Annotated in this window: 56 protein-coding genes (2 of these 56 cut by a window edge); 34 read left to right on the plus strand and 22 right to left on the minus strand. The window is 58.1% G+C overall.

What is annotated here, in order from left to right:
• Positions 1-1,200: the 3' portion of an MATE family efflux transporter gene (locus J2X72_RS01970; protein WP_310067875.1), read on the plus strand. It extends 195 nt beyond the left edge of the window; 1,200 of the gene's 1,395 nt are visible here — the last part of the coding sequence; its start codon lies off the left edge, out of view; its stop codon occupies positions 1,198-1,200.
• Between the two features lie 16 nt (positions 1,201-1,216).
• On the opposite strand, the gene J2X72_RS01975 is transcribed toward J2X72_RS01970, so the two are convergent.
• Positions 1,217-1,468 (minus strand): DUF1674 domain-containing protein, encoded by a 252-nt coding sequence (locus tag J2X72_RS01975; protein ID WP_405044629.1) that lies wholly within the window; start codon positions 1,466-1,468, stop codon positions 1,217-1,219.
• Between the two features lie 95 nt (positions 1,469-1,563).
• Between J2X72_RS01975 and htpX the strand changes: the two genes are divergently transcribed.
• The 6 genes from htpX to purH all read left to right on the plus strand — a co-directional run bounded on the left by htpX (position 1,564) and on the right by purH (position 10,174).
• Positions 1,564-2,535, plus strand: a complete 972-nt coding sequence (gene htpX, locus J2X72_RS01980; RefSeq protein ID WP_310067877.1) for a zinc metalloprotease HtpX — start codon at positions 1,564-1,566, stop codon at positions 2,533-2,535.
• The gene (locus J2X72_RS01985; RefSeq protein WP_310067880.1) at positions 2,532-3,929 is read left to right on the plus strand and encodes an RsmB/NOP family class I SAM-dependent RNA methyltransferase; all 1,398 of its coding nucleotides are present in this window, start codon (positions 2,532-2,534) and stop codon (positions 3,927-3,929) included. The genes htpX and J2X72_RS01985 overlap by 4 nt, the downstream gene beginning before the upstream one ends.
• A 61-nt stretch (positions 3,930-3,990) precedes the next feature.
• On the plus strand, positions 3,991-5,700 hold the full coding sequence (locus J2X72_RS01990) for a heparinase II/III family protein (protein WP_209999021.1): 1,710 nt from the start codon (positions 3,991-3,993) through the stop codon (positions 5,698-5,700).
• A 137-nt stretch (positions 5,701-5,837) separates the two neighbouring features.
• Positions 5,838-6,890: an aldo/keto reductase gene (locus J2X72_RS01995; protein ID WP_310067885.1), complete on the plus strand. Its 1,053-nt coding sequence runs from the start codon at positions 5,838-5,840 to the stop codon at positions 6,888-6,890.
• 42 nt (positions 6,891-6,932) lie between these two features.
• Positions 6,933-8,159 (plus strand): MFS transporter, encoded by a 1,227-nt coding sequence (locus J2X72_RS02000; RefSeq protein ID WP_310067887.1) that lies wholly within the window; start codon positions 6,933-6,935, stop codon positions 8,157-8,159.
• 398 nt (positions 8,160-8,557) lie between these two features.
• Positions 8,558-10,174, plus strand: a complete 1,617-nt coding sequence (purH, locus tag J2X72_RS02005) for a bifunctional phosphoribosylaminoimidazolecarboxamide formyltransferase/IMP cyclohydrolase (RefSeq protein ID WP_310067891.1) — start codon at positions 8,558-8,560, stop codon at positions 10,172-10,174.
• On the opposite strand, the gene J2X72_RS02010 is transcribed toward purH, so the two are convergent.
• The 5 genes from J2X72_RS02010 to J2X72_RS02030 all read right to left on the minus strand — a co-directional run bounded on the left by J2X72_RS02010 (position 10,164) and on the right by J2X72_RS02030 (position 18,573).
• Positions 10,164-11,522 (minus strand): MFS transporter, encoded by a 1,359-nt coding sequence (locus J2X72_RS02010; protein WP_310067894.1) that lies wholly within the window; start codon positions 11,520-11,522, stop codon positions 10,164-10,166. The two genes, purH and J2X72_RS02010, sit on opposite strands and share 11 nt — an antisense overlap.
• Positions 11,523-11,555: 33 nt before the next feature.
• Complete coding sequence (locus J2X72_RS02015) at positions 11,556-16,343, minus strand: NAD-glutamate dehydrogenase (protein ID WP_310067897.1); 4,788 nt, start codon at positions 16,341-16,343, stop codon at positions 11,556-11,558.
• A 109-nt stretch (positions 16,344-16,452) separates the two neighbouring features.
• Positions 16,453-17,091, minus strand: a complete 639-nt coding sequence (locus J2X72_RS02020) for a TPM domain-containing protein (RefSeq protein WP_310067900.1) — start codon at positions 17,089-17,091, stop codon at positions 16,453-16,455.
• Positions 17,092-17,094: 3 nt separating this feature from the next.
• Positions 17,095-17,949 (minus strand): YgcG family protein, encoded by an 855-nt coding sequence (locus J2X72_RS02025; protein WP_310067901.1) that lies wholly within the window; start codon positions 17,947-17,949, stop codon positions 17,095-17,097.
• Positions 17,950-17,958: 9 nt separating this feature from the next.
• The gene (locus tag J2X72_RS02030) at positions 17,959-18,573 is read right to left on the minus strand and encodes a LemA family protein (protein ID WP_209999006.1); all 615 of its coding nucleotides are present in this window, start codon (positions 18,571-18,573) and stop codon (positions 17,959-17,961) included.
• Positions 18,574-18,700: 127 nt separating this feature from the next.
• On the opposite strand from J2X72_RS02030, the gene J2X72_RS02035 reads away from it, so the two are divergent.
• From J2X72_RS02035 to J2X72_RS02050, 4 genes are read left to right on the plus strand one after another with little or no spacing between them, the layout of a single operon-like run.
• Positions 18,701-18,949, plus strand: a complete 249-nt coding sequence (locus tag J2X72_RS02035; protein ID WP_310067906.1) for a hypothetical protein — start codon at positions 18,701-18,703, stop codon at positions 18,947-18,949.
• A gap of 40 nt (positions 18,950-18,989) precedes the next feature.
• Complete coding sequence (pdxY, locus tag J2X72_RS02040) at positions 18,990-19,874, plus strand: pyridoxal kinase PdxY (RefSeq protein WP_310067909.1); 885 nt, start codon at positions 18,990-18,992, stop codon at positions 19,872-19,874.
• 48 nt (positions 19,875-19,922) lie between these two features.
• On the plus strand, positions 19,923-20,594 hold the full coding sequence (locus J2X72_RS02045) for a carbonic anhydrase (protein ID WP_209999003.1): 672 nt from the start codon (positions 19,923-19,925) through the stop codon (positions 20,592-20,594).
• Positions 20,595-20,606: 12 nt separating this feature from the next.
• The gene (locus J2X72_RS02050; protein ID WP_310067912.1) at positions 20,607-21,017 is read left to right on the plus strand and encodes a nuclear transport factor 2 family protein; all 411 of its coding nucleotides are present in this window, start codon (positions 20,607-20,609) and stop codon (positions 21,015-21,017) included.
• 74 nt (positions 21,018-21,091) lie between these two features.
• Here J2X72_RS02050 and J2X72_RS02055 read toward each other — a convergent pair whose 3' ends face one another.
• Complete coding sequence (locus J2X72_RS02055; RefSeq protein ID WP_310067914.1) at positions 21,092-21,913, minus strand: lytic murein transglycosylase; 822 nt, start codon at positions 21,911-21,913, stop codon at positions 21,092-21,094.
• 340 nt (positions 21,914-22,253) lie between these two features.
• Here J2X72_RS02055 and J2X72_RS02060 point away from each other — a divergent pair, with 340 nt between their 5' ends.
• From J2X72_RS02060 to J2X72_RS02085, 6 genes are all read left to right on the plus strand, one after another.
• A complete protein-coding gene (locus J2X72_RS02060; RefSeq protein WP_310067916.1) occupies positions 22,254-22,529 on the plus strand; it encodes a BrnT family toxin in 276 nt (91 codons plus the stop codon).
• A 46-nt stretch (positions 22,530-22,575) separates the two neighbouring features.
• Complete coding sequence (locus J2X72_RS02065) at positions 22,576-22,935, plus strand: BrnA antitoxin family protein (RefSeq protein WP_310067919.1); 360 nt, start codon at positions 22,576-22,578, stop codon at positions 22,933-22,935.
• A 237-nt stretch (positions 22,936-23,172) separates the two neighbouring features.
• Positions 23,173-24,753, plus strand: coding sequence for a signal recognition particle protein (gene ffh / locus J2X72_RS02070; RefSeq protein ID WP_310067921.1), 1,581 nt, complete (start codon positions 23,173-23,175; stop codon positions 24,751-24,753).
• A gap of 2 nt (positions 24,754-24,755) precedes the next feature.
• Entirely contained in the window at positions 24,756-25,061 is a 306-nt protein-coding gene (locus tag J2X72_RS02075) for a chorismate mutase (protein ID WP_114429549.1), read from the plus strand.
• Between the two features lie 23 nt (positions 25,062-25,084).
• A complete protein-coding gene (rpsP, locus tag J2X72_RS02080) occupies positions 25,085-25,546 on the plus strand; it encodes a 30S ribosomal protein S16 (RefSeq protein ID WP_209998997.1) in 462 nt (153 codons plus the stop codon).
• 202 nt (positions 25,547-25,748) lie between these two features.
• The gene (locus tag J2X72_RS02085; RefSeq protein ID WP_310067928.1) at positions 25,749-27,326 is read left to right on the plus strand and encodes an alkaline phosphatase; all 1,578 of its coding nucleotides are present in this window, start codon (positions 25,749-25,751) and stop codon (positions 27,324-27,326) included.
• A 60-nt stretch (positions 27,327-27,386) separates the two neighbouring features.
• Here the strand turns inward: J2X72_RS02085 and J2X72_RS02090 are convergent, their stop codons facing one another.
• Positions 27,387-27,992, minus strand: a complete 606-nt coding sequence (locus tag J2X72_RS02090; protein ID WP_310067931.1) for a TetR/AcrR family transcriptional regulator — start codon at positions 27,990-27,992, stop codon at positions 27,387-27,389.
• Between the two features lie 102 nt (positions 27,993-28,094).
• Between J2X72_RS02090 and J2X72_RS02095 the strand changes: the two genes are divergently transcribed.
• Positions 28,095-28,835, plus strand: a complete 741-nt coding sequence (locus J2X72_RS02095; RefSeq protein WP_310067934.1) for an SDR family oxidoreductase — start codon at positions 28,095-28,097, stop codon at positions 28,833-28,835.
• 23 nt (positions 28,836-28,858) lie between these two features.
• Here the strand turns inward: J2X72_RS02095 and J2X72_RS02100 are convergent, their stop codons facing one another.
• Positions 28,859-29,248 carry a DUF983 domain-containing protein gene (locus J2X72_RS02100; protein WP_209998992.1) on the minus strand — a complete coding sequence of 130 codons (390 nt, stop codon included), beginning with the start codon at positions 29,246-29,248 and terminating at the stop codon, positions 28,859-28,861.
• A 197-nt stretch (positions 29,249-29,445) separates the two neighbouring features.
• Here J2X72_RS02100 and J2X72_RS02105 point away from each other — a divergent pair, with 197 nt between their 5' ends.
• Entirely contained in the window at positions 29,446-30,822 is a 1,377-nt protein-coding gene (locus tag J2X72_RS02105; protein WP_310067936.1) for a PLP-dependent aminotransferase family protein, read from the plus strand.
• Positions 30,823-30,863: 41 nt separating this feature from the next.
• Here the strand turns inward: J2X72_RS02105 and J2X72_RS02110 are convergent, their stop codons facing one another.
• Together J2X72_RS02110 and J2X72_RS02115 are read right to left on the minus strand one after the other, a co-directional pair.
• Positions 30,864-31,433, minus strand: a complete 570-nt coding sequence (locus J2X72_RS02110) for a methylated-DNA--[protein]-cysteine S-methyltransferase (RefSeq protein ID WP_310067938.1) — start codon at positions 31,431-31,433, stop codon at positions 30,864-30,866.
• Between the two features lie 63 nt (positions 31,434-31,496).
• Complete coding sequence (locus tag J2X72_RS02115; RefSeq protein WP_310067941.1) at positions 31,497-32,258, minus strand: DeoR/GlpR family DNA-binding transcription regulator; 762 nt, start codon at positions 32,256-32,258, stop codon at positions 31,497-31,499.
• Between the two features lie 322 nt (positions 32,259-32,580).
• Here J2X72_RS02115 and J2X72_RS02120 point away from each other — a divergent pair, with 322 nt between their 5' ends.
• From J2X72_RS02120 to ppa, 6 genes are all read left to right on the plus strand, one after another.
• On the plus strand, positions 32,581-33,480 hold the full coding sequence (locus J2X72_RS02120; protein WP_310067944.1) for a choline/ethanolamine kinase family protein: 900 nt from the start codon (positions 32,581-32,583) through the stop codon (positions 33,478-33,480).
• Complete coding sequence (locus tag J2X72_RS02125; RefSeq protein WP_310067947.1) at positions 33,477-35,918, plus strand: FAD-dependent oxidoreductase; 2,442 nt, start codon at positions 33,477-33,479, stop codon at positions 35,916-35,918. Before J2X72_RS02120 ends, J2X72_RS02125 begins: the two co-directional genes overlap by 4 nt.
• A 415-nt stretch (positions 35,919-36,333) precedes the next feature.
• Entirely contained in the window at positions 36,334-37,719 is a 1,386-nt protein-coding gene (gene mgtE / locus J2X72_RS02130) for a magnesium transporter (protein WP_310067949.1), read from the plus strand.
• 138 nt (positions 37,720-37,857) lie between these two features.
• On the plus strand, positions 37,858-39,687 hold the full coding sequence (typA, locus tag J2X72_RS02135) for a translational GTPase TypA (protein ID WP_209998984.1): 1,830 nt from the start codon (positions 37,858-37,860) through the stop codon (positions 39,685-39,687).
• Positions 39,688-39,807: 120 nt separating this feature from the next.
• On the plus strand, positions 39,808-40,314 hold the full coding sequence (locus J2X72_RS02140) for a GNAT family N-acetyltransferase (RefSeq protein ID WP_310067952.1): 507 nt from the start codon (positions 39,808-39,810) through the stop codon (positions 40,312-40,314).
• 169 nt (positions 40,315-40,483) lie between these two features.
• The gene (gene ppa / locus J2X72_RS02145) at positions 40,484-41,020 is read left to right on the plus strand and encodes an inorganic diphosphatase (protein ID WP_112525138.1); all 537 of its coding nucleotides are present in this window, start codon (positions 40,484-40,486) and stop codon (positions 41,018-41,020) included.
• A gap of 4 nt (positions 41,021-41,024) precedes the next feature.
• Here ppa and J2X72_RS02150 read toward each other — a convergent pair whose 3' ends face one another.
• Both J2X72_RS02150 and J2X72_RS02155 read right to left on the minus strand, forming a co-directional pair.
• On the minus strand, positions 41,025-41,354 hold the full coding sequence (locus J2X72_RS02150) for a DUF167 family protein (protein WP_310067957.1): 330 nt from the start codon (positions 41,352-41,354) through the stop codon (positions 41,025-41,027).
• The gene (locus J2X72_RS02155; RefSeq protein WP_112525134.1) at positions 41,351-41,641 is read right to left on the minus strand and encodes a YggT family protein; all 291 of its coding nucleotides are present in this window, start codon (positions 41,639-41,641) and stop codon (positions 41,351-41,353) included. The genes J2X72_RS02150 and J2X72_RS02155 overlap by 4 nt, the downstream gene beginning before the upstream one ends.
• 258 nt (positions 41,642-41,899) lie before the next feature.
• Between J2X72_RS02155 and aqpZ the strand changes: the two genes are divergently transcribed.
• A complete protein-coding gene (aqpZ, locus tag J2X72_RS02160; RefSeq protein WP_209998980.1) occupies positions 41,900-42,622 on the plus strand; it encodes an aquaporin Z in 723 nt (240 codons plus the stop codon).
• A 126-nt stretch (positions 42,623-42,748) separates the two neighbouring features.
• Positions 42,749-43,990, plus strand: coding sequence for an MFS transporter (locus J2X72_RS02165; protein WP_310067963.1), 1,242 nt, complete (start codon positions 42,749-42,751; stop codon positions 43,988-43,990).
• A gap of 4 nt (positions 43,991-43,994) precedes the next feature.
• Here the strand turns inward: J2X72_RS02165 and J2X72_RS02170 are convergent, their stop codons facing one another.
• From J2X72_RS02170 to hemC, 6 genes are all read right to left on the minus strand, one after another.
• Positions 43,995-44,729: a glutamine amidotransferase gene (locus J2X72_RS02170; protein WP_310067965.1), complete on the minus strand. Its 735-nt coding sequence runs from the start codon at positions 44,727-44,729 to the stop codon at positions 43,995-43,997.
• A gap of 9 nt (positions 44,730-44,738) precedes the next feature.
• Positions 44,739-45,215 carry a TerB family tellurite resistance protein gene (locus J2X72_RS02175; protein ID WP_310067967.1) on the minus strand — a complete coding sequence of 159 codons (477 nt, stop codon included), beginning with the start codon at positions 45,213-45,215 and terminating at the stop codon, positions 44,739-44,741.
• Between the two features lie 117 nt (positions 45,216-45,332).
• Positions 45,333-47,012 carry a heme biosynthesis protein HemY gene (locus J2X72_RS02180; RefSeq protein ID WP_310067970.1) on the minus strand — a complete coding sequence of 560 codons (1,680 nt, stop codon included), beginning with the start codon at positions 47,010-47,012 and terminating at the stop codon, positions 45,333-45,335.
• Between the two features lie 10 nt (positions 47,013-47,022).
• Positions 47,023-48,330, minus strand: coding sequence for a mitofilin family membrane protein (locus J2X72_RS02185; protein WP_310067973.1), 1,308 nt, complete (start codon positions 48,328-48,330; stop codon positions 47,023-47,025).
• 99 nt (positions 48,331-48,429) lie between these two features.
• Positions 48,430-49,164: a uroporphyrinogen-III synthase gene (locus J2X72_RS02190; RefSeq protein WP_310067976.1), complete on the minus strand. Its 735-nt coding sequence runs from the start codon at positions 49,162-49,164 to the stop codon at positions 48,430-48,432.
• Position 49,165: 1 nt separating this feature from the next.
• Positions 49,166-50,095, minus strand: a complete 930-nt coding sequence (gene hemC / locus J2X72_RS02195) for a hydroxymethylbilane synthase (protein WP_310067978.1) — start codon at positions 50,093-50,095, stop codon at positions 49,166-49,168.
• Positions 50,096-50,189: 94 nt separating this feature from the next.
• Here hemC and tsaD point away from each other — a divergent pair, with 94 nt between their 5' ends.
• From tsaD to J2X72_RS02220, 5 genes are read left to right on the plus strand one after another with little or no spacing between them, the layout of a single operon-like run.
• Positions 50,190-51,269, plus strand: a complete 1,080-nt coding sequence (gene tsaD / locus J2X72_RS02200; RefSeq protein WP_310067980.1) for a tRNA (adenosine(37)-N6)-threonylcarbamoyltransferase complex transferase subunit TsaD — start codon at positions 50,190-50,192, stop codon at positions 51,267-51,269.
• Positions 51,266-52,252 carry an NAD(P)H-dependent glycerol-3-phosphate dehydrogenase gene (locus J2X72_RS02205; RefSeq protein ID WP_310067982.1) on the plus strand — a complete coding sequence of 329 codons (987 nt, stop codon included), beginning with the start codon at positions 51,266-51,268 and terminating at the stop codon, positions 52,250-52,252. The genes tsaD and J2X72_RS02205 overlap by 4 nt, the downstream gene beginning before the upstream one ends.
• A 15-nt stretch (positions 52,253-52,267) precedes the next feature.
• On the plus strand, positions 52,268-52,558 hold the full coding sequence (locus J2X72_RS02210) for a YciI-like protein (protein ID WP_310067985.1): 291 nt from the start codon (positions 52,268-52,270) through the stop codon (positions 52,556-52,558).
• Between the two features lie 8 nt (positions 52,559-52,566).
• On the plus strand, positions 52,567-52,995 hold the full coding sequence (locus J2X72_RS02215) for an EVE domain-containing protein (protein WP_209998968.1): 429 nt from the start codon (positions 52,567-52,569) through the stop codon (positions 52,993-52,995).
• 9 nt (positions 52,996-53,004) lie between these two features.
• Positions 53,005-53,676 (plus strand): methyltransferase, encoded by a 672-nt coding sequence (locus J2X72_RS02220; RefSeq protein WP_310067990.1) that lies wholly within the window; start codon positions 53,005-53,007, stop codon positions 53,674-53,676.
• Here the strand turns inward: J2X72_RS02220 and J2X72_RS02225 are convergent.
• Positions 53,673-54,206, minus strand: a complete 534-nt coding sequence (locus J2X72_RS02225; RefSeq protein ID WP_310067993.1) for a L,D-transpeptidase family protein — start codon at positions 54,204-54,206, stop codon at positions 53,673-53,675. The two genes, J2X72_RS02220 and J2X72_RS02225, sit on opposite strands and share 4 nt — an antisense overlap.
• A 129-nt stretch (positions 54,207-54,335) precedes the next feature.
• On the opposite strand from J2X72_RS02225, the gene J2X72_RS02230 reads away from it, so the two are divergent.
• Both J2X72_RS02230 and J2X72_RS02235 read left to right on the plus strand, forming a co-directional pair.
• Positions 54,336-55,019: a response regulator transcription factor gene (locus J2X72_RS02230; protein WP_112525106.1), complete on the plus strand. Its 684-nt coding sequence runs from the start codon at positions 54,336-54,338 to the stop codon at positions 55,017-55,019.
• A 129-nt stretch (positions 55,020-55,148) separates the two neighbouring features.
• Entirely contained in the window at positions 55,149-55,607 is a 459-nt protein-coding gene (locus J2X72_RS02235; protein ID WP_209998965.1) for a cyclic nucleotide-binding domain-containing protein, read from the plus strand.
• A gap of 130 nt (positions 55,608-55,737) precedes the next feature.
• Here the strand turns inward: J2X72_RS02235 and J2X72_RS02240 are convergent, their stop codons facing one another.
• Positions 55,738-56,544, minus strand: coding sequence for an exodeoxyribonuclease III (locus tag J2X72_RS02240; RefSeq protein ID WP_310068000.1), 807 nt, complete (start codon positions 56,542-56,544; stop codon positions 55,738-55,740).
• Between the two features lie 100 nt (positions 56,545-56,644).
• Positions 56,645-57,167: the 3' portion of an outer membrane lipoprotein carrier protein LolA gene (locus J2X72_RS02245; protein WP_405044645.1), read on the minus strand. Its footprint extends 152 nt past the window's final position; the window shows 523 of its 675 coding nt (coding positions 153-675); its start codon lies beyond the right edge, outside the window — the gene reads right to left on this strand; its stop codon occupies positions 56,645-56,647.

Here is a 57,167-nt window from a genome sequence, read left to right on the forward strand (position 1 = left end):
GTTCCGATGATTTTCGGCCTCGGGCTGATGACAGCAACCTCGCCGATGATGGCGCGTGAACTCGGACGCAACAAATTCACCGTCCGCGAAATACGCCGCACGGTACGCCAGGGTCTGTGGATCGCAGTCACGATTTCGATCCCGATCTGGCTCATATTGTGGAACACGAAAACGATCCTTATCGCCATGGGGCAGGATCAAGCGCTCGCTGCCGAGGCCGGCAATTATGTGCGTGCGCTGCAATGGGCGGTGCTGCCCTTCTATTGCTATATTGTGGTGCGTTCCTTCATCGCTGCTCTGGAACGCCCCGGCTGGGCGTTGGTCATCGCGCTTTTTGCCGTTGCCTTCAATGCGTTGGCGAACTGGTTGTTGATCTTCGGTCATTTCGGCTTTCCGAGGCTCGGCATTGTCGGGTCCGGCATCGCAACGTCGCTATCTTCAGCCTTGATGTTTGCCGGCTTCGTCATTGTCATTTCTTTCGACAAGCAATTCCGGCGCTACCGCCTCTTCGGACGTTTCTGGCGTGCGGACTGGCCGCGCTATCGCGAACTGTTGCGCCTCGGGCTGCCCATTGCTGCGATCCTCAGCTTCGAAGTAACGATCTTCAATGCCGCTGCCTTCCTGATGGGACTGATAGGGGCTGATTCGCTCGCCGCGCATGCCATCGCCATCCAGATCGCCTCGATTGCCTTCATGGTGCCGATGGGTTTTGGCCAGGCGGCAACGGTGCGTGTCGGCCGGGCATACGGTGCGCAGGATCGTGACGGCATCAGGCGCGCCGGCTGGGTTGCGTTCACGGCGGGCACCGGCTTCATGGTCCTCACCGCGCTGCTGATGCTGTTGGCGCCGCACGCTTTGATAAGTGCTTTCATCGACGTCAACGACCCTGCCAACGCCAAGGTGATTTCACTGGCGGTTACATTTCTGGCCTTCGCCGCGCTGTTCCAGATTTTCGATGGCGGTCAGGCCGTCGCCAGCGGCATGTTGCGCGGCTTGCACGATACCACCATACCGATGATCTATGCAGCTATCGCCTATTGGGGCGTCGGCCTGCCACTGTCTGTCGGCCTCGGCTTCTGGCTCGGCTTGGAAGGCGCAGGTATCTGGCTTGGGTTGCTGTGCGGTCTTGCAACAGCCGCTCTTCTGCTGATCAGCCGCTGGCTGCGGCGCGAAAAACTTGGGATCGAGATTATCCGCTAGCTCTAGGGTCCTGACGCTAGAAGTCGATGGTGCGGCCTTTGATTTCCCAATCACCGAAGCGCGCAGGATCCTTGCCGCCGCGCCCGCCGATTTCGCGCGGCTGACCGGGCTTTTCCTTCTCGGCCTTGCGCCGTGCTTCCGCCTCTTTCAATGCCCGCTGCGCGGCTGGCGGCAACTGCTCGAATGTCGGACGCTGCCGGCTGTCATCATTGTCTGCCTGCGGCGTCACTGTCCTATGGTCGTCGTTCATAACGCTGATACTCGTCATTGAAGCTTGCTGTATAAAACACCATCATATAGCGGAAGACGACCGGTAAAAGGAATGAACTTGATAGATTTGTCCAGTACGGGAGGACTGATGCCATGAATGTGATGCGCACCGGAATGCTGCTTGCCTTTATGACCGCCCTTTTCATGGGCGTCGGTTTTCTCATTGGCGGAACCGGCGGCATGATGATCGCCCTCGTCATTGCTGCGGGCATGAATCTGTTCAGCTACTGGAATTCCGACAAGATGGTGCTGAACATGCACCACGCGGTCGAGGTCGATGAGGCAAACGCGCCGGAATATTACGCCATCGTGCGCGATCTGGCCGCGAAGGCAAATCTTCCCATGCCGAAAGTTTATCTGATTCAGAACGACCAGCCCAATGCCTTCGCGACGGGGCGCAATCCGCAAAATGCCGCCGTTGCCGCGAGTACGGGCTTGCTGCAGCGGCTTTCGCCTCAGGAAGTCGCCGCCGTCATGGCCCATGAACTCGCCCATGTCGAACACCGCGATACACTGACCATGACCGTCACTGCCACCCTTGCCGGCGCCATTTCCATGCTCGGCAACTTCGCAATGTTTTTCGGCGGTGGCAGCCGTGAAAACAACAATCCGCTCGGCTTCATCGGCGTGCTCATCGCCATGATCGTCGCGCCATTTGCCGCCATGATCGTGCAGATGGCAATCAGCCGCACCCGTGAATATGCCGCCGACCGGCGCGGTGCGCAGATTTGCGGCAATCCGCTGTGGCTGGCGTCCGCGCTCGACAAGATTGCCCGTGGCGCAAAACAGATCGTCAACGAGGATGCCGAGCGCAACCCGGCCTCCGCTCCGCTTTTCATCATCAATCCGTTGAGCGGCCAAGGCGCCGACAATCTGTTCTCCACCCATCCGAGCACGGAAAACCGCATCGCCGCACTTGAAGCGATGGCGAACGAGTTCAGCCAGGCGCCCGCCGCCTCTCGTCCGGCCCGCGCACCACAGGCCCCCATCGACGACGAACCGTTGGATGACCGGCCGTCCCCATGGGGCCGCGATGGCGGCGGCCGTAAAGGCCCCTGGGCATGAGCGCGGAGCCCGGGACCAGACGACCAGCCAAACGGCCTTTAGGCAAAAAATCGGCAGATTACATCGATGCGGAAGACCGTCCCGGTCTCGCAGCGCGTCAAGTGGCGACGCGCCTGCTTGGCGCCGTCATCGAGAAGCACACCTCGCTCGACGGCCTGACTGACAACAGCCACGGCCACCCCCAATATATGGCGCTCGACGACCGCGATCGCTCGCTGGTCCGCGCCATCCTCGGCGCCGCATTGCGCAATCGTGGCAGCATCGAAGCCGCCATCGGCCAGTTGATCGACCGGCCATTGCCGGAAAATGCCGTTGCGCTGCGCCACCTTCTGGCAGTAGCCGCCGCACAGATCCTCTATCTCGACCTGCCTGACCGTGCCGCGGTCGATCTTGCGGTCACCGCCGCCAATAATGATCCGCGCAATCGCCGATTCGCCTCGATGGTCAATGCTGTCCTTCGCCGGTTGTCACGCGAAAAGGAAACGTTCAAGAGCGAGGTCCATTCGCACGCCAGCAATGTTCCGGCCTGGTTCGAGAACAGCCTTGTTGCCGCTTATGGCAAGGACAAGACCAAAGCCATTCTCGACATCCAAAGCAAGGAACCACCAATCGACCTGACCGTGAAAGGCGATCCGCAGATGTGGGCGGAAAGGCTTGGCGGCATCGCATTGCCAACGGGTTCGGTACGTCTTGCCACTGTCGAAGGGGCGCTCACGTCTCTTCCGGGATTTGCAGAGGGCGAATGGTGGGTCCAGGATACCGCTGCAAGCCTTCCAGCGAAGCTCTTCGGAGACATCGAGGGCAAGCGCGTCGCCGATCTTTGCGCAGCGCCGGGCGGCAAGACTGCACAGCTTGCACTGGCGGGCGCCAATGTCACGGCCCTCGACCTTTCAGCCAACCGCCTCAAGCGTCTGCGCTCAAATCTCGAACGCCTCAAGCTTTCCGCCGAGACGGTCGAGGCCAATCTTTCCACCTACCAGCCAACGGAGCTATTCGATGCGATCCTGCTCGATGCGCCGTGTTCATCAACGGGCACTGTGCGGCGGCACCCGGACGTGCCCTGGACCAAGACGCCCGAAGACGTAGCGAAGCTGGCACAACTCCAGGCCAAACTCCTCGATCATGCCGTTACTATCGTTCGCCCAGGTGGGATTGTGGTCTTTTCCAACTGCTCGCTCGATCCACTCGAAGGAGAGAAAGTTGCCACTGATTTGCTCGCAAAAAACCCGGGCATAGCGCTCATACCGGTAACCGCGGACGAAGTTGGCGGTCTCGCTGAACTCATCACCGCGGAAGGTTTTGTCCGCTCCACACCGGCCGATCTTGCCCATGAGGATCCCGCGCTTTCCGGCATGGATGGCTTCTTCGCAGCACGCTTCAAACGGAAATACTAAAGTTTTAACCGTTTCTGCTCCATAGTCGGCGTTTGTCGAGGCGATTCGAAGCAATAATAATATGGTCGCGCTAAGCGAAACACCGCAACTGTGGGGACTGGCAACAGCGCAACTTTGGCGCCGTTTCCGCAGGCGCGTGCGAATGGGGCCCCTCTATCGCTGGAGGTTCACGGGTTTTACGCCCGAACGCGTTCTCATTGCCCCGCAAGATCTCCGGCCTGCAGATCCACAGCTGGCGGAAGAGTTTTACCATGGTCGTTTCGCCCTTGCCGGCAGGGTCGTCGAGACGGGCGGGCGGTCGCCATTCCTGATTGAACCACCCAACGCCGCGTGGCAGGCAGCCCTTCATAATTTTGGCTGGCTACGCCATCTGCGCGCCGCAGGCACGGATCTTGCTACCGCCAATGCGCGGGCGCTGCTCGGCGACTGGATCACTACTCACGGCCGGTCGATTTCAGGACCCGCCTGGCTGCCCGAAGTCACTGCCCAGCGCATCATAGCCTGGCTACAACATTCCAGCCTCATCCTCGCCGGCACGGATCTTCGCTCGTACCGCCAGTTCATGCGCTCGCTCGCCATGCAGGTGCGCTATTTACGAACCATGGCCGCCGTCATGGATGATGGCGAGGAGAAGCTGCGCGCGCGCATTGCCCTTGCGCTCGCCGTATTGGCCTTGCCCGTAACAGCCAGTACCAGCCGGTCAGCCAGGCGTAACCTCGAGTACGAACTCGTCCGGCAGATCTTGCCGGATGGCGGTCACATTTCGCGCAATCCGCTGACTATTCTTGAACTGCTTGCCGACCTTCTGCCCCTGCGGCAGACCTATGCCAGCGGCCAGGAAGCGCCACCCAAGGCATTGATCGAAGCCATCGAACGCATGCTGCCCGCGCTACGATTCTTTCGCCACCACGACGGCAGTCTTGCGTTGTTTAACGGCGTCGGCGCGACCATGCCGGAACGGGTAATCGCAGTGCTGCGCCATGACGATATTGGCGGCCTGCCGCTCACCCATGCGCCGCATTCCGGCTATGAACGGCTATCCATGGATTCCACAACGATCATCGCCGATACAGGTCTCGCACCGCCTGTGACGGCCTCTCGCGATGCCCATGCCGGCTGCCTTTCCTTCGAGATGTCCTCCGGTCGCAACCGTTATATCGTCAATGCCGGCGTCGATCGCTACGGCCCGCCGGAATTTCGCCCCCTGGCGCGTTCCACCGCCGCCCATTCGACAGCCACGATCAACGACACGTCCTCCTGCCGGTTCAGCTCCACGTCGGGACTGTCGACGATGATCGGTACGCCGATCATCGCTGGTCCCACGAAGGTCAATATTGAACGGATCGAACGCGAAGGCGCAGTCGGATTCGTCGCCAATCACAATGGCTATGTCCGGCCCTTTGGCATCTATCACGAACGCCAGATTGTCCTCTCGCATAATGGCAGCGTGATCGAGGGCATAGACAGTTTCTTCGCTTCCGGCCGTAATCCACTCCGTGACACAGGTGCAGAGGACGTTGTCATCCGTTTTCACCTGCACCCATCCGTCAACATCACAGTCGATGAGCATGGCCTGATCATCCTGCAAGTCGAGAATGATGACATCTGGATGTTTTCGGCGACGGTCCAGCCCTTTGTCGAGGACTCGCTGTTCTTCGCCGGGTTCCGGGGACCGGTCAAGACCCGCCAGATCACGCTTTCGGTCAATGCCGCCCAGCGCCCGGAAGTCGAATGGCAGTTCACCCGCACGACCCTCGGGGTCTACGGATAACATTCCGTCCGATCACCAATCTGTGTTTCGGCTTCGGGGGCGACATCCGGCCTTCTGGCTTGTATAGAGTTGCATCGTTGCGCTCGCTCGGCGGGCTTGCACCTCTGTCATCATTATGGTCACCAGGAGTCTTCACCATGGAGTATCGTCAACTTGGCCGCTCCGGCCTCAAAGTATCCGCGCTCAGCCTCGGCACGATGACCTTTGGCGGCAAAGGCAATTTCGCCAAGACCGGTGACACGGACCTGGAAGGCGCCAAGCGCCAGATTGGCATGGCTCTCGATGCCGGGATCAATCTTATCGACACGGCGGACATTTATTCGACCGGTGCTTCGGAAGAGATCGTCGGAGAGGCTCTCAAGGGCAAGCGTGACAGCGTCCTCGTCGCCACCAAGGCCAGGTTCCGCATGGGCGAAGAAATCAATGATGCCGGCCTGTCGCGCTATCATTTGATCCGCGCCGCAGAGGCCACCCTGAAACGGCTCGGCACTGATCACATCGACCTCTACCAGCTGCATCAGTGGGACGGATTGACACCGCTGGATGAGACGCTGGAGGCGCTCGATACCCTCGTGCGCTCGGGCAAGGTACGTTACGTCGGCGTTTCAAATTTCTCCGGTTGGCAGCTGATGAAGGCCATGGGCGTTGCGGCACTGGAAAAGTTCATCGCGCCTGTCAGTCAGCAGATCCATTATAGCCTTGAGGCCCGTGAGGCGGAATATGAACTGATCCCCGCGACGCTTGACCAAGGCGTTGGCGTACTGGTGTGGAGTCCATTGGCCGGTGGACTACTGTCCGGCAAATACCGCCGCAACAAGGCAATGCCGGAAGGCACGCGTCAGCTTGCTGATTGGGGTGAGCCACCAATCCGGGATCAGGAGCGGCTTTATGACATCATTGAGGTGCTGGCCGGCATTGCCGAAGCGCGCAATATCTCTGCGGCGCAGATTGCGCTTTCCTGGCTGCTCGGGCGCAAGGGCGTAACGTCTGTCATCGTTGGCGCTCGCACCGACGCCCAGCTTGCGGATAATCTCAAGGCTGCCGATGTGATTCTGAGCGCCGAAGAACGTGCAAGTCTGGACAAGGTCAGCCAGTTGCCGCTGATTTATCCGTACTGGCATCAAGCCCGAACCGCGTCCGACCGGCTTTCTGCCGCCGACCTTTCCCTTATCCAACCCCATTTGAAATAAAGAAAGGCCGGGGGTGGGAGGACCGCCGGCAGCGAGAGCCCTATGTCCTATTCCCGAGACACCGTACTACCACAACCGGAAGCTGCCGGGATCGCAGCCGAAATGCCGGGACTTTCCCCGGCATTGACCTTTTTGTTCGCATTCGCCTGCGGGGCGATGGTCGGCAATATTTACTATGCGCAAGCGCTTATCGGTCTCATCAGCACCGATCTCGATATGCATGGCGGTATGGCCGGTTTTATCGTTACAGTGACGCAACTCGGCTATGGGGCGGGGCTGCTGTTCCTGGTTTCGTTGGCCGATCTCGTCGAAAATCGTCGTTTGGTTCTGCTGACGCTCGCTGGCACTGCACTTGGCCTCGCCGGAGCAGCTTTGTCCGGCTCGGCAATGACCTTTCTCTTGTCGTCCTTCGCCATCGGTTTCTTCGCCTGTGGTGCGCAGGTACTCGTGCCTTTCGCTTCCCATCTGGTTCCCGCTGCCTCGCGCGGCCGCACGATCGGCAATGTCATGGCGGGACTGTTGACTGGCATCATGCTGGCGCGACCGCTGGCAAATCTGGTCGCTTCCGAGTTCGGATGGCGGGCGATCTTCTGGATTTCGGCAGCGGCAATGCTCGCTGTCCTCGTGCTCTTGCGGGCCGCGCTCCCACAACGCCGGCCGCATGGCAGCATGCGCTATGGCGCCATCCTCAAATCGATGTGGTATCTGCTTGTCACCACACCGGCTTTGCAGCGCCGCGCCCTTTATCAGGGCATCATCTTCGCCAGTTTCAATCTGTTCTGGACTGGCATTCCGCTGCTTTTGACCGACATTTTTGGCTACAGCCAACGCCAGATCGCACTGTTCGCCCTGGCGGGTGCAGCCGGCGCGCTCGCGGCTCCCGTGGCTGGCCGCCTCGCGGACCGTGGCTATACAAGACAGGGTACTGCTATCGCCATGATAACGCTCGCGATCTGGTTTCTGATTGCCGGTTGGGCCGGAACCGCCATCTCCATCACCGCGCTCGTCCTTGCGGCGATCTTCATCGACAGCGCCGTTCAAACCAACCAGATACTGAGCCAGCGCATCATCTTCTCGCTCAATGACCAGGCGCGTGGTCGCCTCAATGCGATCTATATGACCATCGTTTTCCTGCTTGGTTCGGCCGGATCGGCGCTTGCCGCGGCCACCTATTATTATGGTGGTTGGTGGGTTACTTCGCTGGCGGGGGCCGGGCTTGGTCTCCTCGTCCTGCTGATTTTCACAACGGAACCACGCTCCCAGTCGTGAATCGCCGCAGGGCGCTCAAAAAAGTAGGATTCCCCACCTCCCTGTGCTAGAGCAAATTTTGTCTATTCAGAGCCATTCTGCCGGAGGGAATTTGGTTCAAGGTCGAGGGATTTGGCCCAAATTCACCCGGCCCTTTGGGTTTCCTGCTGGCGGCCAACCACTTTGTCAGGCGGCGTCGTCCGATGGAAAGACATCGGCCTCGCCACCTTCCGTGTGGATTGTCTCGCCATCCGGGAAACAGAACTGGCTCTGAATAAACAAAACTTGCTCTAGGGGCCGTTGAGAATCAGGTCGGGCGAGGCGAAAATGGTGGTTTCCGAGCACCGGAGCGGAGAAAACCGCCATTTGCAGGCCGCCATGGCGTGAGTTTTCCATTCAAAGTTTGAGGACGTACATCCATGGCCGTCGCCGCCAAATCCTTTCCTGCTCCAAACCTTCATCCCGTGAAGAGAGCCCTTCTTTCCGTTTCGGACAAGGCTGGCCTTACCGCGCTGGCTCATGCGCTGCACCGGCACGGTGTTGAAATCCTCTCCACCGGCGGCACCTCGAAGACGATAGCCGCCGAGGGCATTCCTGTCCGCGACGTCGCCGACGTCACCGGCTTTCCGGAAATCATGGACGGCCGCGTCAAGACCTTGCATCCGAAAGTGCATGGCGGACTGCTCGCCGTGCGAGACGATCCGGAACATGAAGCGGCGATGAAGGCGCATGATATCGGCGCCATCGATCTCGTCGTCATCAACCTCTATCCGTTCGAAGAGGTCCGTCATTCCGGTGCCGACTACGCGAATATTGTCGAGAATATCGACATTGGCGGTCCGGCCATGATCCGCGCGGCAGCCAAGAACCACGCTTATGTCGCCGTCGTTACCGAGACTGGCGACTACGACATGGTCATCGCCATGCTCGACAAGCATGAGGGTTCGCTGCCCTATTCATTCCGCCAGGGCCTTGCCGCCAAGGCCTATGCTCGCACGGCAACCTATGACGCAGCTATTTCCGGCTGGTTTGCCGAAGCCCTGATGACGGAAACGCCATCGCGCCGGGCCATCGGCGGCCAACTGCATTCGGTCATGCGCTACGGGGAAAATCCCCACCAGTCGGCTGGGTTCTACCTCACCGGCGAAAAGCGTCCAGGCGTCGCCACCGCTACCCAGCTGCAGGGTAAGCAGCTTTCCTACAACAATATCAACGACACGGATGCCGCCTTCGAACTCGTCGCCGAATTCGACCCGGCGCGCACATCCGCCGTCGCCATCATCAAACACGCCAACCCTTGCGGCGTCGCCGAAGGCTCGACCTTGAAGGAAGCCTATCTGAAGGCGCTCGCCTGCGACCCGGTTTCGGCGTTCGGCGGCATTGTCGCACTCAACAAGACGCTCGACGCCGAAGCTGCGACGGAAATCGTCAAGACCTTCACCGAAGTCATCATCGCGCCCGATGCGACACCGGAAGCGCAGGCGATCGTTGCAGCCAAGAAGAACCTGCGGCTGCTCGTGACCGGCGGCCTGCCTGATCCGCGTGCCGGTGGCATCAGCGCCAAGACGGTTGCCGGGGGCATCCTCGTCCAGTCGCGCGACAGCGGCGTCGTCGACGATCTCGAATTGGAGGTGGTCACAAAACGCGCTCCAACCGAAGCGGAAATGTCCGATCTCAAGCTTGCCTTCCGCATTGCCAAGCACGTGAAATCCAATGCCATCGTCTACGTCAAGGACGGCGCAGCCGTTGGCATCGGCGCCGGGCAGATGAGCCGCGTCGACAGCGCTCGCATTGCGGCGCGCAAGGCCGAGGATGCCGCCGAAGCAGCGGGAAGCGCGACGCCATTGACCAAGGGTTCCGTGGTCGCCTCCGACGCGTTCTTCCCCTTTGCCGACGGCCTGCTTTCAGCTGTCGCCGCTGGTGCCACCGCCGTGATTCAGCCGGGCGGGTCGATGCGCGACGACGAGGTGATCGCGGCTGCCGACGAGCACGGTATCGCAATGGTCTTTACCGGCATGCGCCATTTCAGGCATTGATTTTTGCAGCCGGGTAGGGCGTCCGCAACAGGATCGCCAGCCCGGCCAGCAAGAAGAATATGATCATCGCCATGCCGAGGCGCGGCGATCCGCTGAGCGCCGTCACAGTTGCGACCAGGAAGGGTGCGAGGAAACTCGTCGCCCGTCCCGACAGCGCATAGATGCCGAAATATCGCCCGGCCTCATCAGCCGAAACGCTGCGCGCCATGTAAGAGCGTGACGAAGCCTGCACGGGTCCAAAGGCTATGCCGATGAGCAGTCCGAAGCCGATATAGGCTTTTTCTGCAGGTGTACCGAACAGACCTCCGCTATCGGCACCCGGCAATTGGACAAGGCCAAACAGCGTATAGCCCGGGCCGGTCGAGACGATGCCGATCGTCGCGATGGTCAGCAACACCAGCGAGATCACCACCACGACCTTTGACCCAAGCATCGTGTCGAGCTTGCCGGCGGCAAGACAGCCAAAAATGGCGACCACGTTCAGTATGATGCCGAAAATCCCGATCTCCGCCGTGGCCCAGCCGAACATTGTCGCCGCGAAGGCACCGCCCAGCGCGATCAACGCGTTCACGCCGTCCTGATAGATCATACGGCCGACGAGAAAGCGAAAAAGCCCCCGGCGCTGCCGAACCTCGCCAATAGTAGACTTGAGTTCCGCTAGCCCCACCCGCACTGCCTGACCAGAAGCCGGGCCTCTCGCACCATCCGGCGTGAACAGGAACATCGGCAGGATGAAGATGAAATACCATAGCGCCGACAATGGCGCCGTCGCGCGATCACCCTCGCCCGTCGCGGGATCGAGCCCGAAGACCGGCGCAAGGCCAAGCATGGTCTTGCCGGTCTGCGGCGACGCGGCCATAAATGCCACGACGAAGATCAGCACGATCATGCCGCCGAGATAACCGAGGCCCCAGGCCGTGTTGGATATCCGTCCGATATCCTTTGGTGCCACGAGCCGCGGCATCATCGAATCGTTGAAGACGATGGAAAACTCCGCCGCAATCGACGCCAGCGAGAAGAATATCAGCGGGACAATCAGGCCCGAGCCTGGTGCCGCGAACCACAGCATGATCAGCGAGACTATCTTGATGATGGCGAAAAAACCGATCCACGGTTTTCGCCGTCCTGTCTGGTCGGCGATCGATCCGAGCACCGGCGAGAGCACGGCGATGAACAGCCCCGAAATGGCGATGCCATAACCCCATGCCGCCTGGCCGGCGGCAGGGTCGCTCGCCACGCGCGAAACGAAATACGGTCCGAAGATAAACGTCGTGACGACCGTGAAGAATGGCTGCGCCGCCCAGTCGAAGAGCATCCAACCCCAGATGCCCCTTCTCGATGCAGCCATTACGCATATCCCTTGCCCATCGAGCCCAACTGCCTATGACAGATCGGAAAGCAATCCGGCGGCCACAGCAAGCCGGGAAACGGTCAAATCGCCCGTTTCCACAATATTCGCCATGCGCTGCCGCACCTCGTCGACGCGTGCACCCCGGCTCATCAGCCAGTCTTTAGCCGGATCGGCCTGCTTGCCATATTTGCTCAGGGCCGCGACGGCGATACCGCGCCGCGCCTGCGATATCAGATCGGTTGCACGGGCAAGCGCCAGTCCGTCATAGTAATCGGCGATGGAAACGCCGCGCGCCGCGTCCTCGATACGCCCGATGCGGAATGCTTCGGATATGTCGAAATAGGCCCGTGCCGCGCTGGCAATGTCAATATTCGCCTGCTGGGCCACGGCGGCGATATCCGGGATGATTGGCGCTATCTCCAGTCGCGCCAACTGCGCAGCGAGGGCGGGAGGCGCGCCAAGGGCGGCGTTGCTGGCGGTGTCTTCGCGGATCAGTCCGGTCATCGATGCAGGCAGCAGCTTGTCGAGGCGCGGCTGCAGTGCATCTCGCGCCGTTTTGATCTTCGCGATCGCAGCGCCGAGGCCTACGGCGCCGGCGTTGTTGCGCAGCACCCAGGCTGTCGTCCAGTTCAGCATCTGGGCGACGTTGGCGTAGAAACCGTTTTGGGTTTCGCCAGGAATCGCATTGTCCAGTGCGTCGATCCCCGCGAACAACTGATCCAGCTCAAAGCCGTCCCGCACGATCACATAGGCGCGAACGATCTCGGGGCCCGATTGGCCGGTAAGGTCCGCCAGCCGGCTCACGAAAGTCGGGCCGCCGCGATTGATGACGTCGTTGGCAAGCTGCGTCGCGATGATTTCCCGCCGCAAGCGATGCGTGCGGATCTCGTCGCCGAAGCCGTCTTTCATCTGGCGCGGGAAATAATCCATCAATTCGCGTTCGAGATAGGGGTCGTCGGGCAAATCGCTTGCCAGGAGCTGGTCCGAAAGGACAATCTTGGAATAGGCAAGAAGTACGCCGAGTTCAGCCCGCGTCAAGGGAATGCCTTCGACCTGCCGCTCCGCCATCGCCTTGTCATCGGGCAGCGTCTCCACCTTGCGGTTGAGGAGTTTTCTTGTCTCGAGGTCGTTGATGAAGCGTGCCTGATAGGCGAGGTCGGCAAGGCCGCGCCGCTGCGCCAGCGAGAGTGCCAGTGTCTGCAGATAATTGTTGCGCAGAACCAGATCGCCGACCTCTTCAGTCATCGATTCCAGCAGCGTGTTGCGCTTGTCACGTTGCAATTTGCCAGCGCGCATGGCCTGTGCCAGGGCGATCTTGATATTGACCTCGACGTCGGATGTGTTGACGCCGGCCGAATTGTCGATCGCATCGGAATTGCAGCGCCCGCCGAGCAGGCCGAACTCTATGCGCCCCTTCTGCGTGACGCCAAGATTGGCGCCTTCGCCGATGACTTTCGCCCGAACATCGCTGCCGGTGATGCGGATGGCATCATTGGCGCGGTCACCCGCTTCCGCGTCGCTCTCCAGCGACGAACGGACATAGGTGCCGATGCCGCCGAACCACAGGAGGTCGACCGGTGCTTTCAGGATCGCTGTCATGATCTCGAACGGCGTTGCCGTAGTCTTGGCAAGGCCGATGGCTCTTGCGGCTTCCTTCGACAGGGTAATCGACTTTTGCGAGCGCGAGAACACACCGCCGCCCGCCGAAATCTTACTCTTGTCGAAATCCTGCCAGCTGGAGCGCGGCAGATTGAACAGCCGCTGGCGTTCCTTCAGCGTCGCCTTCACATCCGGTTCGGGATCGATGAAAATATCGCGGTGGTCGAAGGCTGCAATCAGCTTCGTTTGCGGCGATAGCAGCATGCCATTGCCGAAGACGTCACCCGACATATCGCCGACGCCAACGACAGTGAATGGCATTTTCTGGATGTCGGTGCCAATCTCGCGGAAATGGCGCTTCACCGCTTCCCATGCGCCGCGCGCGGTGATGCCCATTTTCTTGTGATCGTAGCCTGCGGAACCGCCCGAAGCGAAGGCATCGTCCAGCCAGAAATCATGTGCCTGGCTGATCGCGTTGGCGGTGTCGGAAAACGTCGCCGTGCCCTTGTCGGCCGCTACCACGAAATAAGGATCGTCGCCGTCGAGACGGATTACGTTTTGCGGCGGGACAACCGTCTCGCCTTCCAGATTGTCAGTCACCGAAAGCAGTGTCGCGATGAAGGTGATATAGGCCGCGCGGCCCGCCTCGAAGATGGCGTTGCGATCGGTGCCGGTCGGAAGGCGTTTGGGGAAGAAACCGCCCTTGGCGCCAACGGGAACGATGACTGCGTTCTTCACCTGCTGCGCTTTCACCAGACCCAGCACTTCCGTGCGGTAGTCCTGTGCACGGTCCGACCAGCGCAAGCCGCCACGTGCGACTGGGCCAAAGCGCAGATGGACACCCTCGACCTCCGGCCCATAGACGAAGATTTCGCGGTAAGGCCGCGGCTCCGGCAGCTCATCCAGCGATCGCGGATCGAGCTTGAAGGCGAGCGTTACGCGTTCGCCGCCGTCCTCTTCCGGCGCAAAGGCGTTGGTGCGCAGGGTCGACTCGATGAGATTGAGGAAACGGCGCAGGATGCGGTCATCATCGAGGCTCGGAACGCCTTGCAGCGCTTCCTCGATTTGAGCACGCAGCGTCGTCTGTTTGCGCTGCGACTGCGCACCGGCCCTCGCGGGATTGAGCCGCTGATCGAACAGATCGAATATCTGTCTGGCGATCGCCGGATAGCGGTTGAGCGTTGCCGCGATGAAATCCTGCGAATAAGGAATGCCTGCCTGCTGAAGATAACGGCCGTAGGCGCGCAGGATGATGATTTGCCGTGCGGTCAGCTGCCCGGTCAGGGCAAGCGCGTTATAGCCGTCATTGTCCGACGCACCATTCCAGATGGAGCGGAAGACGTCTTCGAAAAGAGCGCCGTCATCGGCGAGATCGATCGCCGAATCCGAGGCGCTGATAAGCTCCATGTCATGCACAAAAAGCGGGCTGTTGTCGGCCGCAGGCAGCTGGAATGTCTGCTCGCTGATGACGCGAAAGCCCATATTCTCCAGCAGGGGAACACGCTGCGAGAGGGCAACCGCCGAGCCGTAATGATAGATTTTCAACGAAGCGGCATTGGGACCGTCGGTGCGATGCCGATAGAAATCGACGTAGAGCGGATTGTTGCGTGAAAGACCGGCAATGCGACTGGCATCGACCAGCGCCTCGTCGGGCGAGAAGTTTTCACGATAGGAATCCGGAAAGGCCGCAGCAAGAGGAGTGAATTCGGCGGTTCCACGACGATCTCCGACCTCGGCGACAGCATCTTCCCAGGTCCGGACGATGGAACGGACGGTTTCTTCCAGCGCCTCACGTTTGACCTTGGGAAATTGGTCCTCGGCATGGCCGATGATAAAATGCACGCGAGCAAGCCCGCCCTCGGGAAATGCCGGATAATACGCCGACACATGCCCCTCATACACTTTGGCAAGATGCGAGCCGATTTTCTCGCGCACGATTGAGTCATAGCGCTCGCGTGGCACGAAGACGATGATCGAAGCGAAACGGCCGAAAGGATCGATCCGCGGCAGGACACGCACGCGGGGCCGCTCGCCAAGCGCCAATATGATCTCGGCATACCGGGTCAGCGTCTTGACGTCGATCTGGAAAAGGTCATCCCGCGGATAACCCTCGAGTACCTTGATGAGTTGCTTTCCAGAATGATCTTCGAGGTTGAATCCAAGCCGGTGGATCACGGCCTCGGTTTTCGAGCGCAGATAGGGGATTTTAAGCACGGAACGCGTATAGGCGCCGGACGTGAACAATCCGACGAAACGCAATTCGCCGGTAACCTTGCCCTCCGCATCGAAGGTCTTCACGCCGATGTAGTCCATATAGCCGCGACGGTGCACCAGTGATTTTGTATTGGCCTTGGTGACGATCAGAGGCTCGGGACCAGTGAGAAAGGCAATGATCTGCGGGGTTGTCGTCACACCCTGGTTGCCGCGCTTCAGGACACGCACATCAGGATCGCTCAATATGCCAAGACCGCGCTTCCCAGAGCGCTCCAGCTCACCCTGACTATTGTCGCCCTGATAGTCGTACTCACGAACGCCGAGAAAGGTGAAGTTATTGTCGCGCAACCATTCGAGAAACTCTGCAGCTTCTTCTGCTACAGCTTTTTTCATCGGCGTTTTGCCGGTTCTGTAAGCTTCGATCGCCTCGCCTAGACGCGCAACCATGGCTCCACGATCACTGACGGCTTCGCGTACCTGCTTCAGCACAAGCTCCAGCGCCGCGGTCGTGATCTCACGCGATGGCTCATCGAGCGCGGGTACATGAATTTGCATGACACTGACCCGAGCCACGTCTTTGCCCGGCTTGTCCGGACCCGCAGTCCCGAGAACCCTGTTCGTGTTTCTGTCGATATCCATGACCGGATGCAACACGAGATAAACCGACGTGACGCGCTCACTGATTTCGCCAAGCACCGAGTCGAGCAGGAAGGGCATGTTGTCGTTGATCAGTGTAACCACTGTCACAGGACGGCCGTCGCGCGAGACGATGTTGCCTTCGCTGACATCGATGACCGGGCGTCCCGACTTGAATTGCGCCAGCGCGTTCTCCGCAAGCTTCGCCGATGCCGTCAACGCACCAGCATCGTAGTCGGCCAGGTCCTCTTCCGGCGCCCGCGCAAACAAAAGGTCTTCAAACAGCCCCGCTTGTGACTTTTCTTTCGGGGCTTTCGGTGGCTTTGACTTCGTGGCGACCTTTACGTCCGCATTATTTTTGGAAGCCATGAAATATTTCCCCCTGGATTATGTATTTGGCGCGATCATAGCCTTTCGAAAGGCTTTTTCGACCCTAAACTGCACGGTCGTAGTGAAAATAGTGTGACACGCAATAATGTTACAATTCGACCAAATGATCGTCGAGCTCATTGACGTCTTCGACCCCTCTGGGGAAATGTTCTTCCAGCAGTTGGCCCGCTTTTCCGATGGCTTTTAGAAAACCATCGGCCAGTTCATCTCTGTCCGCATGTTCGGTCAGGATCGCGACGATCCCGTTCCATTCATCCTGATGGACTTTTGCATTGATACCCGCATCCGCGATCACCTCTGCATATCGCTCCGCCAGGGAGACGAAAAGGAGGACACCGGTACGTTGTGTCGTGAGATGGACATTGCGAGCCAGAAACTGCTGGATCGCATTGAGATGCGCCCGCTTGTAGCGGATACGTCGCGGCACAAGCCACATGGTCATGCCGGGCAAGAGCCAGAGGACCAGCACCGCGGCAAGAAAAGCTGCAAGGATAGCGAGACCAAAGACCGGCAGTGGCAACGTGAACCAGTACCAGTGCGCCGCCACCGCAACCACGACGGCCGCAAAAACTATGCCGCAAGCCGCGGTAAATCCTGCCACATAGAAATAACTGTCGCTGCGCCGCGCAAGCACCGCATAGATTTCGCCGCTTGTGCGGCTTTCGGCTGCACGTATCGCCTCGGCGATCCGCGCGTGATCAGCTTCATTCATGGACCCTGAATTCATGGCCTACCAACTCCCCGATGCGCCGCCGCCGCCTGACGATCCGCCACCGCCTGAAAAGCCGCCGCCGCCACCGCCCGAAGACCAGCCACCACCTCCACCGGATGACCAACCGCCACCGCCCGAGGACCAGCCGCCACCGCCGCGACCGCTTCTCGAGCCAATATCAAAGATCATGCCCAGCCACTCATAACGCCCAGGCGCGATCTTGCGCCCGAAGGATGTAACGACGGCGGGAAGTATGATCCCGCTGAAGAACATGAACAGAAAGATCATGACGAAGATGATCATTACCCAATCGACGTCGGAGGTCGGCTCCTGGACATTGCGTTTGGCGCGCGCCTCGAGTTCAGCGGCGTCGCCGGAAAGCACGGCAAGAATGCCGTCGACGCCTTTCGAGATTCCACCCGAATAATCGCCCGAGCGAAACCCCGGTATGACGGCATTTTCGATGATGAGCTTGGACAGAAGGTCGGTCAGCGTGCCTTCGAGGCCATAGCCGACCTCGATACGCACCTTCCTGTCGTTTGGTGCGACGACGAGAAGAACGCCATTATTTTCCTGTTTTTGTCCGAGCGCCCAGGAGCGGTAGAGCCGGTTGGAATAGGGCTCTATCTCCTCGCCGTCGAGGCTCGGCACCGTCACCACCACCACCTGATCGGAGGATTTGGCTTCGAACGCCGCCAATTTCTGGGTTATCTGCTCGCGCGTTGCCGCATCGATGACGTTCGCGGCATCGACCACACGACCTGTCAGAGTAGGAAGTTCTGCGGCAAATGCGCTGCCTGACAGGAATGCCAGCAGCGCAATAGCCAATAACAGGCGATTCAACCCAACCACAGTCTGGCGCAATGCGCTCATGTCTTGAGCCTAGAACTTGACCTGAGGCGTCTGCTTGGCTGAGTCTTCGATGGTGAAGGTTTGGTAGGGCTCGTTCCCGGTGTACCAGATCCATTTCCAGATCATGGTCGGCATCGTGCGGAGCGAGGTGTTATAGACCCGCACCGCTTCGATATAATCGCGGCGTGAAACGGCGATACGGTTCTCCGTGCCTTCGAGCTGCGATTGCAATGCGAGGAAGTTCTGGTTGGATTTCAGGTCCGGGTAGTTTTCGACCACAGCCATCAGCCGCGACAGTGCCCCGGTCAGCTGTGCCTGATTCTCCTGAAACACCTTCATGGCATTGGGATCGGTCAGGGTTTCCGGCGTCACCTGTACGGATGTGGCCTTGGCCCGCGCCTCAACCACGGATGTCAACACATCCTTTTCCTGGGCGGCATAACCTTTGACTGTCTCGACGAGGTTGGGAATAAGATCGGCCCGTCGCTGATACTGGTTCAACACCTCGCTCCACGCGGCTTTGGCCTTTTCCTCATTGGTCGGAATCGTGTTGAAGCCACATGCTGAAAGCAGCGGTACGAGAAGAAACAGGGCAATGATAGAAAGAGCGCGGCGCGGCGCCGGCAAGCAAGTCGCATGTTGCATTGGAATCCTCTCCCAGAGTACAGATTCACCGCTCCAGAACGAAGCAGCACAAACCTAGCCATTTTTTTCTGCAAAAGGAACAGCCAAAGCGCTATGCTAAGTTGTTGAACATAAACCGAGTGTCTTCATGCCTGAACACGATGGAAAGCATCCGTCCGATGCGGAATCGAGACGCATTATCGAACGGATCGATCGCGAAACCGCTGCCGGGGGCATATCTATCGTCGAACGGACCAAGGGCCACTTTTCGGCCGGCGATGCGGATCCGGCCGACCCTATAGAAGTCTGGGGCACCCGCATCGGCAGGTTTCTGGGATTGCTTGTCTTGATCGCCATGATTATCTGGGTGATCAGCTCTATAGTCGGCAAGGGTTGAGTCGCACCCGCCCGCCCGAACTTTCGCACGAGTCTTTCCAATGACCAGTTCCGTTTCTCCTTCATCCAATGCCGTCATCGTCATTTCCAGCCATGTGGTGCGGGGTTCAGTCGGCAATCGTGCCGCCGTATTCGCGCTTGAAACGCTCGGCCATCCGGTATGGGCGGTGCCAACCGTCATCTTGCCCTGGCATCCCGGTCATGGACCGGCCAAGCGCATCGTGCCGGAACCGCAGCAATTCGACGATCTGATTGCCGATCTGGAGCGCGCTCCCTGGCTTGGTGAAGTCAGGGGCATCATGAGCGGTTACCTCGGCAATGCTGCGCAGGCCGCGAGTGTCGCCCGTCTGGTAGAAACCATAAAGGCTCGCAACAAGGGCGTAGTTTATCTCTGCGATCCTGTCATCGGCGATGAAAAGGGGCTTTACGTTCCGGAAGCAACTGCAAGTGCCATCCGCGACAGGTTGATGCCGCTCGCCGATGTTTCGACGCCAAACCGCTTCGAGCTTGCATGGCTGACCGGCGCGGAATTGCCCGACAACAAGGCGGTCATGCAAGCGGCATTGCATGCGGGGCCTGGTACAATGCTTGTGACCTCGGCGCATCCGATGATTGCTGGCGGCACCGGCAATCTTCTGGTGACCCACTCTCTGGCGCTGCTCGCCGAACACCGCCTCGTCGTCGGCCCGACCAATGGGCTTGGTGATCTTACGTCCGCACTCTTCCTTGCACGCATGCTTGCCGGTCTCGATCTCGAACAGGCGCTGCAACGCACCACAGCCTCGGTTTTCGAGATCATGGCCCGCTCTGCCAAGCGCGGCGCCGATGAGCTGATGCTCGAAGCCGACGCATCCAGCCTTTCCACCCCCATGGCGATGACTCAGATGCGGCGGTTGGTTCATCCGAGCAAGGGTATCAGGGCATAGCACATTAGACCAATTGATCTTGTCCCGGTTCAGGATTAGAGGAAAAGAATGACCTTGCTTCCCGAGAAACTTCTCACCGGCTATCGCAGCTTCATGGCGCATCGCTATGCCAACGAAACGTTGCGTTACAAGCAGCTTGCGGACCAGGGGCAGACGCCCGAAACACTGGTCATCGCCTGCTGCGATTCCCGTTCCGCCCCCGAGATCATCTTCGATACGGCACCCGGAGAGATTTTTGTTCTGCGCAACGTGGCCAACCTCATACCGCCCTACGAGCCGGACGGCGAATATCACTCTACCTCCGCAGCCCTCGAATTTGCGGTGCAGAGCCTGAAAGTCAAGAATATCGTCGTCCTCGGCCACGGCCGCTGCGGTGGCATCAAGGCGGCGCTCGACACGACGAGTGAGCCATTGTCCCCTGGCGACTTCATCGGCAAATGGATGAGCCTTGTCGCGCCTGCAGCGGAAGCGGTTTCCGCCAACGAGCTGATGACTCCATTCGAGCGTCAGACTGCGCTGGAGCGCATATCCATTCGCTATTCGCTGAAAAACCTGCGCACCTTTCCCTGTGTCGATATCCTCGAAAAGAAAGGCCGCCTCACCCTGCATGGCGCCTGGTTCGACATTTCCACCGGTGAACTATGGATCATGAATCCGGAAACCGGAGATTTCCTTCGCCCCGACCCCGAAGAGGTCGGCCAAGCCACCGCGCTGGAATAGGGAAACGCGAGAATGGCGCGATTGATATTCATGATCGCCGTCATTCTCCTAACGATGTGTCCTGCCAGGGCGGACGACGCGCACAACGCCATCATCGAAAGCTGGTATTCCGCGCTCGGTACCGCCGACCGCGCGGTTTTCGACAGGATTCTAGCCGACGACGCGACGGTCATCCTCGAAGACATCGATACGATCCAGACCAAGAAAGAATTCCTGGCCAGCCTCGATGAATGGAAAAGCGCAGTGCGGGGCGCCCGGATGCGCCATCGTATCGGCGGCGTCGAAGGCGGCACGACCACCGTTTTCGTCTGCTACCAATTCCCGGCGAACACCACCTATACGCGCGAGATCTTCAACTTTCGCGGCGGCAGGATCATAGAGAGCGCTCAGAGTTCACTCGGGGAGGCCTGCGAAGGCTTTTAAATATTAGAGCCTTTCATGAGGGGCTCTAAGGCCGGCGCGAGCGCCGGCCAGGAAACATCGTCATCAAGAACCGATTATTCGCCGTCGATCTTCGCGCCGATAATGGCGATCGCCTGCTGATACACAGTAGCAGCGTTCCAGCCGGCAATGGCGCCGTAGTTGGCTTGTCCCGGTTGATAGCCGCCACCTGCGCGCCAGCCATGCCCGACCAGAAAATTCGCTGTCGATGCCAGCGCGTCTGCCTTGGAGCGGACCATGTCGATCCGGCCATTGCCGTCGCCGTCAGCGCCATAGCGAAGAACATTGAGCGGAAGGAATTGTGTCTGACCGATCTCGCCGTGCATGGCGCCCACCGCATTGGGCGCAAGCGTGCCGTTGTCGACAAGCTTCAATGCAGCATTGAGTTGTTCGCGGAAATACTCGGTACGTCGGCAGTCATAGGCAAGGGTCGCAACGGCTGATAGTGTGTGCTGATTGCCCATATAACTGCCGAAACCGGTTTCCATGCCCCAGATGGCGATCAACGGGCCAGCGGGAACACCATAACGCTGCTCGATCCGGTCAAACAGCGCGGCATTCTGGGCTTTTTGCGCGCGTCCCCGCGAAATGATCGTCTGGGCACCGCGAACCTGCATGAACTTGTCGAGTGAGTATTTGAAACTCTTCTGGTTGCGATCGGCATTGATCGTCTTGGTAGCATATTTGACGTTACCCAGAGCGTTGATGCCTCTGCTGCCGATGCCTTGCGCCCCGGCTTGCTGCTGATAGGACTGGACCCATGACTCGAATCCGGCGGAATTGTTGCCGCATTGAGCGGCCGCCTGCGCCGCGCCTGCCGTCATAAGAAGCGCTGTCGCTACAGCCGCAAAAAATCTGCCTTTGGCAACGAATGCCATGAAAATCTCCTCGAAGGTTGAATCGTCGTGCTCCTATCTGGCATTTTTCTGTCGTGCTGTCATCTGCAAGAATCGAGCTATATAAGGTCAAATAGCGCTTATTCTCAGCGTTTCAGCCTCACTATGGGTCCGCAGCAGTGGCAAATCGCATGTGTAACCAGCCAATTTCGGGAGCGGCACGGATACAATCTAGGGTTGTGACTCCCATTGTGCCACCACACTTGCCCTTGAACTAATTGATGAGATTTTTTGAGAGCGTTCCGCTGGAGACTGTTCAGCGTTTCAGCTACGCTTGCACCATATTTTGTATATACAATAATTATTGACCAAAGCGATTTCCATGGATAGATTTGAGTGGGACGAGCAAAAGGCAAAAGCGAATTTACGCAAGCACGGTGTCGATTTTGAAGCAGTACGTTGTTTTGAGTTCGATTCAGCGATCAGTTGGTTGGCGGATCTGAATATTTATGGTGAGCAGCGTATTGTCGCCGTTAGCGCTCTGGGCGAAAATTTATACACACTCATTTACACGATTAGAAACGAGGCCGTCCGTGTAATTTCTCTACGCAGAGCATCACGTAAGGAGATGAGCATCTATGTCAGATCAAGAGAGTAAGCGACAAGGCTATCGCATCAAAAAGAACGCGTCTGGACTGGTACACATGACTGTAACAGAAAGGCAATATACCTCTCGAACTCGCGAAGAGGCGATTGCTCTGGCCAAAGCCTGCGCAGATGCGATGACCCCTGAAGAAGATAGGGCGCTTACCAAAGCGGCATTGGACGATCCAGGCACCGTGCTTGTAACTGAAGAATTCATAAAAGGCCGCCCGGGTCGCCCATTTAGTGCCCGGACAAAAATCCCGGTCTCCATCCGCCTTAGCCCGGATGTCCTTGATCATTATCGCTCAAGCGGGCGTGGCTGGCAGGGCCGCATCGACGAGGCATTGCGCAAGCTCATGCAACTCGAAACCCGGGATGAACGGCCCCGGGCTGTGACAAGCCGGAAAAAACGCGCCTGACCCTGCATGTCTTGACTTCACGCGGCATTTCCTGTTTAAGCCGCCCATCAATCCGCGACGAGCTTTGAAACTCCGAGCAGCCAACCGGGGCCCCGCAAGGGTCTAGACGATCCCGGAGGTCAACACCCGACAGCGCGATGCGCCCTCGGGTGTCATTTTGCTTTGAGCTCTTTGCCCTGGCGCGGTTGGTACTTATCTTTTGGGGAACGGGTCTCTGAAGGAATAAAGGAAAACTGGATGTTCGAGAGCTTACAGGAACGACTTGGTTCGATTTTGAACGGCCTCACAGGCCGTGGCGCGCTGTCGGATGCCGATGTCGCGGCGGCCTTGCGCGAAGTGCGCCGAGCCCTCATCGAAGCAGACGTCGCGCTCGATGTCGTCCGTTCGTTTACCGACAAGGTTCGTGCAAAGGCAGTCGGCGCTGATATCGTCAAGAGCATCAAACCAGGCCAGATGGTCGTCAAGATCGTCCATGACGAGCTGATCGACATGCTCGGCGCCGAGGGCGTCACCATTGATCTGAACGCGCCTGCGCCGGTCGTCATCATGATGGTTGGTCTGCAGGGTTCCGGTAAAACCACCACCACTGGCAAGATCGGCAAGCGCCTCACCGAGCGGTCGAGGAAGAAGGTGCTGCTCGCCTCTCTTGATACACGCCGTCCCGCCGCGCAGGAACAGTTGCGACAGCTCGGTGTGCAGACCGGCGTCGACACCCTGCCAATTATTGCTGGCCAGACACCTGTCGAGATCGCTGCGCGCGCCGTTCAGGCGGCCAAGCTCGGCGGCCATGATGTCGTCATTCTCGATACAGCGGGCCGTACCCATATCGACGAGCCGTTGATGATCGAAATGGCCGACATCAAGAAAAAGGCCAATCCGCATGAAATCCTGCTGGTTGCCGATGCGCTCACCGGTCAGGACGCCGTCAATCTTGCGCGGTCCTTCGATGAACGCGTCGGCATCACCGGTCTCGTTCTTACCCGGATGGATGGCGATGGCCGTGGTGGTGCTGCGCTTTCCATGCGCGCCGTCACCGGCAAGCCTATCAAGCTGATCGCCACCGGCGAAAAGATGGATGCGCTGGAGGAGTTCTATCCGCGGCGCATCGCCGATCGCATTCTCGGCATGGGCGACATTGTCTCGCTGGTGGAAAAAGCTGCTGAAAACATCGATGCGGAAAAAGCCGCGGCGATGGCCAAGAAGATGCAGTCCGGCAAGTTCGATCTCAACGATCTGGCAGACCAGATCGGCCAGATGCAGAAGATGGGCGGCATGGGCGGCATCATGGGGATGATGCCCGGCATGGGCAAGATGAAGGATCAGATGGCTGCGGCCGGTCTTGACGATTCCATCTTCAAGCGCCAGCTCGCGATCATTTCGTCAATGACCAAGGCCGAGCGTGGCAATCCCGATTTGCTCAAGCACTCGCGCAAGCAGCGCATCGCCAAGGGTTCCGGCACCAATGCCGCCGAGATCAACAAGCTTCTCAAGATGCATCGCCAGATGGCGGACATGATGAAAGCGATGGGCGGCAAGGGTAAAGGCGGCATGATGAAACAGATGATGGGTGGCCTTGGGGCCAAGATGGGTCTTGGCGGACTAGGCGGAATGGGGGGCATGCCCGACTTGTCCAAAATGGACCCGAAGCAACTTGAAGCCTTGCAGAAGCAGGCGGAAGCCGCTGGTTTCGGCAAGGGCGGTGGCCTGCCCGGTGGGCTTGGTGGTCTACCGGGGGGATTAGGCGGCCTGGGCAGCGGCATGCCGCGTTTGCCCGGCCTTGGTGGCGGTCTTCCAGGGCTGCCGAAAAAGAAAGGGTGAATATGTCGTCCTCCTCGCTCCCCAAAGAACTGCTCCAGTTACGCGCTTCCATCGACAACATCGATGCAGCGTTGATCCACATGCTCGCCGAACGTTTCCGCTGCACCAAGGCAGTGGGCGTTTTGAAGGCGAAGAATGGCCTCGCACCCGCTGACCCGGGCCGTGAAAAACTACAGGTCGAACGTCTGCGCTCCTTGGCGCTGGATTCAGATCTGGACCCCGATTTTGCCGAGAAGTTCCTGAACTTCATCGTCAAGGAAGTGATCAGACATCACGAAACAACAGCCGCCAAGGAAAACGGCGGTTAACCCAACGATCAAGGAGAATACCAATGTCACTGAAAATCCGTCTGGCCCGCGCAGGGTCGAAGAAGCGTCCTTACTACCACGTCGTCATTGCTGACGTGCGTTCGCCGCGCGATGGTCGTTTCATCGAAAACGTCGGTTCGTGGAATCCGATGCTTCCCAAGGATGGCGAGCGCGTCAAGCTGGATGCCGACCGCATCAACTACTGGATCGGTCACGGCGCACAGCCGACGGACCGCGTTCTTCGCTTCCTCGATCAGGCCGGTATCGCCAAGCGCGACACCCGCAACAATCCTGAAAAGGCATTGCCTGGCAAGAAGGCGCAGGAACGCGTTGCTATGGCCAAGCAGGCTGAAGAAGACGCAAAGGCCAAGGTCATTGCTGATGCGGAAGCTGCTGCAGCCGCCGCTGAGGCTGAAAAGGCTGCCGCCGCTGAAGCAGCTGCTGCCCCTGCCGAAGAAGCTCCGGCCGAAGAAACTGCAAGCTGACCATCGGCTCCTGCTATCGACGACGAAACGGGTGGCTTTTGCCGCCCGTTTTGTTTTTGAGCAAACTTCACAGAACTGCAAAAAAACTGAAACGTTCTCCGCGCAAAGAAGGCGCAGCCAGCCACTTTGAAATGGCGCATAATCCTCGCCCGAGCCCTTTGCGGTTTTGGGGTCATGCGTCAGCCAGCCCGGAGAGAACACCATGAGCAGATCGGCTTCGTTCACGCGTCGCAACTTCCTCGCTTCATCAGGAGCCTTTGCATTGACCGCTGCGTCAGGTCTTGCCCTCCCGTCCTACTCACGCGCGAATGCGCGGCCGGTTTTTACCCATGGCGTTCAGTCAGGTGACGTCGACGCGACGACGGGCATGATCTGGACGCGAACCGACAGGCCAGCCCGGGTTAATATCGAAGTTTCCACCACCGAGAGTTTTGCCAACGCCTATTCGCTACCGCCGCTCAATGCCTTCCCGGACAGCGACCTTGCGGTAAAGCAATTGCTTACTGATCTCGTCTCGGACCAGGATATTTTCTACCGCCTGACCGCAGTTGATCTCGGCGACCTCAACGCTGTCTCGGAACCGATTGTAGGCCATTTCAAAACCGCACCGACCGCAAGGCGCAATATCCGTTTTGCCTGGTCAGGCGATACGGTGGGCCAAGGCTGGGGCATCGACGAGACCGGCATGAAGACCTACGCGACCATCGCCAGCCACACCCCCGATTTCTTCCTGCACTCGGGCGATACGATCTATGCCGACGGTCCTCTGGTGGAAGAAACGACGTTGAAGGACGGGAGCAAGTGGAAAAACCGCATCATCACCGATGAAAAGCGCAAGGTGGCGGAAACCCTGGACGAATATCGGGGCCAGTGGAAATACAACATGCTTGACGATCACGTCCGGGCCCTGAATGCAATCTGCCCGACTTTTTTCCAGTGGGACGACCACGAGGTCCTCAACAACTGGTCTTCCTCCAAGGATCTGACCGCCGACGATCGCTACACTGAAAAGTCCATCGCCCTGCTGTCGGCCCGGGCCGCGCGCGCCTTTCACGAAATGACCCCGATTCGCTATACGCCTGCAGAACCCGGACGCGTTTATCGCAAGATTTCCTATGGCCCGCTGCTTGACGTCTTCTTTCTCGATTTGCGTACCTATCGTGGCCCGAACGGTCCGGATATGGAAGATACGATCACGCCGGAATCGTCCATTCTTGGCGCAAACCAGGTGCGCTGGCTGAAGCGCGAACTGTTGAATTCCCGCGCGACCTGGAAAGTCATCGCGGCGGACATGCCGCTGGGTCTGGTGGTGTGGGACAATGCGACCGCAAAGAAGGGCGCAGAAGCCGTCGCCAATGGCGATAATGGCGCGGCGAAAGGCCGTGAGCTCGAGATCGCCGACCTGCTGCGCTTCATCAAATCCGCCGGTATCCGCAATACCGTCTGGTTCACGGCAGATGTGCATTACACCGCAGCGCACTACTACAATCCGGACAAGGCGCAGTTCCAGGATTTCGAGCCGTTTTGGGAATTCGTCTCGGGCCCTATTCATGCCGGCACCTTCGGTCCCAATGATCTCGATCAGACCTTCGGGCCGGAACTCAAGTTCATCAAGGCGCCAACGCCGGAGCAAGGTCAGAACCTGCCACCGTCAGCCGGGCTGCAATTCTTCGGTCTCGTGGATATCGATTCGGCAAGCGAACAGATGACGGTCAGGCTGATGGACCGCGACGATGTCGAACTTTACAAGGTAACGCTCGATCCTGCTCGTTCGATCTGATGCGGTAATCGGCGAGTGTGCATGTCAATTTTCACCCTGATGAGGCAGCCTCCGATGCCATCAGGGCGAAGTCAACCCGCCCCAGGCCGCCATGGCAGCGTCGGCGGTCTTTTTCAATTGCTCGAGCGTGGCGCCATCACGCGCTGTGATCGACATCCCGTGTTGTACGGTCGCGTAGAATTCCGCCACCTGCTGGATGTCGACCGTTTCCGAAAGCTCTCCTTCCCGCACCGCGCGCTTCAGCCGTTGGCGCAACTGTGTCACATTGTCGAGACGTCGCTCCTTCAGCAACGATGACGGCGTACCGGGATCCTCATCACCGTGCAGCGCGCCCATCACCACCATGCAGCCATGCGGCTGACCAGGATCGGTATGGGAGATGGCTGTCTGCATGAGAAAATCTGCGACGCCCTCCTTTGCAGTCGCCGCGGTCGGGAGTGAATGTTTGATGCGCTGGCCGATCTTGTTCGTATAGAGCTCGACAGCCTCCCGGAACAACTCCGCCTTGCTGCCGAATGCGGCGTAGAGACTGGGCGCATTGATGCGCATCGCTTGCGTCAGATCCGCCATGGAAGCACTGTCATAACCCTTCCGCCAAAAAACCCGCATGGCGCAATCAAGCGCTGCATCGCGGTCAAATGCACGCGGACGACCCTTTGGAGACATCACGAGTTCCTTTCTGTATCGATTAATACATAAATCACTTGACGCAGCTTCGCAATGGTGACATTCAATTATGTATCGATCATTACATAAAGGAAGAACACGATGCCACGCCTCGAAAATAAAGTTGCCTTCGTCACCGGCGGAAGTCGCGGCATGGGCGCCGCGATTGCGCTGAAACTGGCGGAGGACGGCGCCGATATCGCCATTACCTACACGAGTGCCGCTGCCAAGGCAGAGGAAACCGTCAAGGCAATCGAGAAACTGGGCCGTCGCGCCATCGCCTTGAAGGCGGACAACCTTGATGCAGCAGGCATCGAGGCCGCGGTCAACGAAACCCGCGCCAAATTTGGCAGGCTGGATATTCTCGTCAACAATGCCGGCGTTTACTCGATGGATACCGTCGATGCACCGACGCTCGAGGAGTTCGATCGCGTCATGTCCATCCATGTCCGCGCGAGCTTTGTTGCGGCGAAAGCAGCGGCGGCGGTCATGGGCGCGGGCGGGCGTATCATCAACATCGGCAGCAATCTCGCCGAGATCGTGCCTTTCCCCGGCCTCATTGCCTATTCAACCAGCAAGGCCGCCCTCATAGGTCTGACCAAGGCGCTGGCACGTGATCTCGGACCGAGGGAAATCACAGCCAATATCGTCCATCCCGGCTCGACCGATACGGACATGAATCCCGCCAATGGCGATCATGCCGATGGCCAGCGCGCCCGCATGGCGATTCCAAAGTTTGGAGAAGCGAGCGATATCGCCGGTCTCGTAGCGTTCCTGGCCGGAGACGAAGGGCGTTTCATCACCGGCGCGTCGCTCACCATCGACGGCGGCGCCAACGCCTGATCGATATGTGCAAGGGCAATCCCTCAGATATCGCCCTTGCGCACAAGCTTGCCTTCTTCCGCCTTGTGGAAATATTGCGAGCAGACCAGCCAGCCTTTCAACGGTCGCAGCAGCACCAGGCTGCCAAGCAGCGTCAACGGCAGCGTCGTGATCAGATGCACCCAGATCGGCACTTCATACGTCGTCTGCAGCCACAGTGCGAACACCAGGGCGGGAACGGCAACGATCGTCATGGCGAAAAACGCCGGACCGTCCGCCGGATCGGCAAAGGAATAATCCAGCTCGCAAACCTCGCAGGACGGCGCCAGTTTGAGAAAGCCATTGAAGAGATGGCCCTGCTGGCATCGCGGGCAGCGACCGAGAATCCCGGTTTTCATCGGGTTTTCAGTAGGATGATAATGAACATGTGCCATGATCTTGCCTTTCGACCCGATTGCAACCGTATGGCCTCTGAAGCCTCTATCCATACAATCGGCATTGTCTCCTTGCGTATATACGCCTTGTAAGGAGAAAATAAAAGAAAATTCGGGTTACCAGCGACAATTCGGCTTGCCTATGTCTGATTTCGCAGATAATTGTATGGGCCAATACCCATACAATGAGCGGCCCCATGACCCTCTGGAAACCTCGCATCGCTGCCACCTCGAGATACAAGCATCAAGGTATCGTCGATGCTTTGACTGCCGATATCGCTGCGGGCCTGCTGACCTCGGGCGATGCGCTGCCGCCCCAAAGGGAGATCGCGCGCCAGCTTGGCGTCGATCTTACCACAGTTACGCGCGCGCTGAACGAGGCGCGCCGTCTCGATCTCATCGAGGCCAGAACCGGTTCTGGTACATTCGTGAAGCAACAGCCTGTATCGATAGTTGCAACTCCCGTAGCCGAACTCGATCTCAGCATGAACATTCCGCCACAACCGGCCGCCGCCCGTTTGCCGGAGCGGATCGCCGAAGGCATCAGCGCATTGCTGGCCGGACCCTCCGGACTGTTTCTTTCCTATCAGGAGGTTACCGGGACCGAAGCCACGCGGCACGCTGCCGCGCAATGGCTGACGCCGCGTTTTGGCCGTGCCCCGTCGCCCGACAGTATCCTCGTGGCCGGCGGTGCGCAAAGTGCGCTCTTCGCCATTTGCGGTCTCGTGGCAGCCAGGGGTGCCATTTGCGCCGGCGCCCACACCTATCCTGGCCTCAAATCCGTCGCCGCGACTCTCGGGATCGCACTTCATCCGCTTGCCATGGACCAGTTCGGCATATTGCCTCAGGCGTTCGAACAATGCTGCCGGGACCATGCCCCCAGGGCGCTTTACATCGTTCCCTCCATCGATAATCCGACCACGGCCACCATGCCGCTGAAACGCCGGCAAGAGATGGTCGAAATAGCTCGCCGATACAGCATCGTGATAGTCGAAGACGATCCCTATGCGGAACTTCTGGGTGAGCCGCTGCCGGCTCTGGCGTCCCTCGCGCCGGAGATCACCTGGCACATCGCGACATTGTCAAAATGCGCAACGCCCGCCCTGCGTGCCGCCTTTGTGGCCTGTCCCTCGGCGCTGGATGTCCTGAAGCTCACATCGTCCCTGCGCGCCAGCAATCCAGGTGCATCGCCACTTCTGGCGGCCCTGACGACGAGCTGGATCGAAAGCGGCACGCTGCGGCAGATCGCATCTGCCGTGCGGGAAGAGAGCCGCGCGCGGCAATCGCTTGCGGCGGTCATTCTCAAGGATTGGCATTACGCCGCCGAGCCGGCAGGCCATCATCTCTGGCTGACCCTTCCCGAACATTGGAAAGCCGCCGAGTTCGCCGCACTTGCCCGCCGTTCCGCTCTAGGCATCGTGGCCGCCCCCGCCTTCAGCGTCGGAACTTCATCAGACGAGGCGGTTCGGGTCTCGCTTGGCGCCGCGCCGGATCGTCCTCGTCTCGAACAGGGATTGCTTCTGCTCGACCGGCTGCTGCATGAGCCGCAGTTCAGCACGGGGCTGATTGTCTAGGGCGCGTGAAGCGGTTTTCCGTCCGGAAGTGCGAAAACGAGCTAGAGAAAGCTTCCCTGTGCGGTGACCGGATGAAACACCGGCCGCCTGGCCATGCCCGCAAATATGCGGTGTTCAAGGTCGAGCAGGAAGCGCTTGCGCCGCTGCCCGCCGCCATAACCGGTCAGCGAGCCATCCGCGCCAATGACCCGGTGGCACGGTACCACGATTGCAACCCTGTTTTGCCCATTGGCTGCGCCGACGGCACGGCTTGATCCCGGCCTGCCTAGATCCCGCGCTATGCCGCCATATGTGCGTGTTTCGCCGTATGGAATAGCCTGGAGGGTCGACCATATCTGCCGCTGAAATGCCATGCCCGGCAGCACAAGCGGTGTGTCGAACCCGGTAAGGGTGCCGGCAAAATAACCGGCGAGCTCGGCCTCGATCTGCTCAAGCACGGCATTGCGGCCAGGTTCGATGGAGTAGCCGTAGCGTTTTTCGAGTTCCTCGACCTCCGCCAGCAAGGCCGGCCGATCGTGAAACTCCAGCAATGACAACCCGTCCTCGCTCGCCATCGCAATCATCGGTCCAAGGTGCGTCTGAATGGACGTCCGCAGCAAAATCTTCAACACGCAATCTCCGGTTCACACATGACTCTAGAGCATCTCAGCGTGCGACGCCCACCCGATTCATGCTCATTTGCCGGCGATGTTCACAACCGTACCGGCCGCATGCAGCGCCTGCAGGATGTCGGCCGGCGGTTCCTGATCGGTCACCAGTTCGCCGAACCCGCCAAAGCCGCAGACCTGGACCAGGCCGCGCTTGCCGAATTTCGCCGCGTCTGTGATCGCAATGGAGCGTGTGCCGCGCGACAATACCGTGCGGGCAAATTCCGCCTCCTCCAGATCGTAGTCGGTAAGCCCGCCTACCGCATCCATCGCACCAACGGAAATAACGGAATGGGCGACACTGAAGCGATTGACATACTCGATGGCCGAAACCCCGAAGGCCGCTCCGCTATCCCGGCGCAACTCACCGCCCGCCATGAAAACCCTGTTGCCATTCACGGTGGCCAATGTTCGGGCAATATCGGATGAATTGGTTACGACCGTCAGATTCCGGTGCTGCAGCAACTCGCGGGCGAGAAAACTCGTGGTCGTGCCAGTGTCCAGCATGATGGATTCGCCGTCCTGAATAGTCCGCGCGACCCATTGGGCAATCATGCGCTTGGCTGGGGCGTTTTCGCGCATGCGTATCTCGAAAGGCGCTTCACCGAGATGCTGGGGCAGGCCGATAGCGCCATGGATTTTGACGATTATGCCCTCATCGGTCATGGGCTTTACGTCACGCCGGATCGTTTCCAGGGATACACCGAGTTTTTGCGCCAGATCAGCGATCGAAATGGTTCCCTCGTCCTGCAGCAGTCGTTTTATTTCGCCGTGTCGTTTGGAATTCATGCCCGAAACCCTAGCCAAGAGTGAATTATCCGCAAGATTACCACACGATTCCCACAAATTTGTCATTAAAGCCACAAATCACCACAAAAACGTGTTGACATAGGTGAAATAAAGGTGGAAAGTCACATTATTAGATAAATACGTGGTTCGACAGGCTCATCATGAGGGGGAGTATCCCTGCAAATAATCAAAAAGCAGTTATGGGGGTGCGAAACAGAAGTCTTTGCCACAGACGGATTCCTGTTCTTGGAGAGCCCACAACCCTCCTTAAACAGACAAACTTCGTCATGGTGAGTCTGTCGAACCACGTATTTGTCGGCCGATGACAGCACCTTCTGCAATCAAACAACGTATTGCCGCCCTGCCGCTCTGGCAGGGCGATATTCATGTTTCTCTTTTGAAGGGCGGCATCAGCAACGAGAGCTATGTCGTCGAGGATGACCGTCGCAAATATGTCGTTCGCTTCGGCAAGGACTATCCATTTCACCACGTATTCCGCGACCGCGAGGCGATGACGGCCGAGGCGGCGCATCGCGCCGGTTTTGCTCCCGAATTATTTTATGCGGGCGACGGCGTCATGGTCACCGCGTTCCTTGGCGCGCGCACCTATTGCGCAAGCGATGTTCGCGCCAATATTTCACGCGTGGCGCAGATGATCCGGCAATTCCATATGACGATGCCCGAACATATTCTCGGGCCCGGTTTCATGTTCTGGGTCTTCCATGTCATCCGCGACTATGCCCGCACGCTGCAGGCGGGCAACAGCCGCATGGCACCGCACCTTGCCGCCTATCTTGCCATCGCAGCGGACATGGAAGCCGCGCAACGGCCCCTGCCGATCATCTTCAGCCACAACGATCTCTTGCCCGCCAATATACTCGATGATGGCAACCGCCTCTGGCTGATCGATTTCGAATATGCGGGGTTTTCGACTTCAATGTTCGATCTAGCGGGCCTTGCCTCCAATGCGGGATTGAGCGAAGACGAATCCGGGGCCTTGCTTACCGCCTATTTTCAAGGACCGCCCGATTTCGAACTCAAGCGCGCCCATGCCGCCATGCAATGCGCCTCGCTGCTACGCGAGGCCATGTGGAGCATGGTTTCCGAGCTTTACCTCGACGCACCGGGCGTTGACTACGTCGCCTATACTACCGAGAATTTATCGAAGCTTGATCATGCGCTCGATCACTACAGAAGCATATACGGAAAGACGGCCCCATGACCCTCCCCTCCCATGCCCAGATCGTCATCATTGGCGGCGGGATCATCGGCTGCTCGACGGCCTATCATCTGGCCAGGGATCACAAGGCCGAGGTGGTATTGCTGGAGATGGGGCAATTGACCTCTGGCTCGACATGGCACGCGGCGGGGCTGGTCGGGCAATTGCGTTCCTCCGCATCCATTACCCGCGTCCTCAAATATTCCGTGGATCTCTACAAACGACTCGATGAGGAAACCGGCCTTGCGACCGGCTGGAAAATGACTGGCTGCTTGCGCCTGGCCACCAATCAGGACCGTTGGACCGAGTTCCGTCGCCTCGCAACCACCGCGGGAAGTTTCGGTATGGAAATGCACCTCCTCTCCCCGCAGGAGGTCAAGGCCATGTTCCCGCTGATGCGTGTGGATGATCTCGTTGGCGCGAGCTGGTTGCCAACCGATGGGCAAGCCAGCCCGTCTGACATCACCCAGTCACTGGCGCGCGGCGCCCGCATGCATGGTGCAAGACTCATCGAGAATATACGCGTCACCGGCTTCGAGATGAATGGTGACCGGATCGTCAAGGTCAAGACCGATCGGGGCGATATCGCCTGCGAAAAAGTCGTCAATTGCGCCGGCCAATGGGCGCGGCAGGTGGGTGAGATGGCGGGCATCAATGTGCCGCTGCAGCCGGTGAAGCATCAATATATCATCACCGAAAAGATTGACGGGCTGTCATCCAATGCGCCGACGATTCGCGATCCGGACCGCCGCACCTATTTCAAGGAAGAAGTCGGCGGCCTCGTCATGGGCGGTTATGAACCCAATCCACAAAGCTGGATGACCGGCGATGTGCCCAACGACTGGCAATTCCGCCTGTTTGATGATGATTTCGATCATTTCGAGCAGCATATGCTCGCTGCTATCGAGCGTATCCCCGCGCTTGAAACCGTTGGCGTCAAGCAGATGATCAACGGCCCGGAGAGCTTTACGCCGGACGGCAATTTCATCCTCGGCGTCGCACCGGAGTGTTCCAACATGTTCGTCGGGGCCGGCTTCAATGCGTTCGGCATCGCCTCCGGCGGCGGCGCAGGCTGGGTATTGGCACAATGGGCCATCGATGGAGAAGCACCGCTCGACCTCTGGACCGTCGATATCAGGCGCTTCTCCAACCTCCACCGCAATCGGGATTGGGTGCGTGACAGAACCCTCGAGGCCTACGGCAAGCACTACACGGTTGGCTTTCCGCACGAGGAATATGTGTCCGGGCGCCCCGCCATCGTCTCGCCGCTCTATGAGCGCTTGAAGCAGCATCGCGCCGTGTTCGGCTCCAAGCTTGGATGGGAGCGCCCGAACTGGTTTGCACCTGAAGGAATGCCCGCGGAAGACGTCTATTCCATGGGTCGCCAGAACTGGTTCGGTGCGGTTGGGGAAGAACACCGGCATGTGCGCGACAAGGTCGGCATCTTCGATCAGTCTTCCTTCGCCAAGTTCGAACTGACCGGCAGGGACGCTGCAACGGCGCTCGATACCATCTGCGCCAATGATGTGTCGAAACCATCGGGCCGCCTGACCTATACCCAGCTCCTGAATACGCGCGGAGGCATCGAGTGCGACCTCACTGTCGCCCGCCTGTCCGACGAGCGCTTCTACATTGTCACCGGCACCGGCTTTCGCACCCATGACTTCGCCTGGATCCGGGATCACATCGGCAAAGGCCTCGATGCGAAACTCACCGACGTGACCGAGGACTTCGGTACCCTTTCACTGATGGGGCCCAAGGCGCGCGCCGTGTTGGCGCGGGTCACCAATGCCGACGTTAGCAACGACGCCTTTCCGTTCGGCCATATTCGCGAGATCGAGATCGCAGGGACAACCGTTCGCGCCCTGCGCATCACCTATGTCGGCGAACTCGGCTGGGAGTTGCACGCACCCATTGCCGCAACCGGCAAGGTCTTTGATGCGCTAATGCTAGCCGGCAAAGAATTCGGCATCAGGCCGGTCGGCTATCGGGCGCTGGAATCCCTGCGTCTCGAAAAGGGCTACCGCGCCTGGGGTTCCGACATCACCCCGAATGACTCGCCGTTCGAGGCTGGGCTTGGCTGGGCGGTGAAACTGCGCAAGGATACCGAATTCGTCGGACGGGAGGCGAGCGAGGCCGTTCATGCCGCTTCGCTCAAAAAACGTCTCGCAACATTCGCAGTCGTGGACAAGGACGTCGTATTGCTTGGCCGCGAAACCATCCTGCGCAATGGCGAGCCGGTCGGCTATCTCACCAGCGGCGGCTATGGCTATACGGTCGATAGTCCGATCGGTCTGGGCTATGTGCGTCACGCCGATGGTATCAGCGATGCGTTCCTCACCGATGGCAAATATGAGCTCATCGTCGCCAATGAACGTTACACCGCCCAAATCCATCTGGCGCCGCTATACGATCCGGAAAATGCACGGGTGAAGTCCTGAGCATGCCCTACGCGGTGCGGCTTGACGGCATCGTTAGCCCGGGAAACCATGGAAAACGCGCAGTCCGTGCGCTCTTGCGCGAGATTAGTCGAATCTTGCACAAGAATCTGCAAAACCCACTCAATAATAGTCGATTCTGGTGCAATTCTATCAACCAAGGCGCGAAATTTAGTTGCACGACGTTGTGTTTTTGCAGCCAATCAAAAGACTTGACTTTGGCCTTCGACAGGACCACATGCAATGCGTGCGGACCTGTGTCCATAAGTCCGTATATCTTCAACCGGAGTTAAATCTCTCATGCCCAGCGACGACAGTAGTAGTCGATTGTTTGCGCCGTCAACGGCGATCGTGGCCTGATCTGAGATCAGCTCGCCTCGATCCCCTGTGACGGCGGATCGACAGAAAGGCGAGCTAAATGAACGATCTTCGCTTTCCCACAGGTGCGGACAGGGCCGAGCTGGCGCCCGTGCTTACTCTTGCAGAACAGCTTGCAACCCTGCATGCTGCGGATGCGATCGAGCTTCTCAACGAACTCGAACTATCTGAATCTATTGAGATTCTTGCCGAAATGCCGCACGAGCATGCCGTGCTGATCCTCGATCAGCCGGAGTTGCATGACGCGGCGGGCATCATAAGGGGATTGCCGGCCGAGACCGCACGGCAACTCCTGGACGCAATGTCAGTCGACCGTGTCACCGATATCTTCCATGAGTTCGATACGGAGACCAGGGCCCGGCTTGTGGTCGGCCTCGGGCCCGAAACAACGGCCGCATTGCGCAAGCTCCTGCGCTATCCGCCGCATACGGCGGGTAGCCTGATGACGACCGAATTCGTCAGCGTGCCCGCGAACTGGACCGTCGCGCAAACGCTGCAGCATATTCGCGAAGTCGAGCGGTCGAGAGAGACCATCTATGCGATCTATGTCACTGATCCGGCAACAAAAAAACTGTTGCGGGCCGTCACCCTGCGCCGCCTGATCACCAGCGAGCCGGACGCTTCGATCATGAGTGTTGGCCGCGACGTTGCCCCCGTAACTGTTGCCCCCCTGACCGACCAGGAAGACGTGGCGCGGCTCTTCCGCAAGCATGATCTCCTTGCCGTCCCGGTGGTCAATGATGACGCACAGATCATCGGTATCGTCACCGTCGATGACGTAATCGACGCCATGACCCAGGAGATGACCGAGGATACGTTGAAGTTCGGCGGCATGGAGGCCTTGAACAAGCCCTACATGCAAATCGGCTTCGTACAGATGCTGCGCAAACGCGCCGGTTGGCTGGGCGTGCTGTTCTTGAGCGAAATGCTGACCGCCAGCGCCATGCAGCACTTTGAAGGGGAATTGGAGAAAGCGGTCGTTTTGACGCTTTTTATCCCCCTTATCATGAGTTCCGGCGGCAATTCCGGCTCTCAAGCCACGTCTTTGCTCATCCGCGCCCTGGCGTTGCAGGAATTGCGGTTGAAGGATTGGTGGCGGGTCGCATTGCGCGAAATCCCGACTGGCCTGGTGCTCGGCTCGTTCCTCGGGCTGATCGGCGTGGTTCGGATTACGACGTGGCAAATACTGGGTCTTTACGATTATGGGCAGCACTGGCCGCTCGTTGCTGCAACCGTCGGTACGGCGCTGGTTGGAATTGTGACATTCGGCTCGTTGGCCGGCTCAATGCTGCCGTTCGCCATGCAGAAGCTCGGCTTTGACCCCGCGAGCGCCTCGGCGCCGTTCGTGGCAACGCTGGTTGATGTAACCGGGTTGGTGATTTACTTCAGTATTGCCTTGGTTATCCTGTCCGGAACATTGCTCTAAAACTTTTGGTCTGCATGGCTGCCATGCAGACCAAAACGCTTTGCCCCCTTTCGCATTTGCGAAAAAACATGTATGGAGCGCGCAAATGTAAAGCGGCGCAGCTCAGATGGCGTCCACAATCCTCCAAAAGAGAACATTATGAAACTGCGCAACATCGCGATCATCGCACACGTTGACCATGGCAAAACCACGCTCGTTGACGAACTTTTGAAACAGTCTGGCAATTTCCGCGAAAATCAGCGGGTCGGCGAAAGGATGATGGATTCCAATGATATAGAGCGCGAGCGCGGGATCACCATCCTTGCCAAGGCGACCTCAGTCATCTGGAAGGATACACGTATCAATATTGTCGATACCCCGGGCCACGCTGATTTTGGCGGCGAGGTCGAACGTATCCTTAGCATGGTGGACGGCGCTATCGTTCTTGTCGATGCTGCCGAAGGCCCCATGCCGCAGACGAAATTCGTCGTAGGCAAGGCTTTGAAAGTTGGCCTTCGTCCAATCGTAGCGATCAACAAGATCGATCGTCCCGACGCCCGCCATGAAGAAGTCGTGAACGAAGTTTTCGACCTCTTCGCAGCTCTTGATGCTACGGACGAACAGCTTGATTTTCCAATCCTTTACGGCTCAGGCCGCAACGGCTGGATGGCGACGAGCCCGGAAGGTCCGAAGGATCAGGGTCTGGCGGCGCTGTTTGACATGGTTCTCGACCATGTCCCCGCGCCCACTGTCGGCGAAGGTCCATTCAAGATGATCGGCACCATTCTTGAAGCCGACCCATTCCTTGGCCGCATCATCACCGGCCGCATTCATTCTGGTACCGTCAAGTCGAACCAGCAGGTCAAGGTCTTGCATGGCGATGGTACCCAGCTTGAGACGGGGCGTATCTCGAAGATCCTGGCGTTCCGCGGTCTTGAACGCCAGCCGATCGAAGAAGCACACGCCGGTGACATCGTCGCTATCGCCGGCCTGCAAAAGGGCACCGTCGCTGATACATTCTGCGCGCTCGAAGTAACCGAAGCGCTGCATGCGCAGCCGATCGATCCGCCGACAGTTACCATGTCCTTTATCGTCAACGATAGTCCGCTTGCCGGCACCGAAGGCGACAAGGTTACGAGCCGCGTTATCCGTGACCGCTTGCTGAAGGAAGCCGAAGGCAATGTTGCGCTGAAGGTCGAGGAATCCGACGACAAGGATTCCTTCTTCGTTTCGGGTCGCGGCGAATTGCAGCTCGCGGTTCTCATTGAAAACATGCGCCGTGAGGGATTTGAACTTAGCATATCGCGCCCTCGCGTCGTTCTGAAAAGAGACGACTCCGGCACTTTGCTTGAGCCCATCGAAGAAGTGCTGATCGACGTCGACGAGGAATATTCCGGCACTGTTGTCCAGAAGATGTCCGAGCGTAAGGCTGAAATGGTCGAGCTTCGTCCGTCCGGTGGTAATCGCGTTCGCATGGTATTCTATGCGCCGACACGCGGCCTCATCGGCTACCAGTCGGAGCTTTTGACCGATACGCGAGGCACCGCGATCATGAACCGCCTTTTCCGTGCCTACGAGCCTTACAAAGGTGAAATCGCCGGCCGTACCAATGGCGTTTTGATCTCCAACGACCAGGGAGAGTCCGTAGCTTTCGCCATGTGGAACCTTGAAGATCGCGGCGCAATGATTATCGAGGCTGGCATAAAGGTTTATGCCGGCATGATCATCGGCATCCATTCGCGCGACAACGATCTTGAAGTGAACATCCTCAAAGGTAAAAAGCTGACAAACATTCGTGCTGCAGGCAAGGACGAAGCTGTCAAGTTGACCCCGCCGATCCGCATGACACTGGAACGTGCTCTTGCCTGGATTCAGGACGACGAATTGATGGAAGTAACGCCGAAATCAATTCGTCTGCGCAAGCTTTACCTCGATCCAAACGAACGCAAACGTTTTGAAAAGAGCAGCAAGACCGCAGGCGCTGCCTAACCATAGATGTTCTGCGTGAGACAAAAGCGGCGATCTTCGCCGCTTTTTTGTTTTCGTGCATACCCAAAACACTTTTGGATGTTGCGAACTCGCGCGTTGCGGGTCTATGGTTAAAGGACCATGAACACCCATGTGATCGAGATAAGACGGGCGCATATGGCCGATGCAGTGGCGATTTCGGCCATTCATCTGGCTGCCTGGCAAGGCGCATATGCAGGTATCATACCCCACCGCGCGCTCAATAACATGTTGGAGCGGCGCGGCGCCAATTGGTGGGCAAAGGCAATCCAGCGCTCGACGCAGATTCTAGTAGCCGATGTCGGCGGCATCGTTGCCGGTTACGCCACGCTTGGGCCCAACCGTGCCCGCCAGTTGCAGCAACAAGGTGAAATTTACGAACTTTACGTCAGGCCGGAATATCAGGGCTTCGGTCTGGGCACTCGGCTTCTGGGCGCAGCTCGGCGCAGTCTTGGCGATCAAGGCCTGAAGGGCATGGTAATCTGGGCGCTCGAGGACAACGACCTTGCGATTTCATTCTACCAGAGCGCCGGTGGCCGCGATGTCGCCGAGGGTGTCGAGTGTTTCGATGGCAAGACGCTCAAGAAGGTCGCTTTTGTCTGGAATTGATGCCGCTTTGCGCCAGATTCTTCTTTCGCAGCTCAAATCCCGAGTTGTGTTTTGCCATTCACACTCAATGAGCCTATCAATCGTTTTCCTTACGTAGGGGCGACGGCATTGTTGCGCCGCGGTATAAAAATCAGTACAGGACTTCCATACTCATAAGGACTCTGAAAATATGCGCATCGATGCCATTGCTGTCGGCAATAATCCTCCTGAAGATGTAAACGTTATCATCGAGGTCCCGGTCGGCGGTCAACCGATCAAATACGAGCTTGATAAGGATTCGGGCGCTTTGTTCGTCGACCGCTTCCTGCATACGCCCATGACCTATCCGGGCAATTACGGCTTCGTGCCACATACATTGTCGGATGATGGCGACCCCATCGATGTATTGATCTGCAACACGCGCGCGCTGATGCCTACAAGTGTGATCAACGTCCGTCCGATCGGTGTCCTCGTTATGGAAGACAATAAGGGACAGGACGAAAAGATCATTGCCGTTCCTTCACCTCACCTGACGCTACGGTACGAGAAGGTGCACAATTACACCGATCTTCCCGACATCACGCTCAAACAGATCCAGCATTTCTTCGAGCACTACAAGGATCTGGAACCCGGCAAATGGGTGAAGATAGGGGATTGGGGCGATGAAGATGCCGCCCGCCAGCTCATCACCGAAGCGATAGAACGTCACAACGCCAAAAAGGCCTGATCGATCAATCTTCGGGCGGTTCGAGAACGGTAAGTCTCAAAGCCAGTTCGTCAGGATCGCCCGAAATTCTTACCTGCTTCAGCCGCGCCGTAGCGCCAGCGGCTATGGTTATATCTCGCGCCGCAATACCCAACTGCTTTGCCAGCAGCTTTACCAACGCTGCATTGGCCTTCCCGTCTTCAGGAACCGCCCGTACCCGTGCTTTCAGATGGAAGCGCCCGTCATTGGTCTCTTCCACGCCTTCAATTGCATCCCTAACCGATTTCGGCGTCAGTCGCACAAAGAGAGTGACGCTGTTATCCCCCGTGCGGAAATGCGATGGCTTTCTGGTCAAACCAGAATCGGTGCGATCGTGGTCCAGAGAAACTGGCGGATGAAGAATATGATCAACAAAAGTACGATCGGAGAAATATCGATGCCGCCGAGGTCAGGAAGAAATCGGCGTATGGGTCGCAATGCGGGTTCGGTGACCCGATAGAGAAAATCTCCTATCGAGGCAACAAAGCGATTGCTCGAATTGATGACGTTGAAGGCATAGAGCCATGAGAAGATCGCACTGGCAATGAGAATCCAGGTGTAGATGTCGAGAGCCAGATCGATGGTGCGGATAAGAGCGAGCATACAGGTCTCCTAAGATTTCCAAGACATGTAGCGATTGCCTGGCCCGCGAGCAAGAGCTTGCGGTCACCAGCAAAAACGCAGTACGGCCGCTCCAAGTATTATTGTGGCAGTATTCATGGCCGTCTATTCAGGCCTCGAATGCGACTAAGGTATTACAAGGACTTGATCTTGACCGATATTGTTGAATTTAAAAAACCGGAATAAGTTTGCGTCGTGATTCGGGCTATCCCGGCCCGCTTTTCATCCAAGGGGGTTTCCATGCTCAATAAACTGTCGGCCGAATTCTTCGGCACATTCTGGCTTGTTCTCGGCGGTTGCGGCAGTGCTGTTATTGCCGCTGCATTTCCAGATGTCGGTATTGGTTTGCTTGGTGTTGCTTTCGCGTTTGGTCTTACGGTTCTAACAATGGCCTATGCAGTCGGCGGAATTTCTGGCGGCCATTTCAATCCCGCTGTTTCACTTGGACTTGCCGTTGCGGGACGCTTCGACTTCAAGGATCTCATCCCCTACTGGATCGCACAGGTTGTTGGTGCGATTGTTGCAGCTGCCGTCCTTTATCTGATCGCATCCGGCAAGGCCGACTTCACCGCCGGCGGCTTCGCTTCCAACGGTTATGGTGACCTGTCCCCCGGCAAGTATGGCCTGGTCGCGGCACTTGTCGCAGAAATCGTGTTCACTGCCTTCTTCATCATGATCATTCTTGGGGCGACCTCAGCTTCCGTTCCGGCCGGGTTTGCACCAATCCCCATTGGCCTCGGCCTGACGCTGATCCATCTCGTTTCAATTCCCGTGACGAATACCTCCGTCAATCCGGCCCGTTCCACCGGCGTCGCGCTTTTCGCAGAAACCGCCGCGCTTGGTCAGCTCTGGCTGTTTTGGGTCGCCCCGCTCATTGGCGCGGTACTTGGCGCAATCATCTGGAAATCCTTGCTCAGCAAAGATTCAGACATTCCTGTTACTGCTGTTGTAAACGCGGCTTGAACCAAAGTGGGCCGGTTCGGGCCGGCCCATTTGCTTTCCCTCTCGAATAAATTTCTGATTTGCTTATCCCCATTCGCGCTGAACTGGTCTAGAAGAAGGCTCCCGATTCCGGAGTCTTTCAACGAAATGACAATCTCCGAAACGAATGCAGCGCATGATCGTTATGCCGCGTTTCGCCATTCGTCCTTTACCCGCTATTGGCTGGCACGCTTCTTTGGTTCATTTGCCATCCAGATCATCAGCGTTTCCGTCGGCTGGCAGATCTATGATCTGACGCGCGACCCCTTTTATCTCGGTATCGTCGGGCTCGTACAATTTGCGCCATCGCTGTTGCTCGTGCTCATTACCGGCGCAGCTTCCGACCGGTTCGGACGACGATTGATCATGGGGCTATCGTTGTGCGTCGAGGTGATTTGCGCCGCTCTGCTACTGTTGTTGACGATAACCCATCTGTTTACGCCGGCATTGGTATTCATCATCCTGGCGGGATTTGGTGTGGGCAGAGCATTCCTCGGACCTGCTTCCTCATCGCTGGTCGTCAATCTTGTGCCGGCGGAAACGTTTTCCAACGCCGTGTCCTGGAACTCTTCAGCCTGGCAAATTGCGACGATTGTCGGGCCGGTCGCCGGGGGTCTGCTCTATGGACTTTCCCCTGTCGCAGCCTACGGTGTCGCCAGTGCAATGCTTGTCACCGCGACTTTGAGCACTTTCTCCATCGCGAAACCCGCCCAGCACACGTTGCACGAAACAAGATCGCTTCAAACTCTACTGGCGGGGTTCCACTACATCTGGAAGGAAAAGGTGGTTCTTGGTGCGATTTCGCTTGATCTGTTTGCTGTGCTGCTCGGCGGAGCCGTGGCGCTTCTGCCGGTTTATGCGCGCGATATCTTGCAGCTCGGCCCGTGGGGCCTGGGGATGCTGAGGGCTGCACCGGGTATTGGCGCCATCGTGACGGCGGTCTGGTTGACCGGGCATCCCATTCGCGATCATGCCGGAATGATCATGTTTGCCTTTGTAGCGCTCTTCGGTTTGCTGACCGTCATGTTTGGCATTTCTGACATTGCATGGTTATCGATCGTGGTGCTTGCTTTGATGGGTGCGGCTGACATGATCAGCGTCTATATCCGCGAGACACTATTGCAATTGTGGACACCGGATCATGTGCGAGGCAGGGTCAATGCCGTCAACATGGTTTTTGTCGGCGCATCTAATGAATTGGGCGAATTCCGTGCTGGAGTCATGGCTTCGCTGATTGGCACCGTGCCCGCCGTTATCTTCGGTGGCCTCGGAACAGTGGCCGTTGCCGGCCTTTGGGCCTATTGGTTCCCGCAATTGCGCAAAGCGCGGAATTTGCAGGGAAGGACTTGAGAATTCAGACCGTTACAGGAATGCCGAAAATTGTCGCCAGGAAGCGATGCAGCCAAGCCCTGAGCACTGCATCGTAAATCATCCGCCCGTCGAGGTGGTCGCGGCCCTGCTGGGCGCCACATAAGGTGAAGCGTTCCGCACCTCGTACAACCCAACGATGCATCATCGCCCGTGTCAGCTCGGCATGGAACTGGACGCCCCAGGCATTATTGCCATACCTGAACGCCTGGTTGGGGTAGGAGCTGCCCGTCGCCAGTAAGGTTGCTGTCTGCGGCAATTCAAAACCTTCGCGATGGAAATGATAAACCATCGACGGCCAGTCCATCAGAGCGCGGCCGGCTTCCGTCGGCTCGAGCGGATACCAGCCGATCTCGACAAGGCCATCCGGGTGGGGCCCAACACGACCGCCCAAATGGTTGGCAAGCATCTGCGCGCCCAGGCAAATGCCGAGAAAGGGCTTGTCTTCTGCAAGTGGTATGGACAGCCAATCGGTCTCTGCGCGTACAAAGTCTTCTGAATCATTGGCGCTCATCGGGCCGCCAAAAATGACGGCTCCGGCATGGTCTTCCAGCGTTTCGGGCAATGTGTCCCCAAGGGGCGGGCGGCGAATGTCGAGGGCAAAACCAGCTTCGACCAGTAAATGGCCGACGCGACCGGGACTGGAACGCTCCTGATGCAACACCGTCAGGATCTTGGGACGATGCGACTGTCCGCTTTCCATCCATCCAGTTTGGTACATTCGCTCGGCCTATTCCTCTCGCACCGTCTGTTTTGCACGAACAGCTGCCTGTTGTTTCATGGTCACCCGATCGCGTGTCGATACGCCGATCAGTTCGGCAACACGCCAGACGACATTGTCTTCCAGCTCATGCGCGCTACCATCGGCAAAAACGACATCCCACATCAGCTCAATGAATCTGATGCGAGCTGCTTCGTCAAGATTGCGCTTGATGATGCTGGTGAAACTGTAAAGGTCGACCGCCTCCTGATCCGCCTGTTCGCCCTCATCAAGCAAACGCTTCAGCGCCTCGCCTTTCAGGCCATAGGCCTCGGAAATCAACTGGGAGACGCGTTTGCGTTCCGCTTTGCCTCGGTTGCCGTCTGCATCCATCACATGGAACAGCAAGGCTGCAGCCGCGAGGCGCGGATCTTTCTTGGAAAAATGCTCCTTGCTGCTATCGCCCGACGGCAAGGATTTAAAAAACGTCACGAGGCTATCGAGCATCAAGGGAAATCTTTCGCGTCTATCCAGATGGTATTCATCCACCCATATCCCTGTTTAAACGTCTAAACCACTGTACATCTTGCCGCAAAGACGACAGTCGTCATCACGTTTCGCTGATTAGAAAAGCCGGAACTTCTTGTTTCGCTCCGTTCCATCCTCAGGCCGCACGCCCGGGTCATCCGGCACAGGAAAAACGAACTCCTCATCCTTTTCCTTGGATTTCAGTGGCTTCTCCGGAAATGCAGGCAAAACCGAAGCTATCCTCTGCGGATTGGCCGTTTCTGCGGGCATCGAGACCGGCCGTTCCGCAGGCTTTTCCTGGAGCTCAACCTGCACGATTTCAGCATCCATGACGTCAGCATGGCCATGATCTTCTCTGGAAGCTTGCTCTTCTGCTTCCCTGGCGACTGGCCGGGCCGGGATGAGCGGCTTCACATCTTCGCGGGGCCGTTCGGGTTCTGTTGCCAAAGCCCTGTCGAAATCATCGCCGGAATCGATGACCGGACCAAGCTGTTCAACCGGAACCTTCCATTCGAAGGCGTCGAGCCTGCCAGTCACCGGAGATGCCGGCGCCCAGCGTTCCGAAACGTAGCCATCAGCTGTCCAGGCGGGATCGCGCGGCGCCTTGACAGCACGCGACAGCCACTGCCGGACGCGGCCTTGATCGCCGGTTTGCGCTTCTTCAATGTCGGCAAGCAGTAGATATGCGCTCTCGCGCGGTGCGCTACGGAGCACCGCTTCCGCTGCTTCTCTCGCCTCCCTCAATTCGCCTGCAGCCAGCGCAGCCTGGGCGATCGCGAGGCTCGACTCGGGGTGATGCGGATAGAGCGACGCCAGATGACGGGCACGCTTGAGGCGATCCAACACTGAATCGCCGAGCCGCGCGTGCACATAGGTTTCGGCAACTTCCGGATGAGGTTGCTTCTTCCAGCTATATTCCAAGACTTTCGACCCTTTGCGCAAATCGCCTTGGCTGAATAACGCTTTTGCAGCGATGATCGCAGCAGGTATGAGATCCGGCGCCAACTTGTTCGCCTCTATGGCGGTCGATTTGGCGCTCACGGGGTCATTTTCGAAGGTTTCGATTGCCTTGGCCGTCAACAGGACCGCGCGCTCGCGCTTGGCCTTCTCCTTGTCAACCTGCTTGGTCGCTTTCTGCTTTTCGAGCAGCAGGAGGGCTCCATCCCAATCACCATGGGTGGTCTTCTGGCCAAGAGCAGCCGACGCCGCCCATTCGACATTAGGGGCCAGCAATGCGGCTTCTTCAGCGTAATGCCGGGAAGCATCGCGTGCGCCAAGCCGCTGCGCTTCAAGGTACAGCCCCCGCAACCCGAGAAGCTTCGTTTCCGGATCTTCGAGCATGGCTTCGAATTTGGCCCGCGCATCCTCGGGGCGCCCTTCCAGCATGGCGGACTGAGCATCAAGCAGTTTGATCAGTGGCTCCTGATCGACGTTCAGCAGCTTTTCTGCCTGTTTGACCATTCTGCGTGCGGTCTCGCCATCACCGGCACCTGCGGCGATCAGTCCGGTCGAGAGCGACTGATAGCCACGATCGCGTTTGCGCGCACGGAAATGACGGCGCAGCGCGTAAGGCGATGTGACGAGGCTTTTGACAATCCACCACATCAGCATGACTGCGGCGACGATCGCGACGATAGCAGAAGCTGCCACCATCAGCGTGACTTTGTACTGCATGCCGGCGAGCGTCACGATGAGATCGCCGGGCCGATCTGCAAGCCACGCAAAACCGACACCGAGCAAAAGTACGACGAGAAGGAAGAACAGAATACGAATCATGATCTTGCTCCTAATTAGCCGCTGCTGGGGACTTGATGCCGGTCAAGGCATCGGACAAGGCCTTCGACACGACGTCCCCGGCCTTTTGCCGGGCCTTCATCCCATTGGCGAAATCCATGGAAACAGCCTTGGCATTCTCCGGCAGTTTCTCCCATTCGGCGATGGCCGCACCAAGATCGCCAGCGTTCAAATGCGCTTCGATCCGGGCCGTAATTGCATCGACGCCCTCGCCCTCTACCATCCCGACCGGCCGTGCCTGGACCAAGCTGCTCGCGCTTGCCCACAAGCGATCGACCACCCCGGCATCAGGATCGACTGTATGAGCACTTGCTATGATTTTGGGAGCGACATCAGCGAATTGGCTGACCAGCACGTTGAGCGTCGGAATGCCTTTCCCAGCAAACTCCCGGAGGCTCTCGACCTCTCCTGCTGCTGGCGCAACCGCGACGTAAGTATCCAGCTCGGCCGCGAACGGCTCGCCACGATCTATAGCGGCTTTCATGCCCGTTGCCGCCATGGCAAGTGCCATATTGGCCTGCGCTGAGGGATCGTTGACTTTCGCCTCCAGAGCATTCAATCGTTCGGTAGCCCCCGCCGCTATTCCGCCAGCCTGCTCCGCCTGTTGCTGACTGTTGTTCAGACGGGTCTCCAGAGCAGCGAGACGTGTGTCAATGCCACTCGTATCGACGACTGGGCCGGAGCCAGCATTCTTCTGAATATCCGCAATACTTTGCTTGATTGCGTCGAGCTCCGCGGAAAGACCAGAGACCTGGCTTGCAGCCTGTTTGGCATTCTCTACGGCACCGTTAAGTGCAACTTGCGCACCTTCATCCAGCGTCTGCGCCGCTGGTCGCGCATTTCGTAACTCGGCCATCTGCTGCTCGAGCGCTGAAGTATCCGCCCCTGGCGATGGCAATACACCGACCCATTGCAGGGCCGCGGCGCCGACAAGAGCTACAATACCGCCGATGATTCCGGCTATAAGGCGGCCCAATGGATCGTTTGGCCTTGATCCGGAGGACGACATCATTGGTCGCGAAGCGGTCGATTGAGCGGAGGAATTGGTTCGCCCGAATGACTGCCTGGTCTCCGAAGAGCCCGAACTCGGTGGCGCATCTCCGCCCGGCTCAACGCCCTGCGTTTCCTTCGCCTTTTCCGCCATATTTGCGTTCGCGTCAGCGGTCGGGTCGAAGCCGACCGGTTCGGGCTGCGGTACGCCACCTGCGCTGGAAGTCTTGGCGACCGGCACTGGCGTCAGTTCGATTGTCACAGGTTTGCGGGCAGACTTCGAATGACGCGGAACGGATGATTTGGCCATGGGCAGACTTTCCTGAACTTAGAGCATATTGAATTTCGCTCTCAGACTTTTCGTGACCCGAAGTTAGCAAGGAAGTTCCTTTTGCGAAACCACACGCATTCATTGCGCTAAGCGGGAAGAATCATGTGCCTTCTGCAGAACATCGAAGAGAGCATCCTCATCCGGCCTGTCTGCCACATGGATTAGAGCCTTGTTCACTCCAGCCAGAGCCTTCGCAACACGAGAGGAGAGGCAGAAAATCGATGTATTATCAAAATGATGGGCGATTTCCGTCTGACTTTTCAGACGCAAAAACACTTCAGCGCCCCAACGGGAATACAGGAGGCAATGGTCGATGTTCCCCTTGCCGAAAAATTCTGCCAGAAATTCAGTCGTATAACTGACTAAAATGGTATCGTAGGTCATCACCGGCTTTGAACGCATACCTAATGTATGGAGAGCCTGCTCAAAGTCCGGCGCGCGAACGCGCCCTGCCACATAAAGAACGCGGGCTCCGGTACACAACTCCTCCCCTATGGTTTGAGCAAGCGACGCACCATCCCTGTCTCCCGTTGTCACCGTTTCGAACCCGCGGGCACGCGCCGCATCTGCGGTCGCTTCTCCTACAACGAAACAGGGCAATGAAAGGAACGGCTGCAACACTTTGTCTGGAGCCTGCCGCAACGCATTTGCACTCGTCACCGCAATTGCGTCGAATTTGCCATTGGGGGTTTTTACCGGAAGCTGAACAATCTTGGTCAGGGGCAAAACCAAAGGCAGAAAGTTATTGCCAAGCAGACGTTCGGCAGTTTTGGTCGCGCCCGGCTGAGGCCGTGTGACCAAAACGGTTTTCATGTCAGAACCAATCCGTAAAGAAATGTGGTCCGGCGAGTTTACGCACCCGCAATGCCGCATCCTGGCCGATTTCGACAGCGTGGGAGAGTGCTCCGCCACCTGTGATCTCGTGTGCCTCTCTGCCATCTGGCAAGAGTATCATGCCATGGAACTGCAGCCTCCCTTCCGATACGGTCGCCAGACCGGCGATTGGCGTACGGCAGGAGCCATCGAGCGAACCAAGGAACGCACGTTCGCATGCCAGCGCCGTGGCAGTCGGCAAGTGGTTGAGCGGCGCTAATAGCGCGTCGACGCTATTATCACCAATGCGGCTCTCTACCGTGATAGCGCCTTGTCCTGGGGCTGGTGGAAAAGCTCTTGCATCCATAAGCTCCGTAACAACATGTCCAAGGCCAAGACGTTTCAAACCGGCATAAGCAAGGAACGTGGCATCCACCTCGCCGTCAGCAAGCTTGCGTAGCCGCGTCTCGACATTCCCACGAAAATTGATGACCTTGAGATCGGGGCGTGCGCGATGTATCAGCGCCCGCCGCCGCAATGATGCGGAGCCGACCACCGCTCCTTTCGGCAGATCGATGAAAGACTTTACCTCGCGGCCAATAAAGGCGTCACGAGGATCCTCGCGTTCGAGGAAGACCGACAGATGCAGCCCTTGTGGCAGAACGGTTGGCATATCCTTTGACGAGTGCACGGCGAGATCGAGACGCCCGTCGGCAAGCTGTTCCTCGATTTCGAGCGTGAACAAGCCTTTTCCGCCAACTTCGGCCAGGGGTCGATCCTGTATCCGGTCACCGCTGGTAGAAATGGCTACAATTTCGATGTCTTCATCGCGAAGTCCGTGGGCCTTTATCAGAAGGTCACGCGTCTCATGGGCTTGTGCGAGCGCCAGTGCACTCCCACGTGTACCAATCTTGAGCGTTTTTGTTTGCATTGGCGGCTGTCCGTGTTACGCGAATTCGAGTTGAGCGTTCTACTAACGACCTTTTGGCAGGTCGACAATGCGGCGAAGGATATCAGGTTTACCGATGAGGGTACTAGGTATTGAGACAAGCTGTGACGAAACGGCGGCGGCGGTAGTCGAGCGCGACGATCAGGGCCACGGGCGCATTCTTTCGAATGTCGTCCTGAGCCAGATCGAAGAACACGCGCCCTATGGCGGCGTGGTGCCGGAAATTGCTGCGCGCGCCCATGTCGAAGTACTGGATCGGTTGATTGGCCAGGCATTGCACGAAGCGCAGATAACTCTGGACGATGTCGATGCGGTGGCTGCCACCGCCGGTCCGGGCCTGATCGGCGGATTGATTGTCGGTTTGATGACCGGAAAAGCGATAGCGATGGCCAGTCAGAAGCCTTTTTACGCCATCAATCACCTTGAGGGCCATGCACTGACCCCGCGGCTGACGGATCACCTTGATTTTCCTTATTTGCTGCTGCTCGTCTCCGGCGGCCACACGCAGATGGTTCTGGTCAAAGGTCTTGGCGATTACGAGCGGCTGGGCACGACCATAGACGATGCCCTCGGTGAAGCGTTCGACAAGACCGCCAAACTACTTGGCCTGCCCTATCCGGGAGGGCCTGAAGTGGAGAGGGCGGCCCTCCTCGGCGATCCGGGCCGATTCACACTGCCGCGTCCGCTCAAAGGCGAGGAGAGACTGGATTTCTCCTTTTCGGGTTTAAAAACGGCGGTGCGGCAACTGGCGACTGCGCTGGAACCGCTATCGCAAATCGACGTCAATGACATTTGCGCCGCTTTTCAAACCGCCGTCGCCGACACCCTCGACGACCGGGTTTCGCGCTCACTGCAGCGGTTTCGCGCGAGTTTCCCGGATGCCAAGCAGCCCGCATTGGTTGTTGCCGGTGGTGTTGCCGCAAACAAGGTCCTGCGCAACGGTCTGCAGGATCTATGCTCGGCTAACGGCTTCCGCTTTATCGCACCGCCTATGGCCCTTTGCACGGACAATGCCGCAATGATTGCGTGGGCGGGCGCCGAACGGGCTGGTATCACACCTGCCGATCCGCTCGATATTGCCCCGCGCTCGCGCTGGCCACTGGACATGCATTCAACACCTTTGATCGGAGCAGGTCGGCGTGGAGCCAAGGCATGAGCGCCAGACCTACAATTGCGGTGGTTGGAGGCGGCGCCTGGGGTACTGCGCTCGGTACCATGACCGCCCGCAACGACAATGCAGTCCGGTTGTACGCCCGCAGCACCACAACCGTCGACTCCATCAACAAAGATCATCGTAACGAGACTTATTTGCCGGGAATAGACCTGCATCCGGCACTCACGGCAAGTACCGACGCCCGGGACGTTCTGGCCGGAGTTGACTTGATTCTCTGCGTCATTCCGGCGCAAGCGCTTTCCCATGCCATACAGGAATTGAAAGATCTTATTCCGGTCACCACACCGTTAGTGATTTGCGCCAAGGGCATAGAGCGCCACAGTGGCGATCTGATGTCCGAACTGGTCGCCAGGATTGTACCTGACCAGACCCTTGGGGCCCTTTCGGGACCCAGTTTTGCAGCCGATGTGGCGAGGGGATTGCCGACCGCCGTAACAGTCGCTGCTCGAAGTCAGGCGCTTGCCGACCGCATTGCCCTTATGCTGTCCGGACCAACTTTCCGCTGTTATTCGACCGATGATCTGATCGGTGTGGAAATCGGCGGTGCCCTCAAGAATGTGCTCGCCATTGCCGCCGGGGCCGCCATAGGCCGCGGTTTTGGCGCCAGCGCCCAAGCGGCGCTTGTCACCCGCGGCTTTGTCGAATTGCGGCGGATCGGCGAGGCTATGGGCGCAAGGCCGGAGACGATCATGGGTCTCTCGGGACTTGGCGATCTCATGCTTACCTGCTCGACGCCGCAATCGCGCAATTACTCGTACGGGCTTGCGCTCGGGCGTGGGGAAGACTTGAGTGGCCGACCATTGGCCGAAGGCGTGGCCACGGCTGCGATCGCTGCCGAACTTGCTGTCCGCAACAACATCGAAGCACCGATCATTGCGACCGTCGCGCAGATACTCGACCGCCACATCACCATCGACGAGGCCATGGAGGCGCTATTGGCGCGGCCACTAAAGAACGAGAGTTAAACCAGGAGACAATGAATGCTCTATGCCCTTCTGTGCAACGACAAGCCTGATCATCTGCAACTGCGCCTCGACACACGCGCCTCTCATCTCGATTATTTGAACAGCCTAAGTGATCGACTGAAATTTGCCGGACCGTTCCTTGGCGACGACGCCAAGCCAAACGGCAGCCTGGTGGTCGTCGAGGCGCCTGATCTTGATGCAGTAAAAGAGATTGCAGCGAATGACCCCTATGCCAAGGCTGGCCTGTTCGCCTCGGTCGACGTCCGCCCCTGGAACTGGGCAATCAAGAATCCTGACAACAAATAGGTGCTATCATGGCGTTTTGGCTATTCAAATCGGAACCCGATTCATGGTCGTGGGACAATCAAAAGGCCGCGGGAGCCAAAGGTACAGAGTGGACAGGTGTGCGCAACTATCAGGCACGCAACAATATGCGTGCCATGAAAATCGGTGATAAAGGCTTCTTCTACCATTCCAATGAAGGGCTGGACGTGGTCGGTATCGTCGAGGTTTGTGCGCTTGCGCATCATGATTCGAGCACCGAAGATCCCCGCTGGGAGTGCGTTGATATCCGCGCGGTAAAGGATGTGCCAAATTCTGTGACATTGAAAGATGTCAAGGCCAATCCGAAACTGGAAAACATGGCGCTGGTTACGTCCATGCGGCTATCGGTGCAGCCAGTGCAACCGGACGAATGGAAAGAGGTTTGCCGCATGGGCGGACTGGTTCCTGCACCGGAATGAGTTCATCCTGTGGTTGAGCCTGCACTCGATCCCGAAAGCGATCACTATCGCCGGTTCGTTCTGGCGAATACCGATCTCCAATCGCCCCCGCATGTACCGGAGATCAAGCTCCATCTTGCCGATGACGCGCATGATCTCTGGCACCGCACAGAAGAAGAACTGACAACAATCGGCCTGCCGCCACCTTTCTGGGCATTTGCCTGGGCGGGCGGGCAAGGAGTGGCGCGCTACGTGCTCGATCATCCCGCAACAGTTGCAAAGGCCACTGTCCTCGATTTCGCCTCGGGCTCCGGTCTCGTTGGTATTGCTGCGGCCCAAGCCGGGGCGAAGCATGTTACCTCTTGTGATATCGATCCGTTCGCCCGTCCGGCGATCGCCCTAAACGCCGCCGTGAACCACGCAACGGTCGAGATTCGGATCGATGATCTTATTGGCAGCGATGACGGCTGGGACGTCGTTCTGGCCGGTGACGTTTTTTATGACAAGGCGCTGGCCAATAGACTCATACCTTGGTTCACCGCACTTGCTGCCCGTGGCGCAAACATCATTGTTGGCGATCCCGGTCGCTCCTATTTTCCCGAGAACCTCTTGGATTCGCTGGCAATTTACTCGGTACCGGTGACCAGAATTCTCGAAGATGCCGAAGTAAAGCAAACGACGGTTTGGCGCTTCAAACGCTAACGGAGCACGCGAATGATCGTCCGGTTTGAAAGATGCGGTAAAAGCCGGTTCATGTCAGCCCTGCTCAAGGCAATGCAGCCTTCCGTGGGCGTATAGCCTGGTCTTGCCAGGTGGAAGAAAATGGCACTTCCCTTCGCGCGACGCCGCGGTTTGACGTTCCAGTCCATGACGATGCAAATGTCGTACAGATCATCCTTGCGCCACATGGTTTCGTGGCTGGCACCATAGGGAATGCGCACCTTCCGGTTGTAATTGCGATCATTACTGACCTCGCACCAACCATCGTCGCGGCGGAGTACCTTGAGCAGCAGGGCCCGCGTTCCCCTCACCTTCTTGTCAGGACGCTTGAATCCGTAGAGCAACCGCATGCGCGTGAGCGGCGTTCCACCGTCACCTTCGCGCTTCAACGCCGTGATCCCGCCGTTGCCCAGCGCACAGCGCAGGATCATATTGCCCGCGATCAACTGCCCTTGGCTCGTATGGCCAGGTCTCGGACGAACATCGATCAATTTCAAGGACCTGCGACTCATGCTTGCCTCATAAAAAGCATTTTTTTGTCAGACTGATGCGCCGCATAACCAATATCAAGTCGATCCCCTTTCTTTCCTGTCCTATTCGACTTAAATTCCAATGACTTCTTTCCATCTGCGGGAGATCCGATGACAGCGCGTACCATTCTTATCGTCGATGACGATGCAGACTTGCGAGCCATCCTGGTTGAACAACTTAGCCTCTATGAAGAATTCCAGATCATCGAGGAAGATAATGCAACCAAAGCCGTTCAGACGGCGAGAAACGGCGTCGTCGATCTCCTGATCATGGATGTCGGGCTGCCGGACATGGATGGGCGCGAGGCAATCAAGCTTTTGCGCAAGGGCGGCTTCAAGGCGCCGGTCATCATGCTGACAGGGCACGATACCGATTCGGATACCATTCTCGGCCTCGAATCGGGGGCTAACGACTATGTGACCAAGCCTTTTCGCTTCGCCGTCCTGCTGGCGCGCATTCGGGCGCAACTTCGTCAACATGAACAGAGCGAAGACGCGACTTTCATTGTCGGGCCTTATACGTTCAAGCCTGGGCAAAAGATGCTGATTGACGCCAAAGGCAGTAAAATAAGGCTGACCGAGAAAGAGGTCGCAATAATCAAATATCTTTACCGCGCCGGTGGCAAGGTCATCACAAGGGATATCTTGCTTGAAGAGGTGTGGGGATACAACTCTGGGGTGACGACACACACGCTCGAGACGCATGTGTACCGGTTGCGGCAGAAAATAGAACATGATCCATCCAATTCGACCATACTTGTCACGGAAAGCGGGGGATACAAGCTCATTCCTTGATGCCGATTGCTACGCCACACCTCTTTTTGAGGCATAAAGGACGCAGCACACGAATGATTTGCGCGTAATCCTGAAGATGATTTTTTGGGGTTATGCGCGACGCCAATCTAGGTATATGTCTGTTATTGCATGGCAATTGAAGATGATATTCGCATTCTGGAGACGGTGGGGCTGTTCGAGACGTTTACGCGCGACCAGTTGCGCCTGCTCGCCTTCGGCACCGAACGTCTCGTCTTGCGCGAAGGCCGCGAGCTCTACCGTGAAGGCCAGGCGGCGGATTGTGCCTATGTCATTGATCGTGGTGACATTTCTCTGTTCCGCGAGGGGCCGTCGGGTCGCATAATCCTGAAAACTGTTGGTCCCGGTGCCGTCCTCGGTGAGATGGCGATCATCGCCCAGACCAAGCGCCTCACCAGCGCCATGGCCGAATCCGAGACCGAGGTCATCCGCCTCAATCGCTCGCTTTTCCGGCGGATTCTCGAGGAATATCCCGAAATCGCAGCCGCTTTGCATGACCAGATATCCGCCGACCTCAGCGAAATGATCGATGCCATTACCCGGTACGAACATCTGTTCAATGAGCGCTGACTAAACCGGCCGCAACCAAATTTCCCCCGCAGATTGAAATTCTTGCACCAGAATCGAGGATTCTTGCGTGAGATTCGGAAAATTCGAACAGAATTCAGCTATTGTTGCGCAGTCTTGTCTCAGATCAAACTCAGTCCAGATTAAAACGTGCAATGACCGGAACATGGTCCGACGGGCGCTCCCATCCGCGTGCCTCGCGAAGGATCGTGATGTCGGTCAGATCGGTTTCAAGGTCCGGCGAACCCCATATATGATCCAGCCGCCGTCCGCGATCAGCCGCCGCCCAATCAGCGGCGCGATAGCTCCACCAGGTATAGATCTTCTCGCTCGGCGGGATGTGGTGCCGCATCAGATCGCTCCACCCGCCATCCTTCCGCAGCTTTTCCAGACCTTCGGTTTCGACCGGCGTATGGCTGACGACTTTTAGAAGTTGCTTGTGCGACCAGACATCGGTTTCGAGCGGGGCAATGTTGAGATCGCCAACCAGCAGAGACGCATGACCATCGCCGTGAACAGCATTCATCGCGCGCATCTCGTCCAGGAACCCGAGCTTGTGCCTGAACTTCGCATTGATCTCCGGATCCGGCTCATCGCCTCCGGCGGGAACGTAGAAATTGTGGATGCGCAGCCGCTTCGATCCAGCGGTGACGACCGTGCTCAAATGCCGGCAATCGGCGATATCGCAAAACCCCACGCGCGCCGGTTCGCTCAGGGGACGGCGCGACAGAGTAGCGACACCATGATAGCCTTTCTGGCCGCTGATCTCGATATGCTCATACCCGGCCATGTGAAGAGCCTCGCGCGGGAAAAGATCATCCGGGCACTTGGTCTCCTGCAAGCACAATACATCGGGTTGATAGTCGCGCAGGAACTGCAGCACCAGCGGCAAGCGCAGGCGCACCGAATTGATGTTCCAGGTGGCAACGGAAAAGGGCATGAAGACTCGCAAGGTGGATGGACGGCACCGTCAAGCAGTGCCTGATACCTCCGGTCATGCCAAAAGATCAGGCAAACCGCAAGGCCAGGGTCGTGACCTGCTACCGCTTCATGGCGATGCGGGTGTAGTCGATCTTGAACATATCATCGGCAAAGCGCACGCCTGTCCGCACATCGGTGATCATCACCGTTGTATCGAGACCTTGGGCATCGGTGATGGTCCATTGACGCAGGTCGGAGGTTTTCGGATCGAACATCATGGAAATGGTCGAGTTGCCGAAGACCGACTTGTCGCCAAGCACGATCGTCGTCATGTCCGGCTCCTGCTTCACTGACTTGACCGACTTGGTGGACAGATCGATCTGATCGCTCAGGAGCAACTTCAGCGGCGTTTTCGACAACGGATAGAGATCCCAGGTGTCGAGCTTGCGGTTGTTGATCACCACGGACTTGCCGTCGGAGATAACGCGAATGGGCGACGGCTTGTTGTAGTTGAAGCGGATTTTGCCGGGACGTTCGATATAGAACGTACCCCCGGTCTGATCTCCCCGCGGGCCGAACTGGACAAAACTGCCCGTCAGCGTTTTAACGCTGGAGAACTTGTTGGCTATGTCCTGCGCTGCG

Origin of the sequence: Phyllobacterium sp. 1468 (assembly GCF_031455525.1) — a bacterium.
GTDB lineage: Bacteria > Pseudomonadota > Alphaproteobacteria > Rhizobiales > Rhizobiaceae > Phyllobacterium.

Coding starts and splice junctions, on each gene's coding strand:
- J2X72_RS01975 (WP_405044629.1), bottom strand. CDS start 1,468: ATGACGAGTATCAGCGTTATGAACGACGACCATAGGACAGTGACGCCG.
- htpX (WP_310067877.1), top strand. CDS start 1,564: ATGAATGTGATGCGCACCGGAATGCTGCTTGCCTTTATGACCGCCCTT.
- J2X72_RS01985 (WP_310067880.1), top strand. CDS start 2,532: ATGAGCGCGGAGCCCGGGACCAGACGACCAGCCAAACGGCCTTTAGGC.
- J2X72_RS01990 (WP_209999021.1), top strand. CDS start 3,991: ATGGTCGCGCTAAGCGAAACACCGCAACTGTGGGGACTGGCAACAGCG.
- J2X72_RS01995 (WP_310067885.1), top strand. CDS start 5,838: ATGGAGTATCGTCAACTTGGCCGCTCCGGCCTCAAAGTATCCGCGCTC.
- J2X72_RS02000 (WP_310067887.1), top strand. CDS start 6,933: ATGTCCTATTCCCGAGACACCGTACTACCACAACCGGAAGCTGCCGGG.
- purH (WP_310067891.1), top strand. CDS start 8,558: ATGGCCGTCGCCGCCAAATCCTTTCCTGCTCCAAACCTTCATCCCGTG.
- J2X72_RS02010 (WP_310067894.1), bottom strand. CDS start 11,522: ATGGCTGCATCGAGAAGGGGCATCTGGGGTTGGATGCTCTTCGACTGG.
- J2X72_RS02015 (WP_310067897.1), bottom strand. CDS start 16,343: ATGGCTTCCAAAAATAATGCGGACGTAAAGGTCGCCACGAAGTCAAAG.
- J2X72_RS02020 (WP_310067900.1), bottom strand. CDS start 17,091: ATGAATTCAGGGTCCATGAATGAAGCTGATCACGCGCGGATCGCCGAG.
- J2X72_RS02025 (WP_310067901.1), bottom strand. CDS start 17,949: ATGAGCGCATTGCGCCAGACTGTGGTTGGGTTGAATCGCCTGTTATTG.
- J2X72_RS02030 (WP_209999006.1), bottom strand. CDS start 18,573: ATGCAACATGCGACTTGCTTGCCGGCGCCGCGCCGCGCTCTTTCTATC.
- J2X72_RS02035 (WP_310067906.1), top strand. CDS start 18,701: ATGCCTGAACACGATGGAAAGCATCCGTCCGATGCGGAATCGAGACGC.
- pdxY (WP_310067909.1), top strand. CDS start 18,990: ATGACCAGTTCCGTTTCTCCTTCATCCAATGCCGTCATCGTCATTTCC.
- J2X72_RS02045 (WP_209999003.1), top strand. CDS start 19,923: ATGACCTTGCTTCCCGAGAAACTTCTCACCGGCTATCGCAGCTTCATG.
- J2X72_RS02050 (WP_310067912.1), top strand. CDS start 20,607: ATGGCGCGATTGATATTCATGATCGCCGTCATTCTCCTAACGATGTGT.
- J2X72_RS02055 (WP_310067914.1), bottom strand. CDS start 21,913: ATGGCATTCGTTGCCAAAGGCAGATTTTTTGCGGCTGTAGCGACAGCG.
- J2X72_RS02060 (WP_310067916.1), top strand. CDS start 22,254: ATGGATAGATTTGAGTGGGACGAGCAAAAGGCAAAAGCGAATTTACGC.
- J2X72_RS02065 (WP_310067919.1), top strand. CDS start 22,576: ATGACTGTAACAGAAAGGCAATATACCTCTCGAACTCGCGAAGAGGCG.
- ffh (WP_310067921.1), top strand. CDS start 23,173: ATGTTCGAGAGCTTACAGGAACGACTTGGTTCGATTTTGAACGGCCTC.
- J2X72_RS02075 (WP_114429549.1), top strand. CDS start 24,756: ATGTCGTCCTCCTCGCTCCCCAAAGAACTGCTCCAGTTACGCGCTTCC.
- rpsP (WP_209998997.1), top strand. CDS start 25,085: ATGTCACTGAAAATCCGTCTGGCCCGCGCAGGGTCGAAGAAGCGTCCT.
- J2X72_RS02085 (WP_310067928.1), top strand. CDS start 25,749: ATGAGCAGATCGGCTTCGTTCACGCGTCGCAACTTCCTCGCTTCATCA.
- J2X72_RS02090 (WP_310067931.1), bottom strand. CDS start 27,992: ATGTCTCCAAAGGGTCGTCCGCGTGCATTTGACCGCGATGCAGCGCTT.
- J2X72_RS02095 (WP_310067934.1), top strand. CDS start 28,095: ATGCCACGCCTCGAAAATAAAGTTGCCTTCGTCACCGGCGGAAGTCGC.
- J2X72_RS02100 (WP_209998992.1), bottom strand. CDS start 29,248: ATGGCACATGTTCATTATCATCCTACTGAAAACCCGATGAAAACCGGG.
- J2X72_RS02105 (WP_310067936.1), top strand. CDS start 29,446: ATGACCCTCTGGAAACCTCGCATCGCTGCCACCTCGAGATACAAGCAT.
- J2X72_RS02115 (WP_310067941.1), bottom strand. CDS start 32,258: ATGAATTCCAAACGACACGGCGAAATAAAACGACTGCTGCAGGACGAG.
- J2X72_RS02120 (WP_310067944.1), top strand. CDS start 32,581: ATGACAGCACCTTCTGCAATCAAACAACGTATTGCCGCCCTGCCGCTC.
- J2X72_RS02125 (WP_310067947.1), top strand. CDS start 33,477: ATGACCCTCCCCTCCCATGCCCAGATCGTCATCATTGGCGGCGGGATC.
- mgtE (WP_310067949.1), top strand. CDS start 36,334: ATGAACGATCTTCGCTTTCCCACAGGTGCGGACAGGGCCGAGCTGGCG.
- typA (WP_209998984.1), top strand. CDS start 37,858: ATGAAACTGCGCAACATCGCGATCATCGCACACGTTGACCATGGCAAA.
- J2X72_RS02140 (WP_310067952.1), top strand. CDS start 39,808: ATGAACACCCATGTGATCGAGATAAGACGGGCGCATATGGCCGATGCA.
- ppa (WP_112525138.1), top strand. CDS start 40,484: ATGCGCATCGATGCCATTGCTGTCGGCAATAATCCTCCTGAAGATGTA.
- J2X72_RS02155 (WP_112525134.1), bottom strand. CDS start 41,641: ATGCTCGCTCTTATCCGCACCATCGATCTGGCTCTCGACATCTACACC.
- aqpZ (WP_209998980.1), top strand. CDS start 41,900: ATGCTCAATAAACTGTCGGCCGAATTCTTCGGCACATTCTGGCTTGTT.
- J2X72_RS02165 (WP_310067963.1), top strand. CDS start 42,749: ATGACAATCTCCGAAACGAATGCAGCGCATGATCGTTATGCCGCGTTT.
- J2X72_RS02170 (WP_310067965.1), bottom strand. CDS start 44,729: ATGTACCAAACTGGATGGATGGAAAGCGGACAGTCGCATCGTCCCAAG.
- J2X72_RS02175 (WP_310067967.1), bottom strand. CDS start 45,215: ATGCTCGATAGCCTCGTGACGTTTTTTAAATCCTTGCCGTCGGGCGAT.
- J2X72_RS02180 (WP_310067970.1), bottom strand. CDS start 47,012: ATGATTCGTATTCTGTTCTTCCTTCTCGTCGTACTTTTGCTCGGTGTC.
- J2X72_RS02185 (WP_310067973.1), bottom strand. CDS start 48,330: ATGGCCAAATCATCCGTTCCGCGTCATTCGAAGTCTGCCCGCAAACCT.
- J2X72_RS02190 (WP_310067976.1), bottom strand. CDS start 49,164: ATGAAAACCGTTTTGGTCACACGGCCTCAGCCGGGCGCGACCAAAACT.
- hemC (WP_310067978.1), bottom strand. CDS start 50,095: ATGCAAACAAAAACGCTCAAGATTGGTACACGTGGGAGTGCACTGGCG.
- tsaD (WP_310067980.1), top strand. CDS start 50,190: ATGAGGGTACTAGGTATTGAGACAAGCTGTGACGAAACGGCGGCGGCG.
- J2X72_RS02205 (WP_310067982.1), top strand. CDS start 51,266: ATGAGCGCCAGACCTACAATTGCGGTGGTTGGAGGCGGCGCCTGGGGT.
- J2X72_RS02210 (WP_310067985.1), top strand. CDS start 52,268: ATGCTCTATGCCCTTCTGTGCAACGACAAGCCTGATCATCTGCAACTG.
- J2X72_RS02215 (WP_209998968.1), top strand. CDS start 52,567: ATGGCGTTTTGGCTATTCAAATCGGAACCCGATTCATGGTCGTGGGAC.
- J2X72_RS02225 (WP_310067993.1), bottom strand. CDS start 54,206: ATGAGTCGCAGGTCCTTGAAATTGATCGATGTTCGTCCGAGACCTGGC.
- J2X72_RS02230 (WP_112525106.1), top strand. CDS start 54,336: ATGACAGCGCGTACCATTCTTATCGTCGATGACGATGCAGACTTGCGA.
- J2X72_RS02235 (WP_209998965.1), top strand. CDS start 55,149: ATGGCAATTGAAGATGATATTCGCATTCTGGAGACGGTGGGGCTGTTC.
- J2X72_RS02240 (WP_310068000.1), bottom strand. CDS start 56,544: ATGCCCTTTTCCGTTGCCACCTGGAACATCAATTCGGTGCGCCTGCGC.